General features: G+C 65.6%; 55 protein-coding genes and 2 riboswitches (1 of these 57 only partly in view). Of the genes, 9 read left to right on the plus strand and 46 right to left on the minus strand.

What is annotated here, in order from left to right:
* Positions 1–176: 176 nt before the first annotated feature.
* The 3 genes from AC3WUM_RS23995 to AC3WUM_RS24005 all read right to left on the minus strand — a co-directional run bounded on the left by AC3WUM_RS23995 (position 177) and on the right by AC3WUM_RS24005 (position 1,766).
* Positions 177–476 (minus strand): YceK/YidQ family lipoprotein, encoded by a 300-nt coding sequence (locus AC3WUM_RS23995; protein WP_492413684.1) that lies wholly within the window; start codon positions 474–476, stop codon positions 177–179.
* A gap of 207 nt (positions 477–683) precedes the next feature.
* On the minus strand, positions 684–962 hold the full coding sequence (locus tag AC3WUM_RS24000; protein ID WP_492413685.1) for a hypothetical protein: 279 nt from the start codon (positions 960–962) through the stop codon (positions 684–686).
* 315 nt (positions 963–1,277) lie between these two features.
* Positions 1,278–1,766 carry a hypothetical protein gene (locus tag AC3WUM_RS24005; RefSeq protein WP_492413687.1) on the minus strand — a complete coding sequence of 163 codons (489 nt, stop codon included), beginning with the start codon at positions 1,764–1,766 and terminating at the stop codon, positions 1,278–1,280.
* Positions 1,767–1,890: 124 nt separating this feature from the next.
* Between AC3WUM_RS24005 and AC3WUM_RS24010 the strand changes: the two genes are divergently transcribed.
* Positions 1,891–2,781 (plus strand): integron integrase, encoded by an 891-nt coding sequence (locus AC3WUM_RS24010; RefSeq protein ID WP_492413688.1) that lies wholly within the window; start codon positions 1,891–1,893, stop codon positions 2,779–2,781.
* Positions 2,782–3,073: 292 nt separating this feature from the next.
* On the opposite strand, the gene fumC is transcribed toward AC3WUM_RS24010, so the two are convergent.
* The 4 genes from fumC to AC3WUM_RS24030 all read right to left on the minus strand — a co-directional run bounded on the left by fumC (position 3,074) and on the right by AC3WUM_RS24030 (position 8,639).
* Positions 3,074–4,459 (minus strand): class II fumarate hydratase, encoded by a 1,386-nt coding sequence (gene fumC / locus AC3WUM_RS24015; protein ID WP_492413689.1) that lies wholly within the window; start codon positions 4,457–4,459, stop codon positions 3,074–3,076.
* 182 nt (positions 4,460–4,641) lie between these two features.
* Positions 4,642–7,077 (minus strand): TonB-dependent siderophore receptor, encoded by a 2,436-nt coding sequence (locus AC3WUM_RS24020; RefSeq protein WP_492413691.1) that lies wholly within the window; start codon positions 7,075–7,077, stop codon positions 4,642–4,644.
* Between the two features lie 111 nt (positions 7,078–7,188).
* Entirely contained in the window at positions 7,189–8,121 is a 933-nt protein-coding gene (locus AC3WUM_RS24025) for a FecR family protein (protein ID WP_492413693.1), read from the minus strand.
* Positions 8,118–8,639, minus strand: a complete 522-nt coding sequence (locus AC3WUM_RS24030) for an RNA polymerase sigma factor (RefSeq protein ID WP_492413695.1) — start codon at positions 8,637–8,639, stop codon at positions 8,118–8,120. The genes AC3WUM_RS24025 and AC3WUM_RS24030 overlap by 4 nt, the downstream gene beginning before the upstream one ends.
* Before the next feature lie 235 nt (positions 8,640–8,874).
* Here AC3WUM_RS24030 and AC3WUM_RS24035 point away from each other — a divergent pair, with 235 nt between their 5' ends.
* Entirely contained in the window at positions 8,875–9,270 is a 396-nt protein-coding gene (locus tag AC3WUM_RS24035; RefSeq protein ID WP_492413697.1) for a YbaN family protein, read from the plus strand.
* A 137-nt stretch (positions 9,271–9,407) separates the two neighbouring features.
* Here AC3WUM_RS24035 and AC3WUM_RS24040 read toward each other — a convergent pair whose 3' ends face one another.
* The 14 genes from AC3WUM_RS24040 to bfr form a co-directional block, all read right to left on the minus strand.
* Entirely contained in the window at positions 9,408–10,118 is a 711-nt protein-coding gene (locus AC3WUM_RS24040) for an energy transducer TonB (RefSeq protein WP_492413699.1), read from the minus strand.
* Positions 10,115–10,537: a TonB system transport protein ExbD gene (exbD, locus tag AC3WUM_RS24045; protein ID WP_492413701.1), complete on the minus strand. Its 423-nt coding sequence runs from the start codon at positions 10,535–10,537 to the stop codon at positions 10,115–10,117. The genes AC3WUM_RS24040 and exbD overlap by 4 nt, the downstream gene beginning before the upstream one ends.
* A complete protein-coding gene (gene exbB / locus AC3WUM_RS24050; protein WP_492413703.1) occupies positions 10,534–11,232 on the minus strand; it encodes a tonB-system energizer ExbB in 699 nt (232 codons plus the stop codon). The genes exbD and exbB overlap by 4 nt, the downstream gene beginning before the upstream one ends.
* A gap of 46 nt (positions 11,233–11,278) precedes the next feature.
* Complete coding sequence (locus AC3WUM_RS24055) at positions 11,279–11,404, minus strand: hypothetical protein (protein WP_492413704.1); 126 nt, start codon at positions 11,402–11,404, stop codon at positions 11,279–11,281.
* 223 nt (positions 11,405–11,627) lie between these two features.
* Positions 11,628–14,048, minus strand: coding sequence for a TonB-dependent siderophore receptor (locus AC3WUM_RS24060; RefSeq protein ID WP_492413705.1), 2,421 nt, complete (start codon positions 14,046–14,048; stop codon positions 11,628–11,630).
* Positions 14,049–14,158: 110 nt separating this feature from the next.
* A complete protein-coding gene (locus AC3WUM_RS24065; protein ID WP_492413707.1) occupies positions 14,159–15,115 on the minus strand; it encodes a FecR domain-containing protein in 957 nt (318 codons plus the stop codon).
* A gap of 8 nt (positions 15,116–15,123) precedes the next feature.
* On the minus strand, positions 15,124–15,639 hold the full coding sequence (locus AC3WUM_RS24070) for a sigma-70 family RNA polymerase sigma factor (RefSeq protein ID WP_492413709.1): 516 nt from the start codon (positions 15,637–15,639) through the stop codon (positions 15,124–15,126).
* Positions 15,640–15,892: 253 nt separating this feature from the next.
* Positions 15,893–16,210 carry a DUF3325 domain-containing protein gene (locus AC3WUM_RS24075; RefSeq protein ID WP_492413710.1) on the minus strand — a complete coding sequence of 106 codons (318 nt, stop codon included), beginning with the start codon at positions 16,208–16,210 and terminating at the stop codon, positions 15,893–15,895.
* Positions 16,203–17,894 carry a PepSY-associated TM helix domain-containing protein gene (locus tag AC3WUM_RS24080; RefSeq protein WP_492413712.1) on the minus strand — a complete coding sequence of 564 codons (1,692 nt, stop codon included), beginning with the start codon at positions 17,892–17,894 and terminating at the stop codon, positions 16,203–16,205. The genes AC3WUM_RS24075 and AC3WUM_RS24080 overlap by 8 nt, the downstream gene beginning before the upstream one ends.
* 19 nt (positions 17,895–17,913) lie before the next feature.
* Entirely contained in the window at positions 17,914–18,207 is a 294-nt protein-coding gene (locus AC3WUM_RS24085; protein ID WP_492413714.1) for an iron uptake protein, read from the minus strand.
* Between the two features lie 157 nt (positions 18,208–18,364).
* A complete protein-coding gene (locus AC3WUM_RS24090) occupies positions 18,365–20,875 on the minus strand; it encodes a TonB-dependent siderophore receptor (protein WP_492413715.1) in 2,511 nt (836 codons plus the stop codon).
* A gap of 129 nt (positions 20,876–21,004) precedes the next feature.
* Positions 21,005–21,958 (minus strand): FecR domain-containing protein, encoded by a 954-nt coding sequence (locus AC3WUM_RS24095; RefSeq protein ID WP_492413717.1) that lies wholly within the window; start codon positions 21,956–21,958, stop codon positions 21,005–21,007.
* Between the two features lie 14 nt (positions 21,959–21,972).
* On the minus strand, positions 21,973–22,506 hold the full coding sequence (locus AC3WUM_RS24100; RefSeq protein WP_492413718.1) for a sigma-70 family RNA polymerase sigma factor: 534 nt from the start codon (positions 22,504–22,506) through the stop codon (positions 21,973–21,975).
* A 175-nt stretch (positions 22,507–22,681) separates the two neighbouring features.
* Positions 22,682–23,155, minus strand: coding sequence for a bacterioferritin (bfr, locus tag AC3WUM_RS24105; RefSeq protein WP_492413720.1), 474 nt, complete (start codon positions 23,153–23,155; stop codon positions 22,682–22,684).
* Positions 23,156–23,329: 174 nt separating this feature from the next.
* On the opposite strand from bfr, the gene soxR reads away from it, so the two are divergent.
* A complete protein-coding gene (gene soxR, locus AC3WUM_RS24110) occupies positions 23,330–23,812 on the plus strand; it encodes a redox-sensitive transcriptional activator SoxR (protein ID WP_492413722.1) in 483 nt (160 codons plus the stop codon).
* A 68-nt stretch (positions 23,813–23,880) separates the two neighbouring features.
* Entirely contained in the window at positions 23,881–24,219 is a 339-nt protein-coding gene (locus tag AC3WUM_RS24115; RefSeq protein WP_492413724.1) for a YnfA family protein, read from the plus strand.
* Positions 24,220–24,246: 27 nt separating this feature from the next.
* Here AC3WUM_RS24115 and der read toward each other — a convergent pair whose 3' ends face one another.
* The 12 genes from der to AC3WUM_RS24175 all read right to left on the minus strand — a co-directional run bounded on the left by der (position 24,247) and on the right by AC3WUM_RS24175 (position 36,508).
* A complete protein-coding gene (gene der, locus AC3WUM_RS24120) occupies positions 24,247–25,671 on the minus strand; it encodes a ribosome biogenesis GTPase Der (protein ID WP_492413726.1) in 1,425 nt (474 codons plus the stop codon).
* Between the two features lie 25 nt (positions 25,672–25,696).
* On the minus strand, positions 25,697–26,866 hold the full coding sequence (gene bamB / locus AC3WUM_RS24125) for an outer membrane protein assembly factor BamB (protein ID WP_492413728.1): 1,170 nt from the start codon (positions 26,864–26,866) through the stop codon (positions 25,697–25,699).
* Entirely contained in the window at positions 26,866–27,543 is a 678-nt protein-coding gene (locus AC3WUM_RS24130) for a YfgM family protein (protein ID WP_322266197.1), read from the minus strand. Before AC3WUM_RS24130 ends, bamB begins: the two co-directional genes overlap by 1 nt.
* An 81-nt stretch (positions 27,544–27,624) precedes the next feature.
* Positions 27,625–28,899: a histidine--tRNA ligase gene (gene hisS, locus AC3WUM_RS24135; protein WP_492413730.1), complete on the minus strand. Its 1,275-nt coding sequence runs from the start codon at positions 28,897–28,899 to the stop codon at positions 27,625–27,627.
* Positions 28,900–28,923: 24 nt separating this feature from the next.
* The gene (gene ispG / locus AC3WUM_RS24140; RefSeq protein WP_492413821.1) at positions 28,924–30,033 is read right to left on the minus strand and encodes a flavodoxin-dependent (E)-4-hydroxy-3-methylbut-2-enyl-diphosphate synthase; all 1,110 of its coding nucleotides are present in this window, start codon (positions 30,031–30,033) and stop codon (positions 28,924–28,926) included.
* 39 nt (positions 30,034–30,072) lie between these two features.
* Complete coding sequence (locus tag AC3WUM_RS24145; RefSeq protein WP_492413732.1) at positions 30,073–31,014, minus strand: RodZ domain-containing protein; 942 nt, start codon at positions 31,012–31,014, stop codon at positions 30,073–30,075.
* A complete protein-coding gene (pilW, locus tag AC3WUM_RS24150; protein ID WP_492413734.1) occupies positions 31,011–31,790 on the minus strand; it encodes a type IV pilus biogenesis/stability protein PilW in 780 nt (259 codons plus the stop codon). Before pilW ends, AC3WUM_RS24145 begins: the two co-directional genes overlap by 4 nt.
* Positions 31,787–33,085: a dual-specificity RNA methyltransferase RlmN gene (rlmN, locus tag AC3WUM_RS24155; RefSeq protein ID WP_492413736.1), complete on the minus strand. Its 1,299-nt coding sequence runs from the start codon at positions 33,083–33,085 to the stop codon at positions 31,787–31,789. The genes pilW and rlmN overlap by 4 nt, the downstream gene beginning before the upstream one ends.
* Positions 33,086–33,107: 22 nt before the next feature.
* Positions 33,108–33,539: a nucleoside-diphosphate kinase gene (ndk, locus tag AC3WUM_RS24160; RefSeq protein ID WP_492413738.1), complete on the minus strand. Its 432-nt coding sequence runs from the start codon at positions 33,537–33,539 to the stop codon at positions 33,108–33,110.
* 134 nt (positions 33,540–33,673) lie between these two features.
* Positions 33,674–34,468, minus strand: a complete 795-nt coding sequence (gene lgt / locus AC3WUM_RS24165; protein WP_492413740.1) for a prolipoprotein diacylglyceryl transferase — start codon at positions 34,466–34,468, stop codon at positions 33,674–33,676.
* Positions 34,469–34,494: 26 nt separating this feature from the next.
* Positions 34,495–35,667: a class I SAM-dependent rRNA methyltransferase gene (locus AC3WUM_RS24170; protein ID WP_492413741.1), complete on the minus strand. Its 1,173-nt coding sequence runs from the start codon at positions 35,665–35,667 to the stop codon at positions 34,495–34,497.
* 70 nt (positions 35,668–35,737) lie between these two features.
* Positions 35,738–36,508, minus strand: coding sequence for an SDR family NAD(P)-dependent oxidoreductase (locus AC3WUM_RS24175; protein WP_492413742.1), 771 nt, complete (start codon positions 36,506–36,508; stop codon positions 35,738–35,740).
* 129 nt (positions 36,509–36,637) lie between these two features.
* Here AC3WUM_RS24175 and AC3WUM_RS24180 point away from each other — a divergent pair, with 129 nt between their 5' ends.
* Positions 36,638–37,549 carry a LysR family transcriptional regulator gene (locus AC3WUM_RS24180; protein WP_492413744.1) on the plus strand — a complete coding sequence of 304 codons (912 nt, stop codon included), beginning with the start codon at positions 36,638–36,640 and terminating at the stop codon, positions 37,547–37,549.
* 71 nt (positions 37,550–37,620) lie between these two features.
* Here AC3WUM_RS24180 and AC3WUM_RS24185 read toward each other — a convergent pair whose 3' ends face one another.
* From AC3WUM_RS24185 to AC3WUM_RS24195, 3 genes are read right to left on the minus strand one after another with little or no spacing between them, the layout of a single operon-like run.
* A complete protein-coding gene (locus tag AC3WUM_RS24185; protein WP_492413746.1) occupies positions 37,621–39,111 on the minus strand; it encodes an efflux transporter outer membrane subunit in 1,491 nt (496 codons plus the stop codon).
* Between the two features lies 1 nt (position 39,112).
* Positions 39,113–42,265: an efflux RND transporter permease subunit gene (locus tag AC3WUM_RS24190; RefSeq protein ID WP_492413748.1), complete on the minus strand. Its 3,153-nt coding sequence runs from the start codon at positions 42,263–42,265 to the stop codon at positions 39,113–39,115.
* A 9-nt stretch (positions 42,266–42,274) separates the two neighbouring features.
* Positions 42,275–43,492: an efflux RND transporter periplasmic adaptor subunit gene (locus AC3WUM_RS24195; protein WP_492413750.1), complete on the minus strand. Its 1,218-nt coding sequence runs from the start codon at positions 43,490–43,492 to the stop codon at positions 42,275–42,277.
* 197 nt (positions 43,493–43,689) lie between these two features.
* Here AC3WUM_RS24195 and AC3WUM_RS24200 point away from each other — a divergent pair, with 197 nt between their 5' ends.
* Positions 43,690–44,331, plus strand: a complete 642-nt coding sequence (locus AC3WUM_RS24200; protein ID WP_492413752.1) for a TetR/AcrR family transcriptional regulator — start codon at positions 43,690–43,692, stop codon at positions 44,329–44,331.
* Here AC3WUM_RS24200 and AC3WUM_RS24205 read toward each other — a convergent pair.
* The 8 genes from AC3WUM_RS24205 to gcvT form a co-directional block, all read right to left on the minus strand.
* Complete coding sequence (locus tag AC3WUM_RS24205) at positions 44,316–45,248, minus strand: carbohydrate kinase family protein (protein ID WP_492413754.1); 933 nt, start codon at positions 45,246–45,248, stop codon at positions 44,316–44,318. The genes AC3WUM_RS24200 and AC3WUM_RS24205 overlap by 16 nt on opposite strands.
* Positions 45,249–45,378: 130 nt before the next feature.
* Positions 45,379–46,044, minus strand: coding sequence for a DUF799 domain-containing protein (locus AC3WUM_RS24210; RefSeq protein ID WP_492413823.1), 666 nt, complete (start codon positions 46,042–46,044; stop codon positions 45,379–45,381).
* A gap of 18 nt (positions 46,045–46,062) precedes the next feature.
* On the minus strand, positions 46,063–46,428 hold the full coding sequence (locus AC3WUM_RS24215; protein ID WP_492413756.1) for a DUF4810 domain-containing protein: 366 nt from the start codon (positions 46,426–46,428) through the stop codon (positions 46,063–46,065).
* A gap of 69 nt (positions 46,429–46,497) precedes the next feature.
* Positions 46,498–47,166: a CsgG/HfaB family protein gene (locus tag AC3WUM_RS24220; RefSeq protein ID WP_492413758.1), complete on the minus strand. Its 669-nt coding sequence runs from the start codon at positions 47,164–47,166 to the stop codon at positions 46,498–46,500.
* 223 nt (positions 47,167–47,389) lie between these two features.
* A complete protein-coding gene (gene gcvPB, locus AC3WUM_RS24225) occupies positions 47,390–48,841 on the minus strand; it encodes an aminomethyl-transferring glycine dehydrogenase subunit GcvPB (RefSeq protein ID WP_492413825.1) in 1,452 nt (483 codons plus the stop codon).
* 51 nt (positions 48,842–48,892) lie between these two features.
* Positions 48,893–50,254, minus strand: a complete 1,362-nt coding sequence (gcvPA, locus tag AC3WUM_RS24230; protein ID WP_492413760.1) for an aminomethyl-transferring glycine dehydrogenase subunit GcvPA — start codon at positions 50,252–50,254, stop codon at positions 48,893–48,895.
* Between the two features lie 62 nt (positions 50,255–50,316).
* Positions 50,317–50,703, minus strand: a complete 387-nt coding sequence (gene gcvH, locus AC3WUM_RS24235) for a glycine cleavage system protein GcvH (RefSeq protein WP_492413762.1) — start codon at positions 50,701–50,703, stop codon at positions 50,317–50,319.
* A gap of 70 nt (positions 50,704–50,773) precedes the next feature.
* Positions 50,774–51,859, minus strand: coding sequence for a glycine cleavage system aminomethyltransferase GcvT (gene gcvT, locus AC3WUM_RS24240; protein ID WP_492413764.1), 1,086 nt, complete (start codon positions 51,857–51,859; stop codon positions 50,774–50,776).
* A 72-nt stretch (positions 51,860–51,931) separates the two neighbouring features.
* A riboswitch (glycine riboswitch) is annotated at positions 51,932–52,048 on the minus strand.
* A 24-nt stretch (positions 52,049–52,072) separates the two neighbouring features.
* Positions 52,073–52,177: riboswitch (glycine riboswitch) on the minus strand.
* 162 nt (positions 52,178–52,339) lie between these two features.
* On the opposite strand from gcvT, the gene AC3WUM_RS24245 reads away from it, so the two are divergent.
* Genes AC3WUM_RS24245 through AC3WUM_RS24255 form a run of 3 tightly spaced genes read left to right on the plus strand, consistent with a single transcriptional unit; the run spans position 52,340 to position 53,959 of the window.
* Positions 52,340–52,564 (plus strand): AbrB/MazE/SpoVT family DNA-binding domain-containing protein, encoded by a 225-nt coding sequence (locus AC3WUM_RS24245; protein WP_007183440.1) that lies wholly within the window; start codon positions 52,340–52,342, stop codon positions 52,562–52,564.
* A 16-nt stretch (positions 52,565–52,580) separates the two neighbouring features.
* Complete coding sequence (locus AC3WUM_RS24250) at positions 52,581–53,048, plus strand: type II toxin-antitoxin system death-on-curing family toxin (protein ID WP_492413827.1); 468 nt, start codon at positions 52,581–52,583, stop codon at positions 53,046–53,048.
* Between the two features lie 47 nt (positions 53,049–53,095).
* On the plus strand, positions 53,096–53,959 hold the full coding sequence (locus AC3WUM_RS24255; protein ID WP_492413766.1) for a MipA/OmpV family protein: 864 nt from the start codon (positions 53,096–53,098) through the stop codon (positions 53,957–53,959).
* A gap of 1 nt (position 53,960) precedes the next feature.
* Here the strand turns inward: AC3WUM_RS24255 and AC3WUM_RS24260 are convergent, their stop codons facing one another.
* Together AC3WUM_RS24260 and ubiH are read right to left on the minus strand one after the other, a co-directional pair.
* Positions 53,961–55,124, minus strand: a complete 1,164-nt coding sequence (locus AC3WUM_RS24260) for an FAD-dependent oxidoreductase (protein WP_492413768.1) — start codon at positions 55,122–55,124, stop codon at positions 53,961–53,963.
* A protein-coding gene (gene ubiH, locus AC3WUM_RS24265) for a 2-octaprenyl-6-methoxyphenyl hydroxylase (RefSeq protein ID WP_492413770.1) crosses the window boundary here: on the minus strand, positions 55,117–55,335 show its 3' portion. 1,005 nt of this gene lie beyond the right edge of the window; 219 of the gene's 1,224 nt are visible here — the last part of the coding sequence; its start codon lies beyond the right edge, outside the window; its stop codon occupies positions 55,117–55,119. Before ubiH ends, AC3WUM_RS24260 begins: the two co-directional genes overlap by 8 nt.

Below are 55,335 nucleotides of genomic sequence, written 5' to 3' on the forward strand. Positions count from 1 at the left end.
GATTGCATGCAGAATCAGCAGCGCCTTACGTGCCAATTCAGTCGACTTCTCGGGCTTTTTCTACAGCCTCAACGCCTGCGATCAGCCGCGGTTACGCCGCACAGCACCGACCCCGAAGTGCTCGACCACGCCATGGGTGGCGTAACCGTCGCCTGCATCAGCTGGTTGGGCGACACTTACTCCCTACCTACGACCGGCTCGGTAAGCGTGTACCAAGCAGAGAACGGCAGAAGGAGCGTGTCGCCGACGAAGCTGAGAGGAAGATCGGCCATGGGATAAGTGGGCGCCTCGATACCAAACCGTTGAAAACGAGCCAGAGAGTCCTGATCCGACTTGAGCGCAGCTACATTGAGCCGTGTACCGCCATAGATTTTGGGGCTTCCGACATGCGCGTTGTCTGCAGTGCGCACCGTGGCGCAGCCGAGTGATAGACAGCTGGACGCCAATACAACTGATGCAACAAAGGAATGGCGCATGAAAATGCTCCTATAGCAATAACCCAAAGGATATCTCTTGAACTCAGGCCCATGTAGCCGACGTGGCGCCCAACGCCCCAATTCACCCGCGGCCTTGCCGGCGCGAAGCGGAGGCGAGGACGTCGGAGTGGAATTGATTGTTGGGCTGAAACAGCACCTTCATTGGTGGGGCTCAGTGATTATGGCCGCCATGACCTTACCCGACTCCTAATTGACATACGTGGCAGGGAATTTATCTCCGTTTGTAGCCGCAGACCCGACAATTTTCCATTGCGTGCCATCTAAGATCGCAGTGTACGGCTCGAAACGAGCAATCTCTGAAGCCGCGAAGGTTCGGCCGTACGTGCCATTGGCATTGAACTCAGCCCAAGCATCTCTGGCTTTTGAGATGGCTTCTTCAGGAGTGGCAATTTTCATTTGAGACCCTTGCTGCTCGCAACCAACCGCCAGAGTAAGGACAACGGAAATTGCGGCGAGAACTCTCATTCTGTTTTTTCGGCCCAACGCCGAAGCTCAGGCGCGGCGAAGCCGTCGCCTGGAGTGCCTTGTTGGGCCGAACTGAAGCCTGATGCCGCGAAGCCAAACCCGCTTGGCTGACTGGAACTGAGCTTGAAGATCACCACGTCACCTCGCCGAAGCTGATCTCAGGAAAGCACTTTGCTTGATGCAAGGAACGGAACCAACGCAGCTTCCGAACCGAGCAAAAGTTGATGACACTGCAAGCCTGGAAAGAGCGTGAAGCTGGCGGCGGTTAGCCCAGAACAAGTCCACTATTGTCTTGTGACTCACGCGGCCCAACGCCTAGCTCAGCCGCGGGCCGGCTTCTTGGCCCGCCGGCTGGAGCGACTTGTTGGACGCACTAGCCGAACGGCGAAGCAGAAGTAGAAGGATGACGGCCGCAAAATTAACTCCAAGGCCCCACCGATCTGGGCGGGCGATATTAAGAATGAACTCGCTGCCGATATTGAAGAAGAAGCCAAAGTTGAACGGCGGGTAGTACGATGCAGAAAGGGTGAAGCCAGCCGACAGCCTGTATGTAACGAGAGGCGACGTTACCCATGGAATCTGTAGCCACAAGGCAGGACCGACTCTGTAGATTTCATCTGGGTACGCGCATGCACGAAGCCCTGCATAGAAGATGCAGCCGAAGATACCGACCGCCACGGCGAGCACAATAACGGACCCAACTCCGGAAATGCCGCGAAGAAGCGTGCCGACGCACAGCGAGAGGCCCATGAAGCCACCGCCAACCGTGGCCGTAATCAACAACAAGCGCAGCCAAGTTCTCATAGCGTCCAACGCCAATTAGTTGGAACAACGCTGCGGCCTAATCTGGGAACTGCGCCGCATAACCTGGCCGCCAAGATTGATATCGTCTTCATTACTTTGAAATTTCCCTTGGCGGGAGGTTGTTATGCGGGATCAAAACGCCGCTCCATTGAAACTCGTCGATCAGTTCCGAAACAAGATTCGAACGCGGCATTACAGCTACCGGACCGAACAGACCTACTGGAACTGGATTAAACGCTTCATCTTGTTTCACGACAAGCGTCATCCGCTCGATCTCGGAATCATGGAGGTCGAAGCCTTCCTTTCGAGTTTGGCGGTCGAACGGCACGTTGCGGCGAGCACCCAGAATCAGGCGCTTGCCGCCATCATGTTCTTGTACAAGGAAGTTTTACTGTTGGAGCTTCCGTGGCTGACCGAGGTGGTCCGCGCCAAGAAGCCTCAACGCCTGCCCACGGTCTTGAGTCGGCCCGAAATCGAGAAGCTACTGGCGGCCGTCGGCACATCCAATGCCGCAAGTCTGGTCGTCCGCCTTCTCTACGGTACCGGCATGCGACTGACCGAAGGTCTGCGGCTGCGGGTCAAAGACATCGATTTCGATCGACTCCGCATCACGGTGCGTCATGGGAAGGGCGGAAAGGACCGGATCACGATGCTGCCCGCCAGCTTGGCCGGCCCGCTGAAAGAACGTGTCGAAACACGGCGGGCCATGTACGTCGCCGACAAGGCCCAGAACCAAGCCTCCGTCTGGCTCCCGGATGCGATCGCAACCAAGTATCCCAATGCGGCGACCGAGTGGGGCTGGCAATACGTCTTTGCCGCTTCCAGCTTGTCTGTCGATCCGATCAGCGGCGAGATTCGTCGCCATCACATCGATGAGTCGGTCACCGTGGGCTACAACTTTCTCAAACTGGCTGGCAAAGGAGAGGGCCTGGACGAGGCGCTCAGCCAGATTTCGGTGCGCTTTCAGCGCAAGCGCGCCAACAAAAAGACCTCGCCGGAATCGTCCGAGACCTGATTGGGGTCGCCGGCCATGCTCGCGAATATCGTCGTTGATACTCGACACCATCTTGGGGCGCGGTTGAAGGTCCGGGGTATCAACGCCATGCCTCGGCAGCTTCATCGTTGATACTCCGCTGTATCAACCGAGATACAGCGATGCATCACCGGCATAGTTCCCGAGCATCAGCGGTGATTCGTTGCGGGGCGCCGGTGAAGGTGGCCTGCATGGATGGCGATCCATCGTGGGGCGCGGTTGATGCTCGGGACCCTCACGGCCGATCTGAGGTGATCAAATCTGGAAGATCGAATCAGCGCCCGACCATGTTGCCCGGCACCACCCACTGGTCGAACTGCTCGCCGGTCACATGGCCTGACGCCACCGCAGCCTCACGCAAGCTCGTGCCTTCCTTGTGCGCTTTCTTGGCGATGTACGCGGCCTTGTCGTAGCCGATGTGCGTGTTGAGCGCGGTCACCAGCATCAGCGAGCGATCGACGAGTTCCTTGATGCGTTCGCGATTCGGTTCGATGCCCACCGCGCAGTGATCGTTGAAGCTCACCATGCCGTCGGCCAGCAGGCGCACGCTCTGCAAGAAGTTGTGCGCCACCATCGGCCGGAACACGTTGAGCTCGAAGTTGCCCGACGCGCCGCCGATGTTGATCGCCACGTCGTTGCCCATGACCTGCGCGGCGAGCATCGTCACCGCCTCGCTCTGCGTCGGGTTGACCTTGCCGGGCATGATCGACGAGCCCGGCTCGTTCTCGGGAATGCTGATCTCGCCGATGCCGCTGCGCGGTCCGCTCGCGAGCCAGCGCACGTCGTTGGCGATCTTCATCATGCTCGCCGCCAGCGTCTTGAGCGCGCCGTGCGCATGCACGAGCGCATCGCAGCTGGCCAGCGCCTCGAACTTGCTCGGCGCCGTCACGAACGGCAGTCCGGTGATCTGCGCGAGTTCGGCCGCCACCGCCTCGGCGTAGCCTTTGGGCGCGTTGAGCCCGGTGCCGACCGCGGTGCCGCCGAGTGCAAGTTCGCACAGATGCGGCAGCGCATCGCGCACGTGACGTTCGCCGTGCGAGAGCTGCGCCACCCAGCCCGAAATTTCCTGGCCGAGCGTCAGCGGCGTCGCGTCCTGCAGATGCGTGCGGCCGATCTTGACGATGTCGTCGAACTCGCGCGCCTTGCCGACCAGCGTCTGCTTGAGCTTGGCGATCGCCGGCAGCAGCTTGTGCGTGAGCGCGTCGACCGCGGCCACGTGCATCGCGGTCGGGAACACGTCGTTGCTCGACTGGCTGCGGTTGACGTCGTCGTTCGGATGCACCTTGCGGCCTTCGCCGCGCTCGCCGCCGAGCAGTTCGCTCGCACGGTTGGCGATGACCTCGTTCATGTTCATGTTGCTCTGCGTACCCGAGCCGGTCTGCCAGACCACCAGCGGGAACTCGTCCGGGTGCTGGCCCGCGATCACCTCGTCGGCCGCTTTGACGATGGCCTCGGTCTTGGCCGCGTCCTGCAGGCCAAGCGCCTGATTGACGCGAGCCGAAGCGCGCTTGACCTGCGCGAGCGCGCGAATGATTTCACGCGGCTGCTGCTCGCCCGATATGTCGAAGTTCTGCAGCGAGCGCTGCGTCTGCGCACCCCAGAGCTTGTCGAAAGGAACCTCGATGAGGCCGAAAGTGTCGCGTTCGCTTCTGGTTTTCATGTCGTGGCTCGAATGAGGGCTGGCCTTGAACATCTTGATGCAAGGTCTCGATGGGAGGCCAGCATACCCAAGGAGCGATGAACGTGATCCAGACACGGCCGTCGCCCGTGTCGAGCCCATGTCGAGCCCATGTCGCCCCATGTCGCGCCATGCATCGGCGGCGCGGCGCCGGTCCGATGCGCTCAGAAATTGCCGCGCAGCGTCACCGCATAGCTCATCGGCTCGCCGTAGCGATTGCCGCCCGTGAGCAGGCCTAGGCGCTGGTAGTAGCACTTGTCGGTCAGGTTGTTGCCATTGAGCGACAGATTCCAGTGATCGTCGAGCTCGTAGGCCACGCGCGCGTTGTAGATGGTGTAGCCACCGTGCTCGATGCGCGTGCTGTCCGCGAGGTTGTAGATATCGCTCTGCGCGAGCGCGCCGGCACCGAGGCTCCAGCGAGCCCAGTCGCCCGGCAGGCGATACGTGCCCCAGAGCTTGAACAGGTTCTTCGGCGTGGTGGTGCGAAACGCCCGGCCTTCGTTGCTGCTCGGCTCGCCCGTGCGCGTGCGATCACGCAGGAACTCGGTCTCCACGTAGGTGTAACCCGCGGTGAGTTCGAGACCGGCGACGACCTGTCCGGAAATTTCGGTCTCGAAGCCTTGGCCGCGCACCTTGCCGCTGGCGATAAAGCAATCTCCCGTGCCGCCCGCAGACGCCGGACACGGGAAGGGAGCTTCGGGATCGACCATTGCGCGATTGGTTTCCTCGACGCGGAACACCGCGAAAGAGGCATTGAGCAGACCGTCATAAAACTCGCCCTTCACGCCCGCTTCGTAGTTGGCGCCCACCACCGGCTTGAGCGCCGAGCCGTCGACCGAAAAGCTGGTGTTCTGCACGCGAAAGATGTCGGAATAGCTCGCGTACGCGGACCACTGATCGGCAAAGTCGTAGATCAGTCCGCCGAAGGGCGTGAACACGTCGCTCTCGCGCGTCTTCGCGGTGCTCGACGTCGCATAGGTGTGGGTCTGGTTCTCGGCCGAACTCAGGCGTCCGCCGAAGATCAGCTTGAGCGGATCGGCGACGTTCAGGCGCACGGTCGTATAGGCGCCGCTCGCGAGCGCCTTGGTCGACGTCGCCGCAGGCGTCCAAGCACCGAGCGATGGCCGCGGAATGGCATACGGATCGAAGTCGAAGATATTGGTTTGCGAGATGTCGGGCCTGGCGCCCGCTGCGGTACGGCTGCGTTTGCTGTTGACCTCCGACCAGGTGTAGCCGATCACCACGTCGTGGCTGCGGCCCAGCAGATCGAAGTCGCCATTGAGCACCGCGTCGTAAGCCTGGTATTCGCCCGGCGAGTAGCTGTCACCGATGGTGGCGCTGTAGTTCGGGCCGGCCAGCGTTTCGGGGTCCACCGCACCGGTGGTGTTGATCGTCAATCCGCCCTGCACGCGGTTCTGCACGTTGCCGGCCAGGCGCAGCGTCCAGCGGTCGTTGAAGCGATGATCGACGCCGCCGAAAAAAGTATCGACGTCGGTGTAGTAATCGTTCCATATCGGCGCCATGCCGCGCGAGGACCGTGGCAGATGCAGGTCTCTGCCGTCGGTGTAACGCGGCAGGCCGATCGGCGAAAAGTTGCCGTCGTAGCGCTCCATGCTGCCGCCACCGAAGATCGTCGTGCCGTCGGCGATATCCGCTTCGATGATCGAGTACACCGCCGGCTTGCGCGAGGTTTCGCCATCGATGAAGGTTTCCTTGTCTTCATACGTCACGACGAGTCGGCCACGCACGCTCGCATCGCCGTTGAGCGGGCGGCTCGCGTCGAGTTCGACGTAGTTGTTGTTCCAGCGGCTGCGGCGCATCACCGCGCTCAGTTGCGGCTCGGATGTCGGACGCTTGCGCACGAGATTCACCGCGCCACCGGCCGAGCCCGCGCCGTAGACCAACCCGGCCGAGCCACGCAGGATCTCCACGCGATCGTAGAACGCGAGGTTCGGCACGTAGCCCGCATAGGCATTACCGACGGCCGGCATGCCATCGATCATGTTGTCGGTCAGCGTGAAGCCGCGTGCCGTGTAGCTGATGCGATTGAAGTTCGCCGTCGACGGGCTGATGCCGGTAGCCATTTCCATCGCATCGTCGAGCGTGACGAAGTTGCGATCTTCGATCTGCTGGCGCGTGATCACGCTGACCGATTGCGGCGTCTCCCGCAACGACAACGGAAGGCGCGTACTGGTGCTGGCCTGGCGCGTCGTGTACGAGCCGCTGCCTTCGGTCGTCGCGGTGCTCGTCGACTCGACCTTGACCGCGCCGAGCATCACCGCGTTCGCAGCCGGCGGAGCGGCCTCGACGAGCACGGTATTGCCGTCGATGCGCAGCGTCAGGCCGCTACCGGCGAGCACCTGGCGCAAGGCATCGGTGGCTTCGAACGAGCCTTTGACGGCGGGCGCCGATTTGCCGGCCACCAGCTGGCTGTCGACGAGCAGCGTAAGCCCGTCCTGCGCCGCGATCTGCTTGAGCGTCTGCGCGAGCGGCTGCGCGGGCAGATCGAACGACACCGGCGCCGCCTGCACTGCGCAGGCGAGCAGCAGGCTGGCGGCCGCGACCTGCAGGCGCGGCTTGAACGTCGAAAGGGACGGCATGAAGAGCTCCGAATACGGCGTGAGTGGGAAACCGGTCGCGATTACCCACTGACGCAGCGAGGACGCAATCTCCTGATGCCTGTCGCTACCTTGTTCGAAGAATCACGCGAGTCAGCGTGCCAGCAGCCAGGTTTCACCGTCGTGCTGCTGCACCACCACCGGCGCGATCGCCGGCAACACGCGCAGAAAGCTTTCGATGTCCGCCACTTGAACGACCGCCGTCACTCGCGGCTCGGAGCGCAGCGCGGATGCGACGCGCACCGGCTGGCTCCGATGCCTCGACAGGCTTTGCGCGACTTCGGCGAGCGTCGCCTCGTCGAATACCAGGCTACCGTGCTGGAAAGCGAACGCATCTTCCGCGCGCTTGTTGCTCATGCGCAGGATCGATGCGGCATCCACTTCGGCGACCTGGCCCGCCGTCAGCAGCAAGCCCGGCGTCACCGAATCCGATTCCACGCTCACGCGGCCGCGTTCCACGCTCACGCGCGTGGATTCGTCCAAGCGCGTCACCGCGAAGCGCGTGCCGAGTACGCTGACATGGGCCGCGCCGCCATCGACCTCGAACGGTCGCTGCGCGTCGCGTGCGACGTCGAAGATCGCGTTGCCCGCTTCGAGCCTCACGTGGCGCCCGCCACGCGTGTAACGCACGGTGGCGACGCTCGCCGCATCGATGACGATTTCGCTGCCGTCGGGCAGCAAAATCTGGCGCATCGGACCGGCGGCGATCTCGAGTTCGTACTGCGGCCAGTGCGTCCAGGCCTGCTGGCCGGCGATGGCGCCGACGACCATTGCGATCAGCGCGAGCGCTCCGGCGCGCAGGCGACGCTGCGCCCCGCGCTGGCGATGCGTCATCGCGCGCGTCATCGCCTGTAAGCGTGGCGTCGATTCGAGATCGGACCATAGATCGTCGAACGCCGCGTATTCGGCCGCATGCTCGGGGCTCGCCATCAGCCAGGCTTCGAAGCGGCCCCGCCGCGGATCGTCGGGCTCGGCGTTGCGCATGCGCCCGAACCAGAGCGCGGCCTCGCGGCGGACGCGGCTCACGAGAGCAACTCGCGCGCCGCGCGCAAATCGATCAGGGCGCGCATGACGTGACGCTCGACCATGTTCACGCTCATGCCGAGCTTTTGGGCGATTTCGGTCTGCTTGTAACCTTCGACGCGAAACAGCCAGAACACTTCGCGGCAGCGCGTCGGCAGGCCATCAAGCAATTTCTGCAGTGCCTCGAGGCGCTGACGCAGGTCGGCGATCTGCTCCGACGACGGCGCGGCCGGCTCGGCGAGCGTGACGACGCTGTCGATGTCGACGCCGTCGTCGTCATGTTCGTAACGAAACGCAACGTAGCGAACCGAATCGCGCAAATGATCCGTCAGTACCGAACGCGCGACCGTGCGCAGATACGCCTGCGGCTCGGTGATGGCATCGCGCTTGGGCGTCAGCGCGTAGCGCAGCAGCGAATCGTGCAGGACGTCGTGTGCGCGCTCGCCGCAGCGCGTCTGCCGGACGATGCTGCGCAACAGATCGGAATAGGCCCAGCCCAGATCGACACCACACCAATTCACGCCGCCGCTCCCGACAGTCAGGCCGGACCCGCCCGGGTCCGTGCCTTCGGAGGGTCGGATGACCCGCCATCAATTGATAATCATTATCATCATCTGAGGTTCTGCTCACAAGCTGCGATAGCCTCTTGCCCACTGCGCGGCAACAGCCGAGCATTGCCTTCTTTACGCCAGAGCTTCGCAACGGGTGCCCCCTGAGACAGCCAGCCAGCGACACGAACGAGGCCAGAGCCCGGTCGTGATTCGCTACCTTCTGATGGCCCTCGCGGGCCTGAGCCTGACGCTCGGTGTCATCGGCATCTTCGTGCCGGGCATGCCGACCACAGTGTTCGTGCTGATCGCCGGCTGGGCGGCGGCGCGTAGCTCGCCGCGCTTCCACGCCTGGCTCGAAAACCATCCGCGCTTCGGCCCGATGCTGCGCGACTGGCGCGAGAACGGCGCCGTGAGCCGCCGCGCCAAGTGGATGGCGACGATCACGATGAGCATCAGCGCGGTGATCCTGTGGTTCACCGCGCCGAAGCCGTGGGTCCCGCTGCTCGCCTGCGTCGCGATGGCGAGCGTGGCGATCTGGCTCTGGCGGCGGCCGGAGCCGGGCCCGGAAACCCTACTCCCGCCGGAAGAAGGTGGCGCGTAGCGCCGGATGCGGGAGTCTCGGCAATGCCGAGCTTCGCTATGCCGGCGGATATCCCTCACCCTCGGTCTCTCCCCCGGAGGAAGAGGGACGTCCAATCTCAGCTCGCTCGGTGGGCGGGTCGAGACTCGACGAAAGCGCTAGTTCCTGCGCAGCGAGAACTGGATCGGCACCACCGCTTCGAGCGTGTCGTCTTCCATCTCGGGCGTGAAGGCCGGCAGCGGCTGGGCGCGTTCGAACAGGGCCAAGGCCTCTTCGTCGAGCGCCTCGTAGCCCGAGCTGCGCTCGAGCTTGGCGCTCAGCACCTTGCCTTCGCGCGTGACCACGAAGCGCACGTATGGCAGGCCCTGCTGGCGACGGCTGCGCGCCTGGCTCGGGTAGCGCTTGTTGCGCGCCAGATGCGCGAGCAGCAGGCCTTCGTAGGTGATCTTGGCGCTCGCCGCGCGCGGGTTGGCCGGCGGAGGAGCCGGAATGGCCGGCGCGGTCTGCTCCACTGCCCGCTCGGGCTGTGGCGGCGGTTCGGGCGGAGCCGGTTCGGCGATGTCCGAAGGCGGCGGCGCTTCGACCTTGGGCGGCGTCGGCTGCGGAACCGGCTTCGGCACGGGCTTGGGCATTGGCGGCTCCGGGGGTGGCGGCTCGGGCGGCGACGGCTCTGGCTCCGGCGGAGCCTCGGGCACGAGTTCGATCATCAGCGCCGCGGGCGGCTCGGCGATCGGGTGCACAGCCGGACGCCATTGCGAGGCCGCGATCGCGCTGCCGAACGCCAGCAGCACGACGACCGCGCTGATGGCCCAGCGGCGCCGCTCGGCCCTGGCGTGCTGCGCCTCCCATTCGCTCAGCGCGAGACTCACTGCGAAACCGCCTCCAGCCCGACCAGGGCGAGCTTCAGATAGCCCGCGCTGCGCAGCCGGTTCATGAGCGCCATCAGATCGCCGTAGTTCACGGTCTCGTCGGCGCGCAGGAAGATCACTTCTTCCTTGTTGCCTTCGGTGGCGTGGTCGAGTGCTTCGGCGAGCGCCTCCTCGGCGATCGGCGTATCGCCGATCGACAGCGTCAGATCGGCCTGCAGGGTCAGGTACACCGGCTGTGGCGGCTTGACCTGCGGCTGCGCATTCGAACCCGGCAGGTTCACCGGCACGTCCACCGTCGCGAGCGGCGCGGCGACCATGAAGATGATCAGCAGCACCAGCATCACGTCGATGAACGGGGTGACGTTGATCTCGTGGTTCTCGGTGAGCTCGCCGTCGCCGTGATCGAGCTTGGCGCTCATGGGCGATGCGCGCGATCGAGGTCGCGGCTGACGAGGTTGAGAATCTCGGTCGAGGCATCGCCGAGCGAGGCGCGATACACCGCGATGCTGCGCGCGAACACGTTGTAGATGACCACGGCCGGAATCGCCGCGAGCAGGCCGAGCGCGGTCGCGAGCAGCGCTTCGGCGATGCCCGGCGCGACGACCGCGAGGTTCGTTGTCTGCGACTTCGAGATGCCGATGAAGCTGTTCATGATGCCCCAGACCGTTCCGAACAGGCCCACGAACGGAGCGGTGGAGCCGATCGTCGCGAGCACGCCGGTGCTGCGGTTCATGCGACGGCCGAGCGCGGCTTCGATGCGGCCGAGCGTGGCGGCGACGCGCTCCTTGATGCCTTCGGCCGGCAGGCCGGCGGACTGCGTGGTCTCCTGCAGCGCGGCGCTCGCAAGCGGGGCGATCGGGCCGTCGGTCAGCACGCTCTGCGCCTCGGCCAGCGACGGTGCCGAGCGCAGGCCGTTCAGCGAGCTCTGCACGCGGCGCGAATTGGCGCGCAGCTCGATGAGCTTGGCGAGCCAGATGGTCCAGGTCACGAGCGACGCGAACGCCAGGCCGAGCATGACCAGCTGCACGACGATGTCGGCGGTCAGGAACATGTTCCAGGGCGAAAGATTGTGCGGCAGCTTGCCGACTTCGGCGGCGGCGGAATCGGAAATCAAATCACTACTCCAGAAACGTGGGACGGAAGACGAGAGACGTCATCAGTCAGACGCCGACGGCGGCGCCAACGACAGACAAGGGCAACAATACGCAGGCCGCCGTGGTCAGGCGGCGCAGCGCACAGGTCAACGACAGCGAGACCGGCAAGGTGGCGGCCTTGGGCGAAGCCACCCATAGCCACCGAGCCGACCTGCCAGCGGCTGCGACCGAAACCGCGATCAGCCGCAGCTAGCCGATGATACGCAGACCGGTCAAGGCTCGATCCGAGGCGTTTTTCCGGGCTGCCGGCCGCGATAGCGCGACCCCGGGCGCGACCTGGACCTTTGCTGCTATGACGGACGAGCCGGCAAAATCCCGTATGTCCGATCGACGGGAGTGACGCCTTACCCCATCCTCACCACTGCGCGCGAAGCGTCAGCATGAAGCTGCGCGGTGCACCGTAGAAGTTCTGGCGGCCTTCGTAGCTGACCTTCTCGTAATACTTGCGATCGAGCACGTTGTCGGCGTTCACGGCAACCGATAGATGCGAGTTCAGCCGGTAGCCCGCCTGCAGCGACAGCACCGCGTAGCCAGCGGCCTCGAAGCGCCCGCCGTTGTAGTTGTAGAACGGGCTGAGCGCGCGCAGGCCTCCACCGACATCGAGTCCGCTCAGCGCGCCGTCCGCGAACGAGTACCGGCTCCACAGCGTGAACGTGTGCTTGGGCATCGCCGGTGCGAACGACTGGCCCTCCTGATCGTCGTCGCTGCGAAGGATCTTGGTTTCGAGGTACGCATAGCCGGCAGTGAGCTGCCAGTGCGCCAACGGCTCGCCGCTGATCTCGGCCTCGAAGCCTTGGCTGCGCACCTTGCCTGCAGCGACCGAGAACTGATCGTCCTGCGGATCGGGCAGCGCCCGGTTCCGATCCTCGATGCGGAAGATCGCCGCGTGCGTGTTGACGCGGCCATCGAGGAATTCTCCCTTGAGGCCCGCTTCGACCTGTTCGCCGGTGCGCGGATCGATCTGCTTGAGCGCGCTCGTGCGCGCGTTCTGCGGCACGAAGATTTCGGAATAGCTCGTGTACACCGACAGCGATTCGCTGAAGTCGAACATCACTGCGGCGTAGGGCGTGAGCTCGCCATTGGCGTCGTACTGGCCGTCGGTGGTGCCGGTTTCGCGATCGCGCGTCCTCGAATCCCACCAGGTCAGGCGCGAGCCCAGCAACACGCTGAACGCATCGGTGGCACACAGGCGCGCACGCGCATAGCCGCCGTATTGCTCGTTCCTGGTATTGGTGGCCCCGTACCCGCCGTAGACGAGATCGGGCTCCTCGGTGTGCCGGTTGTAGCCGTTGATGTTCGAAAGACTGCCGGGCGGATCGTAGCGGTAGTTCTTCGAAATCGGCGTGCCACTGTCGCTGGTCCGGTAGTCCGCGCCGACCACCAGATCGTGCGCACGGCCAGCGAACTCGAACGGCAGGCTCAGGAACAGATCGGCCGAGGTGTCGTCGAGCTCGGTGTAGTAGTAGACGTTCTGCAGCGTGAAGCTGCCGTCGGCGGCGACCGCGCTGGTCGGACGCGTGCCCGCATAGAGCCTCGAGCGGTCGAGGTGGCGCACCGACAGTTTCACGAGCCCGCCACCGTCGAGGCGATGCTCGATCTCGCCGAAGTAGTCCGCGGTGTCCATGTCGAGCACGTTCCAGTCGGCGATGTAGGCGGTCGAACGCGGCACGTCGAGCAGGCTCCGGTCCTCATAGGTCGGCAGGCCCTGGGCGATCACGGAATCGATCTTCTGCCAGTAGGCACCGACCGACAGCGTGGTGTCCGGCCGCAGGTCGTATTCGAGGGTGCCGTAGCCGAGCTTCTTCTTGCCGAAGACCCCATCCAGATACGAATCGCGATCGTCCCATACCAGCACCGCGCGGCCGCGCAGCCTGCCGCTCGCGTCGAGCGCCCCGGTGACGTCCGCCTCGGCCCGATAACTGTCCCAGGAGCCCGCGCCGAGCAGGCCCTTGACCTGGGTTTCCGCGAGCGCCCGCTTGCGGGCCAGGTTGACGAGCAAGCCGGGTTCGCCCGCACCCTGGAACAAGCCAGCCGCTCCACGCTGGATCTCGATGCGGTCGTAGATGGCCAGATCGGTATCCGCCATGTTGGCGTTGTACTGCACGTTGATGCCGTCGAGCTGCACGGTCTCGGCCGAGTAGCCTCGCGCATTGAAGGCGTTGAAGTAGCCCGCACCGTCGAAGCGCTGCACGTTGACGCCGGTCACGTACTTGAGTGCATCGGGCAGGCTGCTCAGATTCTGGTCGTCGAGACGCTGCCGGGTGATCACCGAGACCGATTGCGGAATCTCGCGCAGGGACTCCGCGCTCTTGCCGAGCGTGACCGCCCTGGCCGTGTAGGAGCCGCTGTTCTCGGTCGCGATGACCGGGGCCATCGTGTCCTGCACCTGCACCGCCTGCATCATCACCGCCGATTGCGGGCGAGGAGCTTGCGGAACGAGCGTGAGCGTGCCGTCCGGCATGGCGCTGAGTTCGAGCCCGCTGCCGACCAGCGCGAGGCGCATCGCCTGCTCGGGGGTGAAATCACCGCTGAGCGCCGCGGCGTTCTTGCCGCGCACGAGCTCGGGGGCGAACGACACCGTACGTCCGCCCTCGCGCGCGATGCGCATCAGCGTGGCTTCGAGCGGGCCGGCTTCGATCTCGTAGCGCTGCGTCGTTTGCGTGATGGCGCTGCCTTGCGCGAACGCCGGCGCGGTCGACGCGCCCAGGCACAAGGCGATGGACAGCACGGTCCTGGAAAACAGCGCCGCATGGCGCGGCCGCGAAAGCAATGACACGGTGACTCCCCTTTTCGTTGCGGATCAGCGGCCTTCGAGGACCGTTATCGGCTATGTGCAACGAAGCGGGAAAAGTGACAGTGCTTCGCTCGATATTTTTTGGGCGCCGCTCAGCGCAGCGCGATCGTGGTCCACAACAGATGCGGACTCACGGTGACCGGCAGGGTCTGCTCGATGGCGCGCAACGCGCGATCGCCGCCGCGAGCGTCCGGCTCGATCGGGAACAGGCCCGAGACACGCAGCCGTGCAGCTTCGGCGGCCAGTCGGAATCGCCGGCTGCGGTAGCGCTGCAGCTCGTCGACGAGCTCGCCGAGGCTCACGTCATGCACTTCGATGAAGCCCGATTCCCAGGCCGTTTCATTTGCCTTGACCGCTCCTGCCTCGATGCTCCGCGCATCGAAGCGAGCGCCCTCACCCGCCGAAAGCCTGTGCACCTGCCCTGCCGCCGTGCGCAGTTCCACTTGCGAATGCAGTACGAAGACGCGGCTGTGGTCTTGCTCGCGGCGCACCAGGAAACGGGTTCCGAGCGCCCGCACGCTGCCGTGCACGGTGCTCACGACGAACGGCCGCTGCGCATCGGCCGCGACGCCGACGATGAATTCGCCGGCAAGCAGCTGCAGCTCGCGCCGCTGCGCAGAGAACGCCAGATCGACCCGGCTCCGCGAATTCAGCAGCAGCTGGCTGCCGTCTTCGAGCGTGAAGCGACGCTGCTCGCCCGTGGCGGTGCTCATATCGGCATGATGCAGATTGCGCTCGACGACCCAGAGCCCGGTGGACGCACCGGCCAACGCGAGCGCACCGCGCATCAGTCGCCGCCTCGGCGGATTCGACAGCATGCGACGCAGCGGCTGCGCATCGCCGCCACGGCGGATCGCGCCGGCCGCCGGATCGAAAGTCGCGCGTAACGCCCGCTCCAGTCTTCTGACCGTCTGCTCGTGTACCGGATCGGCCTCGAGCCAGCGTGCGTAGGCCTCGTGCTCGCCCGCGCTGGCCTGTCCCGAGCGCAGCAGGCTCATCCACTCGATGGCCTCGTCCACCACCGTGCCGGCCGCGCCGGTCGTGCTCATTCGGATGCTCATTCGGCCATCGCGAGGTAGCAGGCACGCAATCCCTTGGCGACGTACTGCCGCACCATGCTCGCGGAGACTCCGAGCCGCTCGCCGATCTCGGCGTAAGTGAGCCCGTCGAGCTGGCTGTGCAGAAACGCAGCACGGGCCTTCGGCGACAGTCCGGACAACAAGCGATCGATGTTCAGCAAGGCTTCGAGCACGAGCGCCCGCTCCTCGGCCGAGGGCTCCAGGTGTTCGGGCAGGCTCGCGAGCGCTTCGAGATAGGCCTGTTCGAGATCACGCCGGCGCCAGACCTCGAACAGCAAACGCTTGGCGATGGTCGTGAGCAAGGCACGCGGCTCACGAATTTGCGCCGGGTCACTCAGGGAAACGACACGCGTGAACGTCTCGGAAGTGAGGTCCTCGGCATCGAAGCGGCAGCCCAGGCGCTGACGCAGGCGGCCGAACAGCCAGTTGCGGTGTTCGCGGTAGATCGCCTGCAGGGTCTGCTGCCGCGCAACGACTGCGGATGGGGCCGACATTCCACTCACTACTTGAGAATAATTATCATTATTCTGGCATTCCGCCCGCCGACCTGCCAGTGCCCGGCACTTGCCTGGCGCGTCGCCAAGTCGAGAACACGCTCGGCCGTTCCTGCCTGAAGTCCGTCTGCCGCCCGCTTGCGTCAGGCGCCAGCGCTTTTTCTTGATCACCGAACCCGGCAGCCGCGCCAGCCACCCGCAAGAACGCCCTTCGGCGCTCTTCTCAGTTTCACGCAGTGGCTCTTCTTCTCCGCTACCTCGCCCAAACCACCAGCCAGGCCAGCAGTCGCGGCCTCCAGCTCAGCGTGAACGTGATCGTCAACGCAGCCGCAGCGAGCGACATCACCCAGACCAGCACCGCGATCGACGGGTGATCGGCCGTGAAGCACAGTACGAACGACAGCAGCAGCGCTGCGAAACCGAGCGCGCGCAGAACCCGCGTCGCCGCGGCCGAGCTTTCGGAATCGTCGCCGCGCACCTGCTGCCAATGCACCTTCATGCCGAGCGCGAGCCAGGCCATGCCGCAGATGCTGCTGAGCAGCGCGGCGCCCAGCAGGACGAACTCATGCATGGGCGGCCTCCATCGCGTCGCGCTTGGAACGCGCAGCTGCAGGCACGGCGAGTTCGGAGCGACGCAGCTTGCGGGCCGCATAGGTGGCAAGGCCGGCAGTGACGAGCAAGACCAGATCGAGCCCGGCGACCGGCCAGTAGCCGTCACCGATGGTCTTGAACAGGTGATCGCCCGTGGTGATCCAGTTAAGCACGGGCGCGGCGACGCAGAGCACGGCGATCGCCCAGCTCTGTTCGCGCCAGGCCGGCGACAGCTTGGCCTGCGCGACCGGAGCACTGCGCCAGAACGCGTGCAGCAGCGCGATCAGCCAGCTTGCCCAGAAGATGCGCTGCTCCCATTCGCCGCGCAGCGGCAGGTCTTCGGGCAGCAGGCGATTGGCGACGAGAATGGTGGCGGTGGCGATCAGCATGCCGGTCACCGTCGTCACCGCGAGCGCATCGACCCAGCGCACCGCGCTGCTGCCGCTCTTGGCATGCTGGCGCTTGCGCTTCTCGACGAAAAAGATGAAGCCCGTGGCGATGCAAACGCAGCCCGCGAGTCCGCCGAGCACGTAGAACCAGCGCAGCAGCCAGTGGCGGAAATGCTGCAGATGCAGGCCCGTGAGCCAGTCGTCGATGCCTTCGACCGTCGACGGCGGCGGCGCCTCGCGAATGACCTCGCCGGTGCTCGCGCGGAAGTAGATGCCCTGCCCGGTCAAGGTCACGCGATCGGTGCCGGCGCGGAAGATGCTCACGTAGCCGTTGGCGTCGCCCGCATGCGTGATGCCCAGAAAACCGACTTCGCCGGCCATGCCGCGCTCGGCCCAGCGACGCTGCGCCTCGGCCACCATCGTGTCGATCGAGGCCAGTGGTGCTTCGACGCCGGCCGGATCGTGCGGCAGGCCGGTTTCCTGCTCTTCGAGTTTCTCGTGCGCCTCGGCCTGCTCCTTGAACATCGAGCCGGTCACCGGCAGGTAGATGCCCGCGAAGATCACCAGGCCGGTGAACGCGAAGAAAAAATGGAACGGCAGCGCGACCACGCCGGTGAGGTTGTGCAGGTCGAGCGCGCTGCGCTGCGTCGCCTTGTTCGGGCGAAAGGTGAACAGCTCGCGGAAGATCTTGCGATGCATGATCACGCCGGTGACGAGCGCCGCACACATCATCAGCGCGGCCAGGCCGACGATCCAGTAGCCCAGGTTCAGCCACTCGAAATGCAGGCTGAAGTGCAAGGGGTAGAAGAAGCGGCTGCCGATCTTGAGCTTGTCGTCCGAGATCAGCGTGCCGCTGCGCGGATCGATGGTCGCATTGCCGAACACGTGCACGTGATCGACACCCGGATCCTTGGGTTTGTTCGGCACGTCGAAGCTGGCGAACATGTTGAGCACCGGATCGCGATGCGTGGTGTAGGCGCCGAAGTCGCTCGCGACCATCTGCTCGCGCGGCGGCAGCTCGCCGATCACCCGCTCCTGCGCGTTCCGGTAGCTCTGTTCGCGCGGCTCGATGCCGCGGAAGATCGGTAGCAGCAGCTTGTCGAAAGAGGGCATCAGCTGCGGCTCGTAGCGCGTCTCCGGGATCGCCCAGCGGTCGATCTCGCGATCGAACACCGACAGCGCACCGAAGAAGAAGCAGGCCATCAGCACGTAGCCCAGCACGAGGCCGAACCAGGTATGCAGCCAGGTCATCGACAGACGAAAGGAGGACAGCATCTCGAATGCTCCGAAACGATCAGGCCAGCGAGCGCGTGAGCCACCACGCCGCGGCGGTCATCAGCGCGCCGCCACCGGCCAGCACGAGCCAGACGCGCGCCAGGCTCGCAGCCGCGAAAGACCACAGGAACGCGCCGAGATAGACGAGAAAGGCGAGCAGGAAAGCCAGATGCTGGCTCTCGTGATAATCGCTGCCGGCGGCGAGGCCGAGCGCGATCACCAGGCTCGTGAAGCCCCAGGTGAACGCATAGCCACCGAGCAGGCTCGCGGCGACGCGGGAGGTGATGGGCAACCAGGACAGCGTATGCGTCATATCGAACGACCGATCCGTGTACAGACAATTCATTGACGGATCTGGTCGCGATAACCCTGATGCGGCAAGCGTGCAGCCGACCGATCGGTCAGGCGACCAGATGGAGATTTTTGGTTCTGGGTCGCCCTGACTGGCTGAGGCTTGCAGCCGCAGCATCTCAGAGCTTGCCGCGCACGCTCACGAGGACGTTGCGGGGCTCGCCGTACCAGTCATTGCCGTCACGTTGGCCGACGCCCGCGTTGTAAACCTTGTCGAAGGCGTTGTTGACGTTGAGCGCGAGCGACCAGGCCGGCGAGAGGCGGTATTCCGCAAGCCCGTTCCAGACCGCATATCCGCCCTGCTCGGTTCGATAGGGGCTACCGGTCGCCCACGAGGTTCCGGTCTCGTAGGCGCTGCTCTGCACGGTGGCGCCGAGGCCGAGCTTGACCGGCGCGAGCAGGCCGGACAGCTGCCAGGTGTTCCAGAAGCGCAGCATGTGCTTGGGGGTGATGCTGCTGTAGACGGCGTCGTTGTCGCGCTCGTTCTGGTTTTCGTTGTAGATGTAGCCGGCCGAGATCTGCCAGCCCTGCATGAGTTCGCCGGCGATTTCGGTATCGACACCCTGGCTGGTGACTTTGCCGATCTGCAGGTAGCAGCAGGTAGCCCCATCGATCGGAGGATTCGACGAATCCTCCGCCACCTCGCCGGTGCGCTCGATGCGATATAGCGCGAACGCCACGCGCAGCGCGCCGTCCGCAAGCTCACCCTTCACGCCCACTTCGTAATTGCGGCCGTGGATCGGATCCGCCGGCGAACCCGGCGGCGGCCCGATACGGCTGCCCGCCTGCGACTTGTCGATCTGGGCCATGCTGGCGTAGCCCATCCACTGTGGAGCGAAGCGGTAAAGCAGGCCTGCGTAAGGCGTGAAAATATCGCGGTCTTCATAACGCGTGCTGCCGCCATACCAGTACGTGCCGTCGGTCCTGTACACCTCGTAGTCGTCCTGATAGTCGTAACGACCGTAGCGAGCTCCGATCGCGAGCTTGAGCGGATCGAGCAGCTCGATCAGCAGCTTGGTGTAGAACGAGCTGCGCTTTTCTCCATAAGGACCATAGTTGTAAGTCGTGCGCGAGCCGATCGGGTTCGGAAACACCGACGGATCGAAGTTGTCGACGTCGATGCTGTCGGGCAGCTCGCCGTCGAATTCGACGGAGTTGTAGTACTGCGTGCCCCGGTTCTGGAAGCGATCGAGACCGACCAGCAGCTCGTGATGGCGGGCCAGCCAATCGAAGGCGCCGTTCAAATGCACGTCGAAAGCCTTGCGACGCGTCAGGTAGCCGTAATCCCAGGCGAAGGGCGAAGCGCCTTCGTGCGTCTGCGGATCGATATCGCCTGCGACGCCGCCGAGCAGCTCCCAGCCTTCGCGGTCGATGTCGGTATAGCTGGTCTGCACGCTCCAGTTTTCGTTGAAGCGATGCTCGATGCGTGCGAACAGCTCGCGCGTCTTGAAGTTGCCGTCGTTCCAGCCCGGAATCAGCGAAGTGCTGCGCGGCAGATGCGCGGACGAGCCGTCCAGCAGGCGCGGCAGGCCGCTGTAGTTGGCCGAGCGATCGCGCCGTTCGTAACTGCCGCCGACGGTCAGCAAGGTCGACGACGTCAGATCGGCTTCGATCGTCCCGTAGACGAAGCGATTGAGATCGTCGGCGCGGTCGTAGAAGAAATCGCGATCGAGATAGCTCGCGCTCAGACGCCCACGCACCGCACCGTCAAGCGCCAGCGCACCGGTGACATCGGCCATCGCGTAGTAATCGTTCCAGCGCCCGGCCTTGGCGAACAGCTGTACCTGGTTTTCCGCGAGTGCAGGCTTGCGCACGAGGTTGATGCTGCCACCCGGTTCGCCGGTGCCGGCATTGAGTCCGTCGGCTCCGCGCACGACTTCCACGTGGTCGTACATCGCGAGATTCGGATTGAAGAAATTGCCGTCGTAAGCACCGCCCGTGGAGACACCATCGATCTGCACGGTATCGATCGTGAAGCCGCGCGAATAGAACGCCTCGGGCTCGCCACCGCGGCCCTGCAGCGCGATGATGCCGGGCGTCTGCGCGATCACATCGGCGACGCTGACGAGCGCCTGATCGTCGATGCGCTGGCGCGTGATGACGGTGACCGTTTGCGGAGTCTCGATCCAGCTCTGGCCCTTGCCGAGCGAGATCTCGCCGCTCGTGTACGACTTGCTGCCTTCGGTGATCGAGCTGCGCTCGGTATCGGCCTGAACCTGCACGGCCTGCAACACGGTGACTCCGCCGGCCGGCGGCGCGATCTGCTTGCGCAGCAGGTAAACACCGCCGTCGCCCCGCACCGCTTCGAGTTGCTGTCCGGAGAGCAGCTGAGCGAACGCTTGATCGATGCTGTAGCGCCCGGACAAGCCCGGGCTGCGCTTGCCCTCGGTCAGCTCGGGGCCGAACGACAGCGTGATGCCCGCCTCGCCCGCGAAACGGCCGAGCACTTCGCCGAGCGGACCCGCGTCGATCGCGTAGTCGTGCAGCCGGCCCTGCGCGAGCTCGGCCGCGTGAACCGGCGCAGCTTGCAGATAAGCGAGACTCAGCGCACCCGCGAGCAGGGCACCGAAGCGATGGCGCTTGAATGGAAAGCCAGCCGACTCACGCGGCGATTCGAACCCGGACGACATGCGAAAACCCCTGATCTTCTTTCGTTATGGAAGGCCCGCCACGCGGCGGGCTTGCCGGTAAGTCGAACGAAAATCGAAAAGGGACAATCGGAGCGTGGAAATTTTTCGAATTTTTCCGCGCAGCTTCGATCAGGCCACCTGGGCGCCGATGCGAACCACCACGCGACCGGTCCAGCGCGTGCTGCGGCTCAGGACGATCGGCAGGGTCTGCGTCAACGCGGCCAGCGCCTGCTCGAGCCGGCGCAGCGGAAACGCGCCCGAGACACGCAGCCTGGCGACGGCCTCCTCGCAGATCAGCGCCGCGGTCTGGTAGCGCCCGAGTTCGGCGATCACCTCGGCCAGCGTCCAGTCGTCGACGATGAGCTGGCCCCGCGTCCAGGCGATGTCGGCCTCGTCCGCAGGCCGAGCGGGATCGATGCGCTCGGACGTGAAGCCCAGCTGTGCACAGGCCCGCAGCGCATACGGCTCGGCGAGTTGCCGGGCGCGCACTTCCACCGTGCGATCGAGCACGAGCAGGCGCGTGGCCTCCGCCTCGCAACGCACCGCGAAGCGCGCCCCGAGCGTGCGCAGCTGGCCTTGCGGGGTTTGCACGATGAACGGCCGCGCGATCGGTGCCGGATCGGTCACCGTCTCGACGAACAGCTCGCCGGCATGGAGCCGGACGAGGCGCTGGCGTTCGTCGAACTGCACGTCGGCCGCACTGGCGGTGTTGAGCAGCAGGCGGCTGCCGTCCGCGAGCCTGAGTTCGCGCTGCTCGCCGATCGCGGTGCGCTGCTGCGCCGTCCATTCGCTCCAGGGCAGACGGCTTCCCGCCATCCAGGCGCTGCCGCTCGCCAGGCCGACGCCGGCGAAGCCGCGCAGCACCGCGCGGCGTTGCAGATCGGGCTTCCCGGCGATGCGCAGGGTGCTGACCGAAAGCTCGCGCGGCAGGCTCTGGAAGCGTCCACGCAGGGCTTCCACCTGCCGCCAGGCGCGCTCGTGATCGGCGTGCGCACGACGCCAGGCTTCGAACGCGGCGCGCTCGGAATCGCTGCAATCGCCCGAACCGAGCTGCGCATACCAGCCGGCGGCGCTTCTGATCACGGCTCTGTCCACGCTCAGCGCTCCGCCGACGCATCGAGACCGAGCGCGAGCAGCAGGCAGTGCTCCATCGCCTTGGCCATGTACTTCTTGACCGAACTCACCGACACCCCGAGTTCGAGCGCGATTTGCGCATAGGTCAGCCCTTCGAGCTGCGACATCAGGAAGGCGCGCTTGGCCTTGCCGCCCAGGCTGTCGAGCATGGCGTCGATCTCGACCAGGGTTTCGAACACCAGCGCCCGCGTCTCGGGCGACACCTCGGCCGGCTCGGGCATCGCGGCCAGCGCTTCGCAATAGGCCCGTTCGAGCGAGCGGCGACGAAAGTGATCGACCATCACGCGCTGCGCGATCGTGGCCAGGAAGCTGCGCGGCTCGCGAATGGCGGAAGCGCTGCGCTGGGCCTCGGCCGATCCGATCAGGCGAACGAAGGTGTCTTGGGCCAGATCGGCCGCGTCGTGGCCGTCACCGAGCTTGCGGCGCAGCCAGCCATGCAGCCAGCCGTGGTGGTCGCTGTAGAGCGTATGCAGCAGGTTCGCAGCGGACTCGGTCATGTCTCAGCAGGCTCGAAAGCGAGGCCCTGGCTGAGAAAAACTGGCTGAGGCTGGAGGCCTTGAAGTCTACAGTGTCGGCAGCCCGGAACTGAAGCCGCTACCACGGCAGTTACAAAAAGGGCCGCCAGCTTTCGAGCCAGGCGGCCCCTGGATTCAAACCATCGTCAAGCCGGGATCAGCCGATCGCAGCCTTCATCTGCACGTAGTTCTGCAGGCCCATCTGCTCGATCAGGCCGAGCTGCTGTTCGAGCCAGTGCGCGTGATCTTCCTCGGTGTCCTTGAGCTGCGGCAGCAGCAGGTCGCGCGTGACGAAATCGCGCTCACGCTCGCACAGGGCGATGGCTTCCTGCAGGTTGTTGCGCACTTCGTATTCGGTCGCCAGATCCTTGCGCAGCATTTCCTCGACGGTCTTGCCCGAGGTGAACGGCAGCGGACGCATGTCCGGATCGCCGTCGAGGAACAGGATGCGGCGGATCAGCACGTCGGCGTGCGCGGTCTCTTCCTGCATCTCGTGATCGAGCCGCTCGTAGAGCTTGTGCAGGCCGAGATCGTTGTAGCGACGCGAGTGTATGAAGTACTGGTCGCGCGCCATGAGCTCTCCACGCAGGAGATTTCCAAGACACGCCACCACCGCCGCCGAAGCTTGCATGACATCTATCCGCTGAAAAAATATGCGCGCAGTATGCCGAGTCGAAAAAAATCATGGCGAAACGCCAAACGCAGCGATAAGTGTTCTCATACGGCCTGCTCACCTGCGATCAGCTGATCGCAGGACACCGAAGCTCGCTTGAACCCGAACTTCGTCCAGGATTAAGGTCCCGGCATGTCGACCGAATTGCTGACGATCACCCAAGTCTCCAGGCGCAGCGGTGTCGCGGCGTCGGCACTGCGCTACTACGAGCAGCTCGGCTTGATTCATTCCGAACGCGCGGCCAGCGGCCATCGGCGTTATCCACGTCATGCCTTGCGGCGCATCGCCTTCATCGTGTTCGCGCAGCGCATCGGCCTGACACTCGAGGACATCGGCGCCGAACTCGAACGCCTGCCCGCACATCAGGTGCCGACCGGTCGCGATTGGGAGCGGCTCTCGGGCAGCTGGAGCCGGCACATTGAAGCCCGCATCGCCGAATTGGAACGCCTGCGAGCCGGTCTCGGTGATTGCATCGGCTGCGGCTGTCTCTCGCTCAAGCGCTGCGCGCTCGTCAATCCAGGAGACCGCGCGGCCCGCTATGGGCAGGGTCCCTATATCTGGAACGCAGCCGAGCCCGAAGTGGACTGCGCCAAACCAGGCAGGCCGCGACGCTGACTTCGATCGCTGATCACCGCGTTGGAATCCTTCGCAAAAACAATCGACGCAACGGAGCCGTATCGGCAATGGAAGTGCTCAAAGTCTTCGGCCTGTTCGTCCTGACCGCGGTCGCGGAGATCGTCGGCTGCTATCTGCCGTATCTGTGGTTGCGACAAGGCCGCAGCATCTGGCTGCTGCTGCCGGCGGCGCTGAGCCTCGCGCTGTTCGCCTGGTTGCTGAGCCTGCACCCGCAAGCGGCCGGGCGCGTCTACGCGGCTTATGGCGGCGTTTACATCGGCGTTGCGCTGATCTGGCTGTGGGCGGTCGATTCGATACGCCCGACGCTCACCGATCTCGTCGGTGCGGCCGTCTGCCTGCTCGGCATGGCGATCATCCTGTTCGGACCGCGCAGCGCGGGCGCCTGACGCGGAGCCTTCGCGACAAGCGCCGGACTACTTCTTGAAGTGCTCGCGCAGGCGGCGCTTCTTCTTGATCTGGCGTTCGGTCAGCACGTTCTTCTTGTCCTTGAACGGGTTGTCGCCGGTCTTGAACGTGAGCACGAGCGGCACGCCCTTGAGCTCGAAGTGGTTGCGGAACTCGTTGGCCAGATAGCGCTTGTACGTCACCGGCAGCTTGTCGGTCTGGTTGCCGTGAATGACGATCTGCGGCGGATTGCTGCCGCCCTGATGCGCGTAACGCAGCTTGATGCGGCGGCCGAGCACGGCCGGGGGCGCATGACGATCGACGCTGCGCTCGAGGATGCGCGTGAGCTCCGGCGTCGGCAGGTCCTTCATCGTCGAGTCGTAGGCGACCTTGACGTCGCGCATCACCACGCCGACGCCCGAGCCGTGCTTGGCCGAGATGTAATGCACGGGCGTGAAATCGAGGAACGGCATCTTGAGGCCGACCTTGTACTTGGTCTGCTCGCGATCGCCCGCATCGAGGCCATCCCACTTGTTGACCGCGAGGATCATCGCGCGACCGCGCTGCGCGACCAGGCCCATGAGCCGCGCGTCCTGCTCGCCGACATCGGCATGCGCGTCGACGACGACGATCACCACGTGCGCGGACTCGATCGCCTGCAAGGTTTTCACGATCGAGAATTTCTCGATCACTTCCTCCACGCGCGAGCGCCGGCGGATACCGGCGGTGTCGATCAGCGTATAGGCGTTGCCTTCGTACTCGAACGGCACGCGAATGGCGTCGCGCGTGGTGCCGGGCCTGTCGGCCGCGACCACGCGCTCGTCGCCGACGAGGCGATTCACGAGCGTGGACTTGCCCACGTTCGGGCGGCCGACGATGGCGACGCGCACTTCGCCCGGGACTTCGGGGAGTTCGTCGGCTTCGGCGGCCGGGAATTTTTCGAGCACACGGCGCAGCAGGCCCGGCACGCCATCGCCGTTCTCGGCGGAGATCGGCTCGGGTTCGCCGAGGCCGAGCGCGTAGAAGTCCGCGACGGCCACGCCCTTGGCACCGCCGCGCGCCTTGCCCTCGGTCTTGTTGACGAGCAGCGTGAGCGGCTTGCCGAGCTTGCGCAGCTGCGCGGCGATCGCCTCGTCACTGCCGTGACGGCCGGCGATGGCGTCGGTCAGGAAGAAGATGTGATCGGCCTCGCTGAGCGCGAGCTGGGCCTGCTCTTCGGCGAGCACGGCGAGCGGATCGGCCGATTCCGGCATCAACCCGCCGGTGTCGACGACGATGAAGGCCCTGCCCTGCCCATCGATCTCGAACACGCCGCGGCCGTACTGGCGATCACGCGTGAGACCGACGTAATCGGCCACCAGCGCGTCGCGCGTGCCGGTGAGCCGATTGAACAGCGTGGACTTGCCGACGTTGGGACGGCCCACCAGAACCAGAACGGGCAATCCCGATTGCATCGATGTTTCTACCTTTTGGAGGGAATTACTGCTTCTGCGGCAGGCTGATCGCGGCGAGCTTGCCGTCGCGGTTGAGCACGTAGAGCAGATCGCCGCCGACCATCGGCTGGGCAATGATCGGGTCGGAGCCGACGCGCGTACGCGCGACGATCTTGCCGTCCGACGGATCGATCCAGTGCAGATAGCCTTCGAAATCACCGACCACGACGTAGCCGCCGAAATAAGCGGGCGGCGACAGCCGGCGATACAGCAGGCCTTCCTGCTTCCAGGCCGCGGCGCCGCTGGTCTGGTCGAGTGCCCAGACCACACCGCTCTCGTCCGACACGAGCACCTTGCCGCCGCCGAGCGCGAGGCTGTTGTACGACTTCACGCCACGGCGCCAGCCCACTTCGCCGCTGGTCGGCGACAGGCAGGCCACTTCGCCGCCGAAGCTCGCGACGTAGAGGCAATCGTCGCCTTCGATCATGTCGCCGTCGATGTCGACCAGGCGATCGAGCACGGTGCGGCCGGCCGGAACCGAGATCGCCTGCTCCCAGCGCGGCTCGCCATCGGTCAATCCAAGCGCGATCGCGCGGCCATTCTCCATGCCGACGATCACCGAGGTGCCGCTGATGAGCGGCTTGGAAATGCCGCGCAGCACGAGCTCGGGCACGGTGCGATCGAAATTCCACAGGCGCTGGCCGTTGCTCGCGTCGAGGCCGAACACGCGGCCGTCGATCGAACGCGCGACGACGATGCCGCCCTCGCCGACCGGCGGGCCGAGCGCCTCGCTCGACAGCTTGGCGCGCCAGACTTCGCTGCCGTCGGTGCGCTTGAGCGCGATCACTTCGGCGTCGAGGGTGCCGACGAGCACGAGGTCGTTCGAAACCGACGGGCCGGCGGCGACGCGCGACTTGGTGTTGACCGACCACAGGCGCTTGCCCTTGTCGAGCGAATACGAGGACACGCGGCCATCGAGGCCGGCCGTGTAGATCGCATCGATCTCGACGCCGGGACGCAGCTCGCTGTAGTACTTGCCGCTGCCGCCGGTGCTCGCGGTCCACACCGTGTGCGGACGCACGGCCGGGTTCGAGATGTCGGCCAGCGGCGTCGGCTCACGGACCTTCTTCTTGTCCGAGCAAGCGGCGAGCAGCGTGGCGCCGATCAGCAGCGCCGCGATGCCGACGCAGGCCTTGTGGGCTAGCGCGGCGCGCATCAGGGTTTCGCCTCGGCGGCCGGAGCGGCAGCCGGCTCGGCCGCAGCGGTCTCGACCGCGAGGTCATCGAGCTTCTGCTGCAGCAGCACGCGGTTCGGCGCCTGCTCGGTGGATGCCTTGAGCGCCGCCTCGTAGTGCGTGCGGGCGGCGCTGCGATCGCCCTGGGACAGCGCGAGGTCGCCGCGCAGCTCGGAGTACAGCGAAGCGAATTCACCGCCGTCGTTGTCGAGCGCCTTGACCGCCTCGTCGGCCTTGCCCTGCTGCCAAAGCACGCGCGCCTTGCGCAGCTTGGCGAGCTGCTTGAGGCCGTCGTCGTTGCCGTTCTTGATCACCCAGTCGAGGCGAGCGCCGGCCTCGTCGAGCTTGGAATCGATCACGCCGACCTGCGCGAGGCGCAGCGCGGCGGCAGTGGCGTACGGGGTACTCGCGTAGTCGGACTGGAGCTTGTCGGCGATCTTGGCGGCCTCGTCGGGCTTGGCCGCTTCGAGCGCTTTCTTCATGTCGGCGTACATCTGCGACGCCGCCAGGTACTGCTTCTCGTGATAGCCCTTCCATGCCTGCCAGCCGCCGATCGCGCCGAAGCCGATGACCAGGCCGGCCGCCAGGGCGATCCAGTTTTCCTTGAACCAGCGCTTGAGGTTCTCGAGTTCTTGTTCGTCGTCGTGATGATTCGCCACGGGGGTCTCTTAAAGAAGTGCTTCAGGAACGATCGGTGGATGATGTGTCGCGTGCCGTAGCCGGTGAGCCGGCGCCGGGCATCAGCGCGATAACAGACTCTCAAGCCGGGCCGGCAGTTCAGCCCAGGTGCAGGTTTCCTGAGGGGAGGCGTCGCGCAGGGATTTTACTTGAACCTGCTTTCCGGCGATTTCCGCCTCGCCGAGGACCAAGGCGTAACGCGCGCCCGAGCGATCGGCGCGCTTGAACTGGGCCGGCAGCTTGCCGCCACCGACCGACAGCTGCACGCCCGCGCCCGGAAAGCGGTCGCGCAGGGATTCCGCGAGCTTGGCGGCCTCGCGCTGGGCCGCTTCGCCGAGCGAGCAGACCACGATCGCCGGACCATTGGGCGGCAGTTCGGCGGCCTTGGCCTGCAGCAGCAGGATCAGGCGCTCGACCCCGCTGGCCCAGCCCACCGCCGGCGTCGGCCCGCCGCCGAGCTGCTCGACGAGCGTGTCGTAGCGGCCGCCTGCGCAGATCGTGCCCTGGGCGCCGAGTTCGGTGGTGATCCACTCGAACACGCCCTTGGTGTAGTAATCGAGCCCGCGCACAAGGCGCGGATTGACTATGTAGTCGACGCCGAGGTCGCCGAGCCCCTGCTGCAGGCCGTCGAAATGGGCGGCCGAATCGGCGTCGAGGTAATCGAGGATGCTCGGCGCATCGACGACGATCGCCTGCGTGGCCGGCACCTTGGAGTCGAGCACGCGCAGCGGATTGCTGTGCAGTCGGCGCCTGGAGTCTTCGTCGAGCGAGGATTCGTGGCGCTGCAAAAATTCGATCAGCGCGGCGCGATAGCGCGCACGCGCCTCGGCCTGGCCGAGCGAGTTGATCTCGAGCCGCAGGCCCGTGAAGCCGAGCTTCTTCCACAGGCGCGCGGACATCGCGATGAGTTCGGCGTCGACGTCGGGGCCGTTGATGCCGTAGGCCTCGACGTTGAGCTGATGGAACTGGCGATAGCGGCCGGCCTGCGGGCGCTCGTAGCGGAACACCGGGCCGGTGCACCAGACGCGCTGCTGGCTGTTGTGGAACAGGCCGTGCTCGACGCCCATGCGGACGACGCCCGCGGTGAATTCCGGACGCAGCGCGATGTGCTCGCCGCCGCGATCCTCGAAGGCATACATCTCCTTCTCGACCACGTCGGTGACTTCGCCGACCGCGCGCTTGTAGAGATCGGTGCGCTCGACGACCGGCAGCCGGATTTCGGCATAGCCGTAGTCTTCGAACACGCCGCGCGCGGTATCGTGCAGGTGCTGCCAGAGACCGGAATCGGCCGGCAGCACGTCGTTGAAACCGCGGATGGATTGGATTTTCTGAGCCATGGAAATGTTTCCGCTGTAGCGCGATCAGGTCGCGCTTTCGTTTGCCTTGGCGAGCTTGCGGGCCTCGATCTTCTCGCGCACGAGCTGCTCGAGCCGGTCGACGAGCTGGTCGTTGTGGACCTTCTGCTGGATCTTGCCGTCGATGTAGATCGAGTTCGGATAGCCGCCGGCGACGCCGATCGCAGCTTCGCGCGATTCGCCCGGACCGTTGACGACGCAGCCGATCACCGCGAGGTCGAGCGGCTCGTCGATCTCCTCGAAGCGCGATTCGAGCTCGGCGACGACTTTGATGACGTCGAAGTTCTGCCGCGAGCAGCTCGGGCAGGCGACGAGGTTGATGCCGCGATTACGGATGTGCAGCGACTTGAGGATGTCCCAGCCGACCTTCACTTCCTCGACCGGATCGGCCGCGAGCGAAATGCGGATGGTGTCGCCGATGCCGTCGGCGAGCAGCATGCCGAGGCCGATCGAGCTCTTGACCGCGCCGGCGCGCTGGCCGCCCGCTTCGGTGATGCCCAGATGCAGGGGCTGGTCGATCTGGGTCGCGAGCTTGCGGTAGGCCGCCACGGTCAGAAAGACCTCGGAGGCCTTGAGCGAAACCTTGAAGTCCTCGAAGTTGTGGCGCTTGAGGATGTTGATATGGCGCAGCGCCGACTCGACGAGCGCATCGGCGTTCGGCTCGCCGTACTTTTCCTGCAGGTCGGCCTCGAGCGAACCGGCGTTGACGCCGATGCGGATCGGAATGCCGTGGTGACGCGCGCAGGCGACGATCTCGGACACCTTGGCGTCACTGCCGATGTTGCCCGGATTGATGCGCAGGCAGTCGGCGCCCTGCTCGGCCGCCGCGATGCCGCACTTGTAGTTGAAGTGGATGTCGGCGACCAGCGGCACGTCGCCGACGATCTTCTTGGCCTCGCCGAAGGCGCGCGCGGCCGCGAGTGTCGGCACCGAGACGCGCACGATGTCGGCGCCGGCCTTCACCGCGGCCTGGATCTGCGCCACGGTCGCGGCGACGTCCTCGGTCTTGGTGTTGGTCATGGTCTGCACCGACACCGGTGCGTCGCCGCCCACGAGCACGCGGCCGACGCGAATCTGCCGGCTGAGGCGCCGCTCGATGCGGTGATGGGCTTGCATGGACATGCGAAGGGTATGGGTCTCTGGGTACCGGCGCGATCAGCGCGTCAGCGGCACCGTGAATCGCGCGGTGGCGGTGTCGCGGATCACGTGCTTGAAGTCGACCGGCTTGCCCTGGAACTCGGCTTCGACGCCCGGCGCATTGCCGAGGAAGACCGAATACGGCGGCTTGCCGTCGAGCACCTGGCGCTCACCGCCCTGGACGACGCGGTTCAGCAGCACCTTGCCGTTGGCGTCCTCGATGCGCGCCCACGAGATCGAGACGAAGTTGAGCTTGAGCGCGGAGCCGCTGTCGCTCGCGGCGGGCGCGGCTTCGGTGCCCGTCGCGGCCGGCTGCGTGGTCGCGGCAGCCACGCTCGGCGCACTCGCCGCCGGAGCAGGCGCCGTGATCGGCGCATCGGCCGGGGCGACGTTGACGCCGCCCATCGCGGCCGGCGTGCTGGTGTCGTTGGCGCTGCCCTGCGGGCTGCTTTCGGCCGGCGCGGAACCCGGTGCCGCGGCGTCGGGAGCCGCGCTTTCGGGAATCGGCACGATCGATTGCTGGGCGTTTTGCTGCTGCTCGCGCAAATACCAGATCGCGGTGGCGGCGATCGCCACGATGACGATGATGCCGAGCAGGCCGCGCCAGCTGCGTCCGCCGCTCATGTCGGCGCCGGTGCCGAGGCGCAGCTTGGCCGGCGGCTGCGGCGTCTTGGGCGTCACGCGCGCCGCGTAGGCCAGCAGCAACTGCTGCTCGGGCAGGTTCAGCACCTTGGCGCACTTGCGGTAGTAGCCACGCACGTAAACCGGCTCGAGCAGCGAGCCGTAGTCGTCGCGTTCGAGCGCGTCGAGCGTGGTGCGCGCGAGCTTGGTCTGGGCCGCGAGCTCGTCGAGCGACAGGCCGGCGGCCTCGCGCGCCTTGCGAATGCTCAGCCCCGGGCTTTCGCCGGCGGACGTGGGGGCGGCCGGAGCCGGGATGAAATCGGGATTCTCAGCGTTCATGGGGAAGGAATCGGCGGCAGATGGCCGCTTTCGACGGATTCGGGGAACTCTTGCCTGAGACGTTGCTGGTAAGCCCGCGCCGAGGCGAGGTCGCCCAGCGCGGTTTCGATCAGCGCGCCGATCTGCAGCGTCTCAGGCGTGGGCTTGCCCACCATCTGATAGCGCTGCAGAAAGGCGCGTGCGCGAAGGTAATCCTTTTTCTGGTACGACAGCCATGCCATTTGCGACAGCGCATCACCGGATTGCGGATTGATCTTGAGCGCCTCGCGGAAATACTGCTCGGCCTTGTCGAGATCGGGCAGCTTGCGCGCGCAGACGCCGGCGTTGGTCAGCGCGACTTCGGGCGTGCGATAGCGCTTGTCTTCGATCGCGAGCCTGAGCTGCCGCTCACCCTCGGCCGCGCGATCGTGAGCGCACAGGAACACGCCGAAGTTGTTGCGCACGTCCGGGTCGTCGGACTTCAGTTCGATGGCCTTGCGATAGTGCTTCTCGGCCAGCTTGTCCTCGCCGAGGCGCGCATAGACGAAGGCGATCGACGAATTGGCCAGCGGCGAACGGCCGTCCTGGTCGAGCGCCCGCTTGAGCTTCTCGAGCGCGAGCTCGTACTGGCCCTGGCGTGCGTAATCGATGCCGAGCTGGGTGTTGAGGCGCGCGGCCTCGGCCAGATCGGGCTTGGCGTCGGTGTTGCTCTCGCGCTCGGTGCTCGTCACGCACGCGCTCAGTGCAGCAGCCAGGCCGAGCACAACGAGCAGGCGGCGCGGGAGAGAAAAGCTCATCGGCCGGCGGGCGGCACCGCGGCTTCGACGCGCACGCCGACATCGCGCAGGCGCTGCTTCTGCTTGGATTGCACGCGACCGACGAGCTGGCCGCAGGCCGCATCGATGTCGTCGCCGCGCGTGCGGCGCGTCGTCGTCATGACGTGCTTCTCGCGCAGGATGTCGGCGAAGCGCTTGATAACCTCCGGCTTGCTGCGCTTGTACTGCGCCTCCGGAAACGGATTGAACGGAATCAGATTGACCTTGGCCGGCATGCCCGCGAGCAGCCTGGCGAGCTGGCGCGCGTGCTCGGGCTGATCGTTGACACCGTCGAGCATCACGTACTCGTAGACGATGTGCATCTTGCGTTCCTTGCCGGCCGTGTAGCGGCGGCAAGCGGCCATCAGTTCGGCGATCGGATACTTGCGATTGATCGGCACGAGCTGGTTGCGCAGCTCGTCGTTCGGCGCATGCAGCGACACCGCGAGCGCGGTGTCGCAATCAGCGCGCAGGCGGTCCATGAACGGCACCAGGCCCGAGGTCGAGACGGTGACGCGGCGCTTCGAGAGCCCGAAACCGAAATCGTCCTGCAGGATGCCGATGGCCGGCGTGACCTGACCGTAGTTGGCCAGCGGCTCGCCCATGCCCATGAAGACCACGTTGCTGATGACGCGCTCGTTCTGGAAATCGCCGCCGAGCGTCTTCGCCGCGAACCAGACCTGGGCGATGATCTCGGCCGTCGTCAGGTTGCGGTTGAGGCCCTGCTGGGCGGTGCTGCAGAACGAGCAGTCCATCGCGCAGCCGACCTGCGAGGAGATGCAGAGCGTGCCGCGGTAGCGCTTGTCCGACCCACCGGCCGCAGGCGAGCTGTCCTCGGCCTCGTCGGCCACGCTGGGCTTGAAGCGCTTGGGGCCAACGCGTTCGAGGCGCGATTCGAAATCGCCCTCGGGAATGAAAACCGTCTCGATGGCGTTGCCGCCGTCGAGCTTGAGCACCCACTTGCGGGTACCGTCCTGCGAAAGCTGTTCGGCGAGCAGTTCCGGATGGCGGATCTCGAAGCGCTCGGCCATGCGCGTGCGCAGATCCTTGGAAACGTTGCTCATCGCGTCGAAGCCATCGACGCCACGCCGGTAGATCCACTGCATGATCTGGTCGGCGCGATAGGGCTTCTCGCCCATCTCGGCGAAGACCGCGCGCAGCTGCTCGCGGTCGAGGCCGAAGAGGTTGATGCGGGCCGAGGCAGCCGAGCGGCGCGACGAACGCGGCGCTTGCGCCGCATCCTCCGTTGTCACCGCTTCGCCGGCCTCGTCCTTCATCTCGCTACTGTCCGAATTCGCTTTAGCGCGTACGCGGAGCCAGTTCGGTGGTGCGGAAGAAGTAGGCGATCTCGATCGCCGCGTTCTCGGCACTGTCCGAACCGTGGACGGCGTTTTCGTCGATCGAGTCGGCGAAGTCGGCGCGGATGGTGCCCGGGGCGGCGTTCTTCGGGTTGGTGGCGCCCATGATGTCGCGGTGCTTGGCGATCGCGTCTTCGCCCTCGAGCACCTGGATCACGACCGGGCCGCTGGTCATGAACGAAACCAGGTCCTTGAAGAACGGACGCGCGCTGTGCACGGCGTAGAAACCGCCCGCTTCCTTCTCGGTGAGGTGGGTCATGCGCGAAGCGACGATCTTGAGGCCGGCCTGCTCGAAGCGGCTGTAGATCTGGCCGATCACGTTCTTGGCCACGGCGTCCGGCTTGATGATGGAAAGGGTGCGTTCAACCGCCATCGGAGTATCCTGTTGAAATAGCTGAAAAAATAAGAAAGGCGCGAACGAGATGACCGCGCGACTGCGAAAAGCCCTAAATTTTAGCCGGAGCCTGTCTGCACCGGCAATTTACGGGCCGAAAAACTCCTTGCGGTTCAAGCCGCGTGCAGCGGGCGCCGATAAGCGATCGCCAGCAGGCCCAGACCGGCCAGCAGCATCGGAATGCAGAGCAGCTGCCCCATCGTCAGCCAGCCGAAAGCCAGATAACCGATGTGCGCGTCGGGCGTGCGAATGAACTCCACCGCCCAGCGGAAGCTGCCGTAGAGCGTCAGGAACAGGCCCGAAACCGCCATCGGCGGACGCGGCTTGCGCGAAAACCACAGCAGCACGGCGAGCAGGACCAGCCCTTCGAGAAAGGCCTCGTAGAGCATCGACGGATGCCGCGGCAACTGCTGCGGGTCGGTCGGGAACACCATCGCCCACGGCAACGAGGTCGGCGAACCCCAGAGCTCGGCATTGATGAAGTTGCCGATGCGGCCCGTGAACAGGCCGACCGGAATCACCGGGGCGATGAAATCCGCCACGTAGAAGAACGTGAGCTTGCGCGAGCGCGCATAGAGCCAGAACGCCACGAGCACGCCGATCAGCCCGCCGTGGAAGGACATGCCGCCTTCCCAGATGCGGAAGATCACGAGCGGATTGGCGACGAAGTTCGGCAGGTTGTAGAAGAACGTGTAGCCGAGCCGCCCGCCCAGAATCACCCCGAGCACGATGTAGAACAAAAGGTCCGACAGCGCCTGCGACGAGAACGGCGTGAAGTCGCGGCGGCCCCGGCGCAGGGCCAGATACCAGCCGCCCCAGAAGCCGAGCAGGTACATGAGCCCGTACCAGTGCACTTTCACCGGACCGAGCGAAACGGCGACGGGATCGAAGTTCGGGTACTGGATCATGGGCGTCTTTGAAAGGGCCGCCGGCTTCAGGCCAGGCGGCAGTAGAAGGCCTTCAGATAGCGCGTCTCGACGATGGCCGGATGCACCGGATGATCCGGCGACTGCCCGCCCTGCTCGAGGATTTGCAGCCTGCGTCCGACCGTGCGCGATTCGCGCAGCAGGATGCGCTGCAATTCTGCAGCCTCCATGTGAAAGGAGCACGAACACGAGATCAGGATGCCGTCCGGCGCGAGCAGCTGCATGGCCTGGCGGTTCAGCGCGGCGTAGTGCTCGGTGCCGGCGTCGGTGTCGCGCTTGCGCTTGATCAGCGCCGGCGGGTCGACGACCACGACGTCGAACTGGCGGCCTTCGCCGCGCAGCGTCTTGAGCACGTCGAGCGCATCGCCCTGGCGGGTTTCGAGCGCGATGCCGTTGAGCCTGGCGTTCGCGGCGGCGGCTTCGAGCGCGAACTTGCTGCTGTCGACGCAGGTCACCTCGCTGGCCCCGAACTTGGCCGCACGCACCGCCCAGCCGCCGACGTAGCTGAACACGTCGAGCACGCGGGCGCCCTTCACGTACGGCGCGAGCCGATCGCGGTTGGCATGCTGGTCGTAGAACCAGCCAGTCTTCTGGCCGCCGCGCACGGGCGCCTTGAACGGCACGCCGGATTCGAACAGATCGACCGTCTCGGGCACGTCGCCGATGACCTCTTCGTAGAGCGACAGGCCCTCGAGCTCGCGCGCCGAGGTGTCGTTGCGCAGCAGGATGCCGCGCGGCTTGAGCAGGCGCTGCAAGGCCTCGAGCACGATGGCCTTGAGGTTCTCCATGCCGGCCGTGGTCAGCTGCACCACGAGCACGTCGCCGTAGCGATCGACGACCAGGCCCGGCAGGCCGTCGCTGTCACCGAAGACGAGACGGTAGTGCGGCGTGGGATAGAGCTTTTCGCGCAGGGCGAGCGCCGACTGCAGCCGGCGCACGAACCAGTCGGTGTCGATCACCGCATCGGCCTTGCCGGTCAGCAGGCGACCACAGAGCAGCGCGGTGGGATTCACATAACCGACGCCGAGCGGCTTGTCGCGCGAATCGACGAACTTGCAGAGCGTGCCCGGAGCGACGCCCTTGGCGGCCGTCGTCGCGGTATCGATTTCGTTGGAGTAGACCCACAGATGGCCCGCACGCAGGCGGCGGTCTTCGCGGGTTTTGAGTTTGAGCGTGAGCACAGGCGGGCCACAGCGGTCGCAGGGCGCGGCACTCTAGCACGCGCCCTGCGAGCGGGCATTTTCAAGCCTCTCAGATCAGCGTGCCGCCCGAAGCCTCGATGCGCTGGGCGTTGATCCAGCCGGTGCCCGGCGACAGCAGCGCCGCGATCACGCCGCCGATGTCGTCCGGCAGGCCGACGCGGCCGAGCGCGGTCTGCGAGGCGATCGCCGCGTTGAGGTCGGCGTTGTCACGCACCGCGCCGCCGCCGAAGTCGGTTTCGATGGCACCCGGGGCGAGCGTGTTGACGCTGATGCCGCGCGCGCCGAGTTCCTTGGCCATGTAGCGCGTGAGCACTTCGACGCCGCCCTTCATCGTCGCGTAGGCCGCGTAGCCCGGCAGCGAGAAGCGCGCGAGGCCGCTCGACACGTTGAGGATGCGCCCACCGTCGGCGATCAGCGGCAGCAGCTTCTGGGTCAGGAAGAACGGTCCCTTGAGGTGGGCGTTCATGAGCTCGTCGAACTGCGACTCGGTGGTCTCGGCGAACGAGGCGTGGATGCCCATGCCGGCATTGTTGAGCAGGTAGTCGAAGCTCGAGCGCTGCCAGGACTTGTCGAGCTCGGCGCGCAGGGTGTCGGCGAAGGCGCCGAAGCTGGCCGCCACGCCGACATCGAGCGGCAAGGCCACGGCGCGGCGACCGAGCTTGGCGATCTCGGCGACGACGGCCTCGGCCTCGGCGCGCTGGCTGCGGTAGGTCAGGACGACGTCGGTGCCGGCTTCGGCGAGCTTGATCGCGGCATTGCGGCCGAGGCCGCGGCTGCCGCCGGTGATCAGGGCGATGCGGGTCTGGGTCTGGGTATTCATCTGAATCTCCTGTGCGGGTGGAAACGGTGAAGCCAGATTATTGGACCCGTAATGGACGATAAATAAGGCAATATTGTCCTCAGTGTTATTAAATTATGAACAATAAGCCTGACGCCTCACGGAGCCCCCATGAACCGCCTCGACGCCATGCAGCTGTTCGTCCGCGTCGCCGAACTCGCGAGCTTCACGCGAGCGGCCGACAGCCTGAACCTGCCCAAGGCCAGCGCCTCGCTGGCCGTACAGCAGCTCGAAACCCAGCTCGGCGCCCGGCTGCTCAACCGCACGACCCGGCGCGTGCAGATGACGCCCGACGGCCAGAGCTTCTACGAGCGCTGCAAGGACCTGCTCGCCGACATGGACGAGCTGCAGAGCATGTTCCAGCAGACGCCGCAGGCCCTGCGTGGACGCCTGCGCGTCGACATGCCCGGCGGGGCGGCGCGCGAACTCGTCATCCCTCGCCTGCCGGAATTCCTGAGCGAGCATCCGCAGATCGAAGTCGAGCTGAGCTGCACCGACCGGCGCGTCGATCTCGTGCGCGAAGGCTTCGACTGCGTGATGCGCATCGGCACGCTGCAGGACTCGAGCCTGATCGCGCGGCCGCTCGGCTCGCTGCGCATCATCAACTGCGTGAGCCCGAGCTACATCGCCGCGTTCGGAGAGCCGCGTACGCTCGAAGATCTGCCGAATCACCGGCTCGTCGATTACGTTTCCACGCTCGGCGCCAAGTCCGGCGGCTTCGAATATTTCGACGGCGAGCAATGCCATTTCATCGACATGCCGGCGACGCTGACCGTCAGCAACACCGACGCGTACGAAGCCTGCTGCCTCGCGGGCCTCGGCATCATCCAGCTGCCGGTGCTCGGCAGCGAAAAAATGCTCGCCAGCGGCCGGCTGATCGAAGTGCTCAAGGACTTTCCGGCCGAACCGATGCCGGTTTCGCTGCTGTACGCGCATCGCCGGCATCTGCCGCAGCGCGTGAAGGTGTTCATGGACTGGCTCGCATCGCTCATGCGTCCGCATGTCGATCCGCCGAAGCACTGAGCGGCGCAGCGCACAACGAAAAGCCCGCGGTCCGTGCGGGCCGCGGGCTGCTTACACAGCGATGCGACTCTCTAGTCCTGCGCTTCGGCCGTGCGCGCCTGCGCCGACTCGCTCCAGCCGCCGCCGAGCACCTTGTACAGCGTCGCGAGGTTCTGCAGGCGCGCGAGCTTGAGCGTTTCGAGCGACTGCTGGGCGGTGTATTGCGAGCGTTGCGAATCGAGCACCGTGAGGTAGCTGTCGACGCCGCGCTCGTAGCGCAGGTTGGCGAGCTTGAAGCTCTCGTTCGCCGCATCGGCCAGGCCCTGCTGGGCCTTGAGCTCTTCGTCGTAGGTCGAGCGCGCGGCGAGCGCGTCGGCCACTTCGCGAAACGCGGTCTGGATCGCCGCTTCGTAGCGCGCGACGTTGATGTCCTTCTGCACGTGTGCGAGATCGAGGTTGGCCTTGTTGGCGCCGGCCGCGAAGATCGGAATGCTGATGCTCGGCGAGAAACTCCAGGACTCGGTTCCGCTCTTGAACAGGCCGTCGAGATCGGGGCTCGTGGAGCCGTAGGTGCCGGTCAGCGTGATGCTCGGGAAGAAGGCCGCGCGCGCCGCGCCGATGTTGGCGTTCGCCGCGATCAGGCTGTGCTCGGCCGCGAGGATGTCCGGACGACGCACGAGCAGCTCGGACGGCAGGCCCGGCGCGAGCTGCACGGCCAGGCGCTGCTCGTCGAGCCCGCCTTCGGCCGACAGATTCTCGGGCAGGCTCGGCACGCCGAGCAGTTGCGCGAGCGCGTTGCGATCCTGCTTCACCTGGCGCTCGTAGCGGGCCAGGTTGGCCTGCGCGGTATAGACCGAGGTCTCGACCTGGCGCAGCGTCAGCGCATCGGCGACGCCGACGTCCACGCGCTGCTGCGTGAGCGTGAGCGTGGACTGCTGGCTTTCGAGCGTCGAGCGCGTGACCGCGAGCAGGCGCTCGTCGGCCAGCAGCGCGAAGTACGAACTCGCCACCTGCGCGATCAGGCTGATCTGCGTGCTGCGGCGCGTTTCCTCGAGCGCCAGGAAATCGGCCAGCCTCGCCTTGTTGAGGCTGCGAATGCGGCCGAACAGATCGAGCTCGTACGAGGTCACGCCGATGCCCGCGCTGTAGGCGCGGATGATGATCGAATCGGCGCCACCGCCGCCGCCCGCCGACGAGCCGAAGCCGAGCGCCGATGTCGGCGTCTTCTGCACGTTGCCGCTGCCGGTCGCGTTGAGCGTCGGCAGCAGTTCGCTGCGCTGGATGCGGTATTGCGCACGCGCGGCTTCGACGTTGAGCGCGGCTTCGCGCAGGTCGAGGTTGTTGCGCAGCGCCGTATCGATCAGGCCTTGCAGCGTCGGATCGGTGAAGAACTCGCGCCAGCCGACCGCGCTCGCCGGCACCGCCCCGGTCGCATCAGCGACCGAAACGGCGTCGTACTGCGTGGCGATCGGAGCCGCCGGCGGTTCGTAATGCGGGGCGAGCGTGCAGCCCGCCAGCAGCGCCGCGCCGAGCGACGCGGCGAAGGCCTCGAGCCTGAAAGTCTTGCGCATGGAATCACTCATCTCAGTGCTCTCCCGCCGTGTCGCCCGCACCGGAGTGCTCGCGCTCGCTCGGCCGCTTGGCCCTGGTCAGCCTCATCACGCCGACGAAGAACACCGGCACGAAGAAGATGGCGAGCACGGTTCCCGCGACGACGCCACCGAGCACGCCGGTGCCGATCGCGACGCGGCCGCCGGCGCCCGCGCCGGTGGCGAGTGCGAGCGGCATCACGCCGAGGCCGAAGGCCAGCGAAGTCATCAGGATCGGCCGCAGGCGCTGGTGCGCCGCATGCACGGTAGCCTTGATCAAATCCTCGCCCTTCTCGAAGTTCTCCTTGGCGAACTCGACGATCAGGATCGCGTTCTTGGCCGACAGGCCGACCGTGGTCAGCAGGCCGACCTGGAAGAACACGTCGTTCGACAGGCCGCGCAGCAAGGTCGCGACCACCGCGCCGAGCACGCCGAGCGGCACCACGAGCATCACCGCAGCCGGAATCGACCAGCTCTCGTACAGCGCGGCAAGACACAGGAACACCACGATCAGCGAGACCGCGTAGAGCGCCGGCGCCTGCGAACCCGACAGGCGTTCTTCATACGACAGGCCCGTCCATTCGAAGCCGAAGCCCGGCGGCAGTTTCTGCATCAGGGCTTCCATCGCGGCCATCGCATCGCCGGTCGAATAGCCCGGCTTGGCCTGGCCGAGGAACTCGACCGACGGTGTGCCGTTGTAGCGATCGAGCTGCTGCGGACCGTAGACCCAATGGCCGGTCGCGAACGCCGAGAACGGCACCATCTCGCCGCTCGCATTGCGCACGAACCACTTGCCGAGATCCTCAGGCAGCATGCGGGTGTGCGCATCGCCCTGCATGAAGACGCGCTTGACGCGGCCACGATCGATGAAGTCGTTGACGTAGCTCGAACCCCAGCCCGCGGAGAGCGTGCTGTTGATGTCCGCGATCGTCAGCCCGAGGGCGCTCGCGCGCTCGCGATCGATTTCGAGCTTGTACTGCGGCTCATCGTTCGGGTTGTTCGGGCGCACACCCATCAGCACCGGGTCCTTTGCAGCGAGTTGCAGCAGCTGGATGCGCGCCTGGGCGAGCTTCTCGTGGCCCTGGTTGGCCTGGTCGAGCAGCTCGAAGTCGAAGCCGGTGGCGTTGCCGAGTTCGTTGATCGCCGGGGGGACGAATGCAAAAGCCTGGGCATCCGGCACGGCCTTGGAGAAGTGCGCCATCGCGCGAGCGGCGATGGCCGCCACGCTCTTCGAATTTCCCTTGCGCACGGACCAGTCCTTGAGCCGCACGAAGGCCATGCCCGAAGCCTGACCGCGGCCGGCGAAGCTGAAGCCGGCGACCGTGAACACACCCTGCACCGAATCGGCCTCATGCTCGAGGAAGTACTCGCGCACCTGCGTCAGCGAAGTCTCGGTGCGCGCCAGCGTCGCGCCGGGCGGCGAAACCACCAGCGCGAACATCAGTCCCTGGTCTTCGTCCGGAAGGAACGAGGTGTTGATCCGCGTGAACAGGAACACCAGGCCGCCGACGATGACGATGTAGATGAGCATGAAGCGGCCGGTGCGGCCGACCATCGACGTCACCGTGCTCATGTAGCGGTTGTTGCCACGGTCGAACCATTTGTTGAACCAGGTGAAGAAGCGGTTCTTCTCGCGATGCTCGCCGTTCGACGACTTGAGCAAGGTGGCGCACAAAGCCGGTGTGAACACGATCGCCGTGATCACCGACAGGATCATCGCCGAGGCCACGGTAATCGCGAACTGACGATAGATGACACCGGTCGATCCGCCGAAGAAGGCCATCGGCAGGAACACCGCCGACAGCACCAGCGCGATGCCGACGAGTGCGCCGGTGATCTGTCGCATCGAGCGTTTGGTCGCCTCCTTGGCCGACAGATGCTCCTCGTGCATCACGCGCTCGACGTTCTCGACGACGACGATGGCATCGTCGACGAGCAGGCCGATGGCGAGCACCATGCCGAACATCGTCAGCGTGTTGATCGAAAAGCCGGCCGCCATGAGGATGGCGAAGGTTCCGAGCAGCACCACCGGCACCGCCAGCGTGGGGATCAGCGTGGCCCGGAAGTTCTGCAGAAACAGATACATCACCAGGAAGACCAGCAGCACGGCCTCGAACAGCGTCTGCACCACTTCTTCGATCGACAGCTTGACGAACGGCGTGGAGTCGTACGGATAGATGACCTCGAGCCCCTCGGGGAACAGCGGCTTGAGCCGCTCCATCGTCGCGCGCACGGCGTCGACGGTGTCGAGCGCGTTGGCCCCCGATGCCAGTCGGATCGCCATGCCCGTGGCCGGCTTGCCGTTGTACTTGGCGCCCAGGGACATGTTCTCGCCATCGAGTTCGATGCGGGCGACATCTCGCAAGCGCACCTGTGAACCGTCGGCGTTGACCTTGAGCAGCACCGCGCCGAACTCCTCGGGAGTCTGCAAGCGCGTCGGTCCGATCACGGTCGCGTTGAGCTGCTGCTCGAGAACCGACGGCAGGCCGCCGATTTCACCCGAGGCCAGCTGCACGTTCTGCGAGCGGATCGCGGCTGCGACGTCGGACGGCACCATCGCGTACTGATTGAGTTTGGCCGCATCGAGCCAGATGCGCATCGCGTACTGGCTGCCGAAGACCTGGTAGTCGCCGACGCCCGGCGTGCGGCTGATCGGGTCCTGCACGCGCGAGACGATGAAGTCGGCGATGTCGCGCCCGGTCATGCTGCCGTCGCGCGAAACCAGGCCGACGACGACGAGGAAGTTGCGAGTCGCCTTGGCCACGCGGATGCCCTGCTGCTGCACTTCCTGCGGCAACAACGGCGTCGCCAGGCTCAGCTTGTTCTGCACCTGCACCTGCGCGATGTCCGGATTGGTGCCCTGCTTGAACGTCAGCGTGATCGTCGCGCTGCCGTCCTTGGCACTCGAGGACGAGAAGTACATGAGCCCGTCGAGGCCGCTCATCTGCTGCTCGATGACCTGCACCACGGTGCTCTGCACGGTTTCGGCCGAAGCGCCCGGATACTGGGCGGTCAGCGACACCGCCGGCGGGGCGATGGCGGGATATTGGGCGACCGGCATTTTGTAGATCGCAAAGCCGCCGGCCATCATCGTCACCAGGGCGAGTACCCAGGCGAAGATCGGGCGATCAATGAAGAAACTGGCCATGATCGCGCCTTAGTGCTGGTTGGACTTGGAAGCGTCGGCGCCCTGCGCAGGCGCCTTGCCAGCCTGGGCTTGGGCACCCGAAGCCGCCCTGAGCTGCTCACGCGTCATTTCGCGTGGCGTCACCTTGGCTCCGGGGTGTGCGCTCTGCAAACCTTGCACGATCACGCGATCACCCGCGGCCAGGCCCTCGCTGACGAGCCAGTCGGCACCGACGGCGCGATCGGTCTTGAGCTGGCGTTCGGCGATGGTGCCGTCGGCCCCGACCACGAGCGCGGTCGGCTCGCCCCTCTGGTTGCGCGTAACCGCCTGCTGTGGAACCAGCAGCGCCTGCGCCTGCTCGCCCTGCTCGACCGTCGCGTGCACGAACATGCCCGGCAGCAGCAGCTTGTCGGGGTTCGGGAAGATGGCGCGCAAGGTCACCGAACCGGTGCCGGGCTCGACCGTGACCTCGGAAAACTGCAGCTTGCCGGCCGGGCCGTAGTCGCTGCCGTCCTCGAGCTTGAGCTTGGTTTCGGCCGCGTTCTCACCGGCGCGCTTGAGTTTGCCGCTGGCGAGCTGGCGACGCAGGTTCAGCAGCGTCACGCTCGGCTGCACCGCATCGACGTAGATCGGATCGAGCTGCTGGATCACCACCAGCGAGGCTTCCTGGTTCGCGGTGACGAGCGCGCCTTCGGTGACCAGCGTACGGCCGGCCTGGCCGGCGATCGGCGACAGCACCCTGGTATAGGTCAGATTGATCTGCGCGGTCTGCACCTGCGCCTTGGCGGACGCGACGTCGGCCTCGGCCGAACGCAGGCTGGCGACGGCGTTGTCGTATTCCTGCTTGCTGACGGCGTTGGTGTCGACCAGCGGCTGATAGCGATCGACGACGGACTTGGACATGACCGCGGTCGCCTCGGCCCGTGCGAGCGCGGCCTGCGCACTCGCGAGCGCGGCCTGGAACGGCGCCGGATCGATCTGGTACAGCGGCTGGCCGGCCTTGACTTCCCCGCCCTCCTGGAACAGCCGCTTGAGCACCACGCCGCTGACCTGCGGGCGCACCTCGGCCACGCGGTACGGCAGGGTTCGGCCAGGCAGGTCGAGCGTCAGCGTGAGGGGGGCGGCCTGCAGAGTCAGCGTCCCGACTTCCGGTGGAGGCGGTGGCGCAGCGCCTTCCCCATCCTTCTTCTTGCAGCCCGCGAGCACAGCCAGGGCAGCCGCGGCCAAAAGGAGAGCTTTCTTGTTCATCTTTTACGTTCCTTCTCAGAGCGCTCGCGTCCTTCGAACGAGGCGCTGCGAGTCTGCGCGCCTCATCGTTCCTCTATAACCGTTGCCACTTCCGTCTTGATGACGGCTTTGATTAGAATGAACGCTCATTCTAGTCACCGATCGCCGATCTCACAAGCGTAGGTAACACGAGATTCAAGCGGTTGAGCGAGGAACCGATGCGCCCCACCCGCCCGAAACGGTCAGTAGGCCACGCCCAGGACGGCGCCGCAGAAGGCAAGCCGCGCCGCCAGCAGCTGGTCGACGCCGCCATTCGTTGCTTCGAGGAGAAAGGTTTCCACGGGGCGAGCGTGGCGCAGATCTCGGAGGCCGCCGGCATGAGCGTCGGCCACATCTACCACTACTTTCCGGCCAAGGAAGCGCTGATCGCCGCGATCGTCGAGACCAAGGTCGCCGAAATGTGCGAGCGCATGACCGAAGCAGCGCGCGATTCCAACCTGATCGCGGCACTGGCGGCCCGCGGCGACGAATCCGAACTCGACGCCCGCCGTCGCGAGCGCGCCCTGTATCTCGAAATCCTCGCCGAGGGTGAGCGCAACCCCAAGATCGCCGAACTCATGCACCAGGCCAACGAGCAGATGCTCGAGCGTCAGCGCCAGATCGTGCGCGCGCTGGTGCCGTCCGCCGTGGGTTTGCCGGATTCGGCGCTGAACCCGCGGCTGGAACTGTTCAACGCGCTGCTCACCGCACTCAAGGTGAAAGCGAGTCCGACCGAGGATTGCGGTGCGCTCAAGCCAATGATCGAACCGATGATGAGCTCGCTGTTGCAGTTCGACGCCGCGACTCAGGCGAAGTCGTAGCGGAACTCTTCCTTGAAGCGCTCGGCGAAGCTCTCGGGCGTGAACCTGTGGTTCTGCGGACCGAGGCGCTCGATCTTGATCGCCCCCATCAGCGAGGCGATGCGGCCGGTGGTTTCCCAGTCCAAGCCCTTCGAAATGCCGTACAGCAGGCCGCCGCGGTAGGCATCGCCGCAGCCGGTCGGATCGGCCAGCGATTCGGCCTTGGCGCACGGAATCTCGTGGAGCTTCTTCCTGGTGAAGATCTCCGAACCCTTGCCGCCGCGCGTGACGATCAGCGCTTCCACGCGCTCGCCGATCTGCTTGAGCGACAGCCCGGTGCGCGACATCAGCACCTCGGCCTCGTAGTCGTTGACCGCGACGTAGGTCGCCTGGTCGAGAAAGCCGCGCAGGTCCTCGCCGTTGAACATCGGCATGCCCTGGCCAGGATCGAAGATGAACGGAATGCCCGCCTCGGCGAACTGCTTCGCGTGCTGGAGCATGCCCTCGCGTCCGTTCGGCGACACCGTGCCAAGCTTGATGCCCTTGGCCGGAACGATCTGGCGATGCGCCTCGCTCATCGCGCCCGGATGGAAGGCGGTGATCTGGTTGTCGTCGAGATCGGTGGTGATGTAGGCCTGCGCGGTGTAGTGATCGTCGAGCCGCAGGATCTGGTCCTGGCACACGCCGGTCTTGTCCATCCAGGACTTGTAGGCGTCGAAGTCCTTGCCGACCGTGCCCATCGGCAGCGCATCGCCGCCGAGCAGGTGCAGGTTGTAGGCGATGTTGCCCGCGCAGCCGCCGAACTCGCGACGCAGCTGCGGCACCAGGAACGACACGTTCAATACGTGCACCTTGTCGGGCAGGATTTCGTTCTTGAAGTAACCCGGAAACACCATGATGGTGTCGTACGCCATCGAACCGCTGATCAGAACGCTCACAGCTTTCCCTCGTCTTCGTTATCGGTCCCGTTCGTCTGAGCCAAGCATACGCGGCGAGGCTTTTTCGTGCAGGAAAGCGTTCTACGGCGATTCGATGCAGCCAGGCCCACGTTCAGAGATGGCGCGAATCTCACTCCTTCTGATAATTGGGTGATCGGGGGCCATACAGCAGTCCTGCCGGGCGGCCCGCCGTCAGCAAGCGACTGCTGGTGATTGCGGCAACGCCGTGGCTTGCATCCGTGGAGCTTTCGACGATCTGCTGCACGATCGCCTCGACCAGCATCCCCACCAGACCGCCTCCAGACGATCCGCGACTCTCGGCGCTCGAAGCGCTCGCATTGCCCTCCCAAAGCAGATTGCCGCTGCGCAGATCGACGAGCCTGGCATCGGCGGCTACCACGCTTTCACTGCTGATCAATTTGTACGAGGTGCCGTAGCGCGTGATGTTGATGTATAGCGCCGCGTCGGCACCGAAAATCTGGTGCAGCTTGGCGACCGGCACATTGGTCACGTCGGCCGGATTGCTGAGGCCGTTCTGGCGGAAAGTCTCGTCGACGAGCGTCACCGGCAGCACGTAATAACCCGACTCGGCGAGTGGCATCGTCAGCTGCGAAAGCATGCTGTAGCTCGCCTCGACCGAGGTCGAGCCGTTGACTGGCGGCAGGATCAGAATCGTTTGAGGGCGGCTCGCGCGGAACGCTGTGTAATCGTAGGAAGCCTGGGTGGCGCAGCCCGTCAGCAGCAGAGCCGACAGCCACAATAGAGCAGAAGGAGCGACTTTCACGCCCCGAATCATCCGAAAGAGCGACATGAGCTACCCCTTGCCCTGCTTGAAACGGGTGAGCAGAAAGTCCATGTACGGCTTGGACTCCGGAAAGGCGGCTTCTTCGGTGCGAAACGCTTGTTGCGCACGGTCGACTTGCCCGGATTTCAAATACAGCAGGCCCAGATGAGCATTGAAGCCCGGTGGAAGACGTTCACCCTTGGCCTGTGCCTTCTGCACCGTGGCTTCGAGCTCGACGAGCTGCTTGTCGATGGGTTCGCCATCGCCCTTGAAATAGTTGTAGACCTGAGGCTGGTAGCTACCCCAGTGATACAGCGGCTTGGGCTGCTGCACGCAAGCCGTGAGCATGGTGGCAAGCAGCAGAACGCCGCCTCGCCCGTATGAGACCCGTTTCATTGCTTCCCCCTGTGATGATGCTTGCGCCGCGCGATCACCGCTCCCCGCGAGGATCACGCTAGAGCCTGCCTACTTGACGGGCTTCCAACTCCCGGCATCGATGCTCGAAACGAGCGTATTGACTGCCTCCCGAATAGCCAGATCGAGCACCTTGCCGTTGAGGGTCGAGTCATAGCTCGCTGTGCCGCCGAAGCCGATCACTTCGCGATTCGACAGGCTGTATTCGCCGCTGCCCTGCGACGAGAACACCACTTCCGAGGTCGCCACATCGACGATGTTCAAATTGACCTTGGCGTAGGCAATCTGCTGCTTGCCACTACCCAGGATGCCAAAGAGCTGCTGGTCGCCCACTTCCTTGCGGCCGAACTCGGTGACGTCGCCGGTCACCACGTAATCGGCGCCCTTGAGCGCCTGTGCCGCGCCTTTGATCTTCGCTTCCTGGCCGATCTCGCTCATGTTGTCGCGATCCAGCACGCTGAAACGGCCGGTCTGCTGCAAATGCGTGATCAGGATGGTCTTGGCCTGGCCACCAAGTTGATCGGCGCCATCGGAGAAGATGCCGCGCAGATAGCTCGAGCGATTGTCGAACTTCCCGACCGCGATCGGGCTGCGCGCGCCCTGATATACCGTACCGGCTGAGGCCACCTTCGGCACCTCGAGCGTCCGATGGCTTTCCGTCGCGCAGCCGCTCAGCACGACGGACACCGCCAGCCCGAGGCTGGTCGTCCACTGCTTCATTCGTTGATTCCCCTGACCAGAGTGTTTTGTCGGACGGCTAGTCGGGCGGCGCCCCCAAAGCGCATTCCCTTGCCGTCTCGTCCGCAAGTCTGCTCAAACGCAGGGGCCCACGTCCAGTGAAATCATCGGCCCGCAGACCCTGCGGCTTTGGGCAGACGATGGACGGCGACCACAAGCCGCAAGACCGTCGGCGAGACCTTCACGAACGGGCCGCTCCTCGGCCTCAGCTCGCGGGCTGCCAGCGAATGTCGAGCTGACGCGCGGCGCGCACGTCGTCGAGCCGGCGTACCGGCATCGTGTACGGCGCGCCCTTGACGTAGGCGATGTCGTGCTTCGCTTCGTCCCAGATCGCGACGAGCGCATCGACGAACAGGTCGAGCGTCTGCTTGTCTTCGGTTTCGGTCGGCTCGATCAGCAGGCACTCGGGGACCAGCAGCGGGAAATACACCGTCGGTGCGTGGAAGCCGTAGTCGAGCAGGCGCTTGGCGACGTCGGTCGCGGTCAGTTCGATCTGTTGCTTCTGGCGCTTGAGCGTGACGATGAATTCGTGGCTCGCGCGACGACCCGGAAACGCGAGATCGAAGCCCTTGTCCTTGAGCCGCGCCTGCAGGTAATTGGCGTTGAGCGTGGCGAACTCGGCGACGCGGTGCATGCCTTCGCGGCCAAGCAGACGCGCATAGACGTAAGCGCGCAGCAGCACGCCGGCGTTGCCCATGAACGCGGACAGGCGGCCGATCGATTGCGGCAGATCCTTTTCGTCGAGCCAGCGGAAGCTCTCGCCGTCCTTTCCGACGACCGGAATCGGCATGAACGGCAGCAGGCGCTTGCTCACGCCGACCGCGCCCACGCCCGGACCGCCGCCGCCGTGCGGCGTGCTGAAGGTCTTGTGCAGGTTCATGTGGATGACGTCGAAGCCCATGTCGCCCGGACGCACCTGGCCGAGGATCGCGTTGAGGTTCGCGCCGTCGTAATACAGCAGGCCGCCGGCTTCGTGCACGATCGCGGCGATCTGCTTGATGCGGCGCTCGAACACGCCGAGCGTGCTCGGATTGGTCAGCATGATGCCGGCCGTCTGCGGACCGACCGCGGCCTTGAGCGCTTCGATATCGACGTCGCCTTCGGCATTGGTCGGAATCTCGCGCGAGACGTAACCCATCATCGTCGCGGTCGCCGGGTTGGTGCCGTGCGCCGCATCGGGCACGAGAATCTCGGTGCGACCGTGATCACCGCGCGCGAGGTGATACGCGCGAATCATCGCCACGCCCGCGAACTCGCCCTGCGCACCGGCCATCGGCGTCAGGCTCACGCCGGCCATGCCGGTGACGTCCTTCAGAATCTCCTGCAAGTCGTACATGCAGGCCAGAAAGCCCTGGCTATGCGAAGCCGGAGACAGCGGATGGCGCTGCAGGAACTCGGGCAGCATCGCGAGCGTGTTACACGCACGCGGGTTGTACTTCATCGTGCACGAGCCGAGCGGATAGAAGTGCGTGTCGATCGAGAAGTTCTTCTGCGACAGCCGCGTGTAATGCCGCACGGCCTGCAGCTCGGAAACCTCCGGCAGCGCAGGCGCGCGCTTGCGGCGCAGCGCTTCGGGAACTGCGGTGAAATCGGCTGGAGTCGACGGGCGCTGGGCTTCCGCGCCACGGCCCTTGGAGCCGCGTTCGAAGATCAGCAGGTCGTTGTCGATGAGCGTGTTCTGGAGCAAGGTCATTTCATCGTCTCCCGATCAGGCCTTCGCGAGCACGGCAGCGAGCGCATCGCGGTAGTGCCGCAGATCGGCGGGGGTCTTGGTTTCGGTCGCGCATATCAGCACGGCGTGGCCGAGTTCGGGGAAATCGCTCGACAGATCGAAGCCGCCGAGAATGCCGTGCTCGATCGCGAGCGCTTCGAGCACCGGCGCGACGGGCTTCGGCAGCGCGATCGCTGCTTCGTGAAAGCCCGGCGCATCGAAGACCTTGCGCACGCCCGGAAGCTCGATGAGCAGCTGCACGAGTTCGTTGGTGTGCTGCAGGCTCGCCGAGGCCACGCGCGCAAGGCCTTCGGCGCCAAGGATCGACATGTGAATGGTCGCCGCGGTGACGAGCAGCCCCTGGTTGGTGCAGATGTTCGAAGTCGCCTTGCTGCGGCGAATGTGCTGCTCGCGCGCCTGCAGGGTCAGCGTGTAGCCGGTCTTGCCGTCGAGATCGACCGTGCGACCGACGATGCGGCCCGGCATCTGCCGCACGAAGGCCTGCTTGGCCGTCAGAAAACCAAAGTACGGCCCCCCCGAGGACAGCGGCGCACCGAGCGGCTGGCCGTCTCCGCAGACGATGTCCGCGCCGGTCGCGCCCCACTCACCGGGCGGCTTGATCAGCGCGAGCGACACCGGGTTGACGACGCCGATCACCATCGCGCCCTTCGCGCGCGCCGCATCGGTCAGCGCATCGACGTCTTCGAGCACGCCGAAGAAATTCGGCTGTGCGATGACCAGGCTCGTGAAGCTGCCCGCTTCGAGATTCTCGATCGCCTTGAGATCGGTGCGGCCGTGCGCATCGTGCGGTAGCTCGACGATCTCGATCTGCTGCGCATCGATGATCGCGAACAGCACCTTGCGATAGAGCGGATGCAGCGTGCGCGGCACCAGCACCTTGCGCTTGCCGGCCTTGTGACTGCGCTCGGCCATCAGCACCGCTTCGGCGAGCGCCGATGCACCGTCGTACATCGACGCGTTGCTGACGTCCATGCCGGTCAGCGCGGTCATCATGCTCTGGTATTCGTAGAGCAGCTGCAGCGTGCCCTGGCTCGCCTCGGCCTGATACGGCGTATACGCCGAGTAGTACTCGCCGCGCGTGGTGATCTCCCAGACCGCGGCCGGAATGTGATGCTCGTAGGCGCCCGCGCCGATGAAATTGAGCCCGCGCCGGTCCTGGTGCGCACGCCCGTGCATGAGACGCGCGACCTCCATTTCGGTGAGCCGATGCGGTACGTGCTGCAAGGCGCCGCAGCGCAGCTCGGCCGGAATCTCGTCGAACAGCGCGTCGAAGCTTTTCGCGCCGATCACACCGAGCATTTCATCGATGTCGGTTTCGGTATGGGGGATGAAGGGCATGCCGGGACTCGGTTGCGTTCGTTGATGCGCGCCCTCACGCGAGGGCGCAGCCGAATGAGGACTCAGGACTCGATCGACTTCGCGTAGCCCGCCGCGTCGAGCAGATCGGCGACGCTGCCGATGTCAGCGGGCTTGAGCTTCCACATCCAGCCTTCGCCGTAGGGATCGCTGTTGAGCAGCTCGGGAGCGCCCGCCAGCGCCTCGTTGACCTCGACCACTTCGCCGGCGACCGGCGCGTAGACGTCCGACGCGGCTTTCACCGATTCGACGACCGCGCAGGCTTCGTTCGCAGCGAGCTTGCGGCCGACCTGCGGCACTTCGACGAACACCAAGTCGCCGAGCGCGGCCTGCGCATGGTCGGTAATGCCGATCAGCAGCGTGCCGTCGGGCAGCGTCTTGATCCATTCGTGCGAAGCGACGTACTTGAGATCGGCGGGGATGTTGCTCATCGAGGCGTCTCCGAAAAATTTTTGAGTGAGGAACTACGAAAACGATAGGAACGCAGGCCGAAACCGACGCTCAGACCAGAACTTTGCCGTTGCGCACGAACGGCGGCTTGACCAGCCGTGCGGGCACCCATTGGCCGCGAATCTCGACTTCGCAGGCGCCGTCGGCGCTCGCGTCGATGCGCGCGAGCGCGATCGACTGCTTCATCGTCGGCGCGAAGCCGCCGCTGGTGGTTTCACCGACCGCGCCGTTGGCGAAGCGCAGCTTCATGTGCGCGCGCATGATGCCGCGCCCTTCGAGCACCACGCCCGCAAGCAGCCGCGGCGTGCCGTTCACGGCGTAGGGCTCGATCGCCGCGCGGCCGATGAAGTCGCGCCCTTCGGTCCAGGCCACGGTCCAGCCGAGGCCCGATTCGAGCGGGTGCGTCGATTCGTCCATGTCCTGGCCGTAAAGATTCATGCCGGCTTCGAGGCGCAGCGTGTCGCGCGCACCGAGTCCGCAGGGCTTCACGCCGGCGTCCAGCAACTGCGTCCACAGCGTCTTGAGTTCGGCATGCGGCAGGATCAGCTCGTAGCCGTCCTCGCCCGTGTAGCCGGTGCGCGCGACGAAGGTTTCGCCGTGGAAAACCGCATTGAAGGGCTTCAGCGAGGCCGCGTTGGCCGAAAGCAGTTCGGGCTGCAAAAGGCGGCCGACGATCTCGCGCGCCTGCGGCCCCTGCACGGCCAGAATGCTGAGATCGCTGCGCTGCTGGGCGCCGACGCTGAACAAGGGCGCCTGATCGCGAACCCAATCGAGATCCTTCTGCGTGGTGCCCGCATTGACGACGAGCCGGAAGCGATCTTCGGCGATCAGGTAGACGATCAGGTCGTCGATGACGCCGCCGTCTTCGCGCAGCATGCAGCTGTAGAGCGCGCGGCCGACGGTCTGCAGCTTGGCGACGTCGTTGGCGAGCAGCTTGCGCAGGAACTCGCGCGTGCGCGGCCCCTTGAGGTCGATGACCGACATGTGCGAAACGTCGAACATGCCGGCGCCCGTGCGCACCGCATGATGCTCATCGAGCTGCGACTGATAGTGGATCGGCATGTCCCAGCCGGCGAAGTCGACCAGCTTGGCGCCCAGGCGCTGATGTTCGGAATGAAGAACCGTCTGTTTGAGCATGCGTTCGACTCTCTCGACAAAGTGGACGACATCGAGCCCCGGGGCGTCACGCCTCGCCGGCTCGCTCGTTCGTCCGCCCCATCTGTCCTTCCGAAAACCGCTTCGGACCTGAGAGTTGAGACTGCGAACCTCGCAGCCGTGCCCCATCGGTGGACGGCCTGATGACCGCCGCTCTCCAGATTGTGCTGCACACCGACCCGGACGGATCGGTGAACTCGCAGTGCGCTCCTGGTACCTGAGCGATTCCGGGCGGATTTGCGCCTTCGGTGCCGGCCTCGAAGCGCCTTGCTTCGGACCGGACTCTCGCGCACTGCTTGTGCGTTGTAACTGGCGCGAGTCTACGCGAGGCCCGCGCCTCGCTCCAGACTTGCGTGCCCGATCGCGACGGCCAACGCATCGAGCCCGGCCTCCGTTCGGACCGGCCCTCGACGAATCCGCGAACCGGTTATAACATCGGTTATACAGAACGGAGGCACGCTCATGGAACTCAAGATCATCGCGGTCGGCAATTCGGCTGGCGTACTGCTGCCCAAGGAGCTGCTCGCGCGCCTGCGCGTCGACAAGGGCGACGTGCTGTACGCGGCCGAGACGCCCGACGGCATCAAGCTCATGCCGCACGATCCGGCGCTCGCCGCGCAGATGGAGGTGGCCGAGCGGGTGATGCGCGAAGACCGCACGGTGTTGCGCAAACTCGCCGACAGCTGAGCATTTCCACATGGACTTGATCGTCTGGGTCGAAAAGCCACTCGTGATGATGCTGCACGATCGCCAGATCGCCGAGCACGGCGGTAGCAGTGGGCTGCGCGATGCCGGGCTGCTGGAATCCGCCCTCGCCCGCCCGCAGCAGCTGTTCGCATATGGCGATCCGCCGCCCGATCTGGCGGCACTCGCGGCCAGCCTTGCACATGGCCTTGCGAAGAATCACGCCTTCGTCGACGGCAACAAGCGCACGGCCTTTGTTTCCTACCGCACTTTTCTCGCGCTCAACCACGCCCGTCTTGAAGCCAGCGCGGACGAAAAGTATCTAACGATCATCGCCCTCGCCGACGGCAGCCTCTCCGAGGCGGACTTCGCCGCCTGGCTGCGCTCACACCTGCAGTCCGACACACCCCCTGCCGGCGTGCAGGAGCCGCGGGCGCGCTATGGTTCGAGCCGCAAGCCAGCATCACGCAAAAAGGTTTCCGCCTGAATACTTTCGAGATCACGACCCGCCCCAGCGGGCGTTTCGCCCGCGCTGTGTCCGGCTCCGGACTGCTGTCACTGCTGCTGCTCTCCGCGACGGCGTTCGCCCAGGCCCTGCCATCGATCGACGACGTGCCCGCACAAGTGCCGGATCGTCCGAAATGGGAAGTCGGCATCGGCGCACTGGCCTTCATCACGCCGAACTATCCGGCTTCGGACGACTACCGCACGCTCGCGTTACCGGCACCGTATTTCGTCTACCGCGGACGCGTGCTGCAGGCCGACGACGAGGGCTCGCGCCTGCGCCATCGCTTCACACCGAACATCGAGCTCGGCTTTTCGGGCGGCGGCGCGCTGTCGAGCAATTCGAGCAATTCCGGTGCGCGGCGCGGCATGCCCGATCTCGATTATCTGGTCGAGATCGGGCCGAACCTGCGTCTGAGTTTCGACGGCCCCACTCCGCGCTCGAAACTGCAGCTCGATCTGCCCGTGCGCGCGGTGTTTTCAGTGGGTTCCGATCTGCGCAGCCGCGGCGCGACGTTCGCGCCCGAGCTGTCGTTGACGAGCCGCTATCTGCACGAGGATCGGCTCACGCTGCGCCTGTCGATCGGCAGCGACTGGGCCACCGCGGCGCTGCACGAATACTTCTATGAAGTGGAGCCGCAATACGAGATCGAGGGCCAGAGGCCGGCGTATTCCGCCTCGGCGGGTTATCTGGGGTCGTCGATCGGGACGCGGCTGACCTATGCGTTCACGCCACGCGTTTCAGGCTTCGCCGCCGCACGCTACTACAACCACAAGGGCGCGGCCAACGAGGACAGCCCCTTGTTCGAACGCGACGACAACGCTTCGCTCATCGTCGGCGTGCTCTGGTCGCTCTGGCAGTCCAAGGCTCGCGCCGACGGCAGCGCACCTTGATCTAGGAAATCGCGCGCCGGATCAGCAGCCGCTTGATCGGGTCGACGCGATCGAGCAGCGAAAGCCCGAAATCGAGCACTTTCGACAGGCCCGCCGAGCCGCCACGGAACGCGCGATCGAGCGCATCGGTCAGCGCGAGCATTTCGAGATTGTCGGCCTTGCGCGAGCGCTCGTAGCGACGCAGCAGGCGAGCCGAAGTCCAGTCGTTGCCGGCCTCGCGCGCGGCAGCCAGTTCCGCGACCAGCGCCGAGGCGTCGCCGAGCCCGAGGTTGACGCCCTGCCCGGCCAGCGGATGCACCACATGCGCGCTGTCGCCGATCAGCACGAGCCGGTCCTTCACGTACTGCTGCGCGTGCAGCAGGCGCAGCGGAAACGTGAAGCGCGCGCTCGATTCGCTGATGACGCCGACTTCGAACTGGATCGCCGACGACAGCGCCTGGTGAAACGCCTCGGCCGGCTGCGTGCGCAGGGCTTCGGCCTCGTCGGGCGGCAATGACCAGACGATCGAGCGACGTCCATCCGCGAGCGGCAGGAACGCCAGCGGCCCGCCCGGCAGAAAGCGCTGCAGCGCCACGCCACCGTGCTCGCGATCGCAGCGCAGATGCGTCACGAGTGCGAGCTGTTCGTACTGCCGTTCGGCGGTCGCGATGCCGGCGCGCTCGCGCAGCGGAGACAGCGCGCCTTCGGCCGCGATGACGAGTTCGGCCTGCAGCCTGCGGCCATCGGCGAGCGTCAGCGTGGCGCCGGTCGCCTCGATATCCGCGGCGGTCACATCGCAGCGCGGCTCGGCGACGCCGGCCGGCAGGGCCGACCAGATCGCCGACAACAATTGAGACTGCTCGACGATCCAGCCGAGCGCCGCGTCGCCGATGTCGGCGGCGTCGAGGCTCAGCGCGCGCTCGGGACTCGACTCCCAGATGCGCATCGATTCGTAGGCGCCGAGCCGATTCGCCGGCATCGCCTGCCAGACGCCAAGCTCGCGCAGCCAGCGCGCGGAAGCCGGCGAGATCGCGTAGACGCGCGGATCGTAATCCTCGCCAGGCGTCGGTGGCGTGGCCGAGCGTTCGAGCAGGCGCACGTCGAAACCGGCCCGGGTCAAGGCGAGCGCGGTGGCCGCGCCGACCACGCCGCCACCGACGATGGCGATCTCGCAGCGCTCAGCCATGACGACGCGCCAGCTTCGGTGCGGCGCTGCCGTAGCCGAGATTCTGATCGAGCACGGCCTGACGTAGCGGCGGCGTCAGGTCGAGCATCAGCAGGCCCAGATGCCGCAGCCCGCGCAGGCCCGGCACCGCGTTCGAGAACAGGCGCACGAGCCCGTCGGTGAAATCGGCGACCCGTGCCCGATCGCGCTCGCGACGGCTCTGATAGCGCGC

It is taken from the genome of Hydrocarboniphaga sp. FW305-C-57, from assembly GCF_058783045.1.

What these genes read in the sequence shown, in the direction of transcription:
- AC3WUM_RS24180 (WP_492413744.1), top strand. Translation starts at nt 36,638, where the DNA reads ATGAACCGCCTCGACGCCATGCAGCTGTTCGTCCGCGTCGCCGAACTC.
- AC3WUM_RS24085 (WP_492413714.1), bottom strand. Translation starts at nt 18,207, where the DNA reads ATGACGCATACGCTGTCCTGGTTGCCCATCACCTCCCGCGTCGCCGCG.
- AC3WUM_RS24220 (WP_492413758.1), bottom strand. Translation starts at nt 47,166, where the DNA reads ATGAAGCAGTGGACGACCAGCCTCGGGCTGGCGGTGTCCGTCGTGCTG.
- fumC (WP_492413689.1), bottom strand. Translation starts at nt 4,459, where the DNA reads ATGAAAACCAGAAGCGAACGCGACACTTTCGGCCTCATCGAGGTTCCT.
- AC3WUM_RS24190 (WP_492413748.1), bottom strand. Translation starts at nt 42,265, where the DNA reads ATGGCCAGTTTCTTCATTGATCGCCCGATCTTCGCCTGGGTACTCGCC.
- AC3WUM_RS24010 (WP_492413688.1), top strand. Translation starts at nt 1,891, where the DNA reads ATGCGGGATCAAAACGCCGCTCCATTGAAACTCGTCGATCAGTTCCGA.
- AC3WUM_RS24065 (WP_492413707.1), bottom strand. Translation starts at nt 15,115, where the DNA reads ATGAGCACGACCGGCGCGGCCGGCACGGTGGTGGACGAGGCCATCGAG.
- ndk (WP_492413738.1), bottom strand. Translation starts at nt 33,539, where the DNA reads ATGGCGGTTGAACGCACCCTTTCCATCATCAAGCCGGACGCCGTGGCC.
- AC3WUM_RS24200 (WP_492413752.1), top strand. Translation starts at nt 43,690, where the DNA reads ATGCGCCCCACCCGCCCGAAACGGTCAGTAGGCCACGCCCAGGACGGC.
- AC3WUM_RS24100 (WP_492413718.1), bottom strand. Translation starts at nt 22,506, where the DNA reads ATGACCGAGTCCGCTGCGAACCTGCTGCATACGCTCTACAGCGACCAC.
- gcvT (WP_492413764.1), bottom strand. Translation starts at nt 51,859, where the DNA reads ATGCTCAAACAGACGGTTCTTCATTCCGAACATCAGCGCCTGGGCGCC.
- gcvPA (WP_492413760.1), bottom strand. Translation starts at nt 50,254, where the DNA reads ATGCCCTTCATCCCCCATACCGAAACCGACATCGATGAAATGCTCGGT.
- AC3WUM_RS24185 (WP_492413746.1), bottom strand. Translation starts at nt 39,111, where the DNA reads ATGAGTGATTCCATGCGCAAGACTTTCAGGCTCGAGGCCTTCGCCGCG.
- pilW (WP_492413734.1), bottom strand. Translation starts at nt 31,790, where the DNA reads ATGAGCTTTTCTCTCCCGCGCCGCCTGCTCGTTGTGCTCGGCCTGGCT.
- soxR (WP_492413722.1), top strand. Translation starts at nt 23,330, where the DNA reads ATGTCGACCGAATTGCTGACGATCACCCAAGTCTCCAGGCGCAGCGGT.
- gcvH (WP_492413762.1), bottom strand. Translation starts at nt 50,703, where the DNA reads ATGAGCAACATCCCCGCCGATCTCAAGTACGTCGCTTCGCACGAATGG.
- AC3WUM_RS24195 (WP_492413750.1), bottom strand. Translation starts at nt 43,492, where the DNA reads ATGAACAAGAAAGCTCTCCTTTTGGCCGCGGCTGCCCTGGCTGTGCTC.
- bfr (WP_492413720.1), bottom strand. Translation starts at nt 23,155, where the DNA reads ATGCAAGCTTCGGCGGCGGTGGTGGCGTGTCTTGGAAATCTCCTGCGT.
- lgt (WP_492413740.1), bottom strand. Translation starts at nt 34,468, where the DNA reads ATGATCCAGTACCCGAACTTCGATCCCGTCGCCGTTTCGCTCGGTCCG.
- bamB (WP_492413728.1), bottom strand. Translation starts at nt 26,866, where the DNA reads ATGCGCGCCGCGCTAGCCCACAAGGCCTGCGTCGGCATCGCGGCGCTG.
- AC3WUM_RS24075 (WP_492413710.1), bottom strand. Translation starts at nt 16,210, where the DNA reads ATGCATGAGTTCGTCCTGCTGGGCGCCGCGCTGCTCAGCAGCATCTGC.
- AC3WUM_RS24210 (WP_492413823.1), bottom strand. Translation starts at nt 46,044, where the DNA reads ATGATTCGGGGCGTGAAAGTCGCTCCTTCTGCTCTATTGTGGCTGTCG.
- AC3WUM_RS24260 (WP_492413768.1), bottom strand. Translation starts at nt 55,124, where the DNA reads ATGGCTGAGCGCTGCGAGATCGCCATCGTCGGTGGCGGCGTGGTCGGC.
- AC3WUM_RS24080 (WP_492413712.1), bottom strand. Translation starts at nt 17,894, where the DNA reads ATGCTGTCCTCCTTTCGTCTGTCGATGACCTGGCTGCATACCTGGTTC.
- AC3WUM_RS24175 (WP_492413742.1), bottom strand. Translation starts at nt 36,508, where the DNA reads ATGAATACCCAGACCCAGACCCGCATCGCCCTGATCACCGGCGGCAGC.
- AC3WUM_RS24145 (WP_492413732.1), bottom strand. Translation starts at nt 31,014, where the DNA reads ATGAACGCTGAGAATCCCGATTTCATCCCGGCTCCGGCCGCCCCCACG.
- hisS (WP_492413730.1), bottom strand. Translation starts at nt 28,899, where the DNA reads ATGGCTCAGAAAATCCAATCCATCCGCGGTTTCAACGACGTGCTGCCG.
- exbD (WP_492413701.1), bottom strand. Translation starts at nt 10,537, where the DNA reads ATGAGCGCCAAGCTCGATCACGGCGACGGCGAGCTCACCGAGAACCAC.
- der (WP_492413726.1), bottom strand. Translation starts at nt 25,671, where the DNA reads ATGCAATCGGGATTGCCCGTTCTGGTTCTGGTGGGCCGTCCCAACGTC.
- AC3WUM_RS24070 (WP_492413709.1), bottom strand. Translation starts at nt 15,639, where the DNA reads ATGTCGGCCCCATCCGCAGTCGTTGCGCGGCAGCAGACCCTGCAGGCG.
- ispG (WP_492413821.1), bottom strand. Translation starts at nt 30,033, where the DNA reads ATGCAAGCCCATCACCGCATCGAGCGGCGCCTCAGCCGGCAGATTCGC.
- AC3WUM_RS24020 (WP_492413691.1), bottom strand. Translation starts at nt 7,077, where the DNA reads ATGCCGTCCCTTTCGACGTTCAAGCCGCGCCTGCAGGTCGCGGCCGCC.
- AC3WUM_RS23995 (WP_492413684.1), bottom strand. Translation starts at nt 476, where the DNA reads ATGCGCCATTCCTTTGTTGCATCAGTTGTATTGGCGTCCAGCTGTCTA.
- AC3WUM_RS24090 (WP_492413715.1), bottom strand. Translation starts at nt 20,875, where the DNA reads ATGTCGTCCGGGTTCGAATCGCCGCGTGAGTCGGCTGGCTTTCCATTC.
- AC3WUM_RS24115 (WP_492413724.1), top strand. Translation starts at nt 23,881, where the DNA reads ATGGAAGTGCTCAAAGTCTTCGGCCTGTTCGTCCTGACCGCGGTCGCG.
- AC3WUM_RS24000 (WP_492413685.1), bottom strand. Translation starts at nt 962, where the DNA reads ATGAGAGTTCTCGCCGCAATTTCCGTTGTCCTTACTCTGGCGGTTGGT.
- AC3WUM_RS24005 (WP_492413687.1), bottom strand. Translation starts at nt 1,766, where the DNA reads ATGAGAACTTGGCTGCGCTTGTTGTTGATTACGGCCACGGTTGGCGGT.
- AC3WUM_RS24215 (WP_492413756.1), bottom strand. Translation starts at nt 46,428, where the DNA reads ATGAAACGGGTCTCATACGGGCGAGGCGGCGTTCTGCTGCTTGCCACC.
- AC3WUM_RS24245 (WP_007183440.1), top strand. Translation starts at nt 52,340, where the DNA reads ATGGAACTCAAGATCATCGCGGTCGGCAATTCGGCTGGCGTACTGCTG.
- rlmN (WP_492413736.1), bottom strand. Translation starts at nt 33,085, where the DNA reads ATGAAGGACGAGGCCGGCGAAGCGGTGACAACGGAGGATGCGGCGCAA.